This window comes from Sphaerisporangium fuscum (assembly GCF_018531465.1).
Classification (GTDB): Bacteria; Actinomycetota; Actinomycetes; order Streptosporangiales; family Streptosporangiaceae; genus Sphaerisporangium; species Sphaerisporangium fuscum.
Genome location: NZ_JAHDTF010000020.1, coordinates 166,998 through 223,796 on the forward strand (window position 1 = coordinate 166,998; position 56,799 = coordinate 223,796).

The window sequence follows — 56,799 nt, forward strand, 5'->3', positions numbered from 1 at the left end:
GTGGGAGAGATCGTCGAGGGCGTGCGGCGGCGCCTCTTCAAGATGATCACCAATCAGATGCAGGTCGGAGAGCCCGCTCCGGTGCTGCGCATGACCCTGAGGTCGTGGATCGCCTCGGTGGAGACCGCGGGGCTCGACTGGCTGGAGAACCGCGACATCGAGCGCGCCACCCTCGAACGCCTGCTCGTCGACCAGATGGTGGCGCTGCTGGGCGTCGCCGCCCGTCAGGACGACAGGCTCGCCGCGCTTCTCGCCGACCTGCCGCGGCACGCCGAAGGCTGAGGAGGCACGCGGACGGCCGGCGGGACCGGCGACCGCGTGGCGGGATACGGCGACGAAACCGGCGGATAGGGCTTCCGTGCGGTGGAGGCCCTTTATCCGTTGTCCACCGTGACACGACCGTGCAGGCCCGGTGAAGCGGCGCCGGGCGGGCGGCGCCTCTCACACCGGCCCATGGCCTCGGTCGCGGTCGCATCGGGCGCGCAGTGGGGCGCGCGTCCCCGGTGGCCCGGCCCGCCTCACGCGGTCATGGATGTGTGGTGGACGCGCTCACGTGTGCGAGCGCGCCGGTTCTCCCCCCCTAGGTCCGTGACGGCCCCCGCCTCACTCCGACCGCTGCTGCGGGATGCCCGCGAGCAGCGCACGGACCTCGGTCTCCCGGTAGCGCCGGTGACCGCCAAGGGTGCGGATGGACGTCAACTTGCCCGCCTTCGCCCACCGAGTAACGGTCTTGGGGTCGACGCGGAACATGGTGGCGACCTCCGCCGGGGTGAGCAGTGGCTCGGCCTCGGGTGTACGAGCTGACATTTGTGCGGCCTCTCCTCCGTGGACCGGCGACAGCGATCCTGCGACTTGTGTTGGCGCTTGTCATGGATGTCCCTCAATGATCCATTCGTACGGATTTTTCTGGACCATATGCGGTATCACCCGATGTGACCATACAGCCACGTAGAGCGATTGGCGAGCCCTGGAAGCACAACGCCTTGTCCACGGGTTGATGTCACGCTCGGTGATTCTAGCGACACGTTTCGTGGTATCGCAGTGAAAACGGCAAACTACTCAGTTCGCAGAAGCGAGCTGGTGACTCCCGTTACCTACTTTTGCAGGTCACGTGCATGATTTGCGGTTCAGTTCGCCGATTCGAGGGCTTGTATTGACTTCCAGCGCACGATCACGCGCTGATACATGGCGAAGGCCAGTTCTTCTTGACCGGTGTCCAAACCTGTGAGCGCCGCGGCGAGCTCCGCGGCGGACTGGTCGGCCTGCAGCGTGGCGTCGTCCATCAGGTGGACGAGCCCCCCGTAGTCGAGCTCCACCAGGGAGTGCGGGTGGAACTCCTCCAGCCAGCGCCCGACCTCCTCGACCTCGGCCAGCGTGGTCACCTCGCCGACATGACGGCGGATCACCAGCAGGGCCCGCGCCACCCTGCGCCGGGCCTGGGCCATGGAGGTGACGTAGAGAAGGTTGCGCGCCGGCGCCGTGGTGGTCGCCGCGGACGGCTCGGCGGCGTTCTCCTCCTGCCGCCCGAGGACGAGCCAGCGCTCAGCAGAGTCGAAGGGGATGAACCACGACGCGGGGATGTGCCAGGTGCTCGTACGGATGTGCGTGCGCAGCACCGCCGAGCCGCCCTTCTGCTTGAACCGGTCGAAGTCGTCGATCGTCTGCTCCGCGATCGCGCGGGGGACGAAGCGGTCGGCCAGCTTCAGCGGCGTGGCGCCCCGGAAGCGGGCGAAGGACAACCACGACCGCAGTCTGCTCTGCCAGGGACAGACGTAGAGGGTGTCCTCGATGCGCCGCAGGTAGGCGTTGACGCTCTCCCCGCTCGGCGCCGGCGACGCCGACACGCCGAGCAGCCGCCGTACGGCTTCCGCGTGCTCGGCCTCCAGGGCGAAGGCGCGGCGCGGCCTGTCCTTGGAGTCGGCATACGCCGCCCAGAAGGCACGCTCACGCTCAGTGAAGGCGGACAAGGGCTCGTAGACACGGAGATAGGCGGCGTAGGGCAGCACATCTCGAATGGTGCCACGGAGCGGTGAGCCGACGCGAGAGAGCATGCGGGAGGACGGCCGGTGGCGTACAGAGACCGTGCCGCCGCCTGCTGAGAGGAGTGTCGCGATGACGCCCGGTAAGAGTGTCGCCATCTGCTCGATCATGGTTTGGGCGGGGACGGCTCGATAGGGTGGTGGCGGGATCCGCCGCGACGAGATGCGGCGGACAGGATCGACCGGGAGTCACCACAGTGACCGACGTCTTCGGGCTGTCCCACAAGGACACAGGCCTTTCGACCGGACAGGCGCGACACGAACAGGTCGTCTTCTGCTCAGACGACCGCAGCGGCCTCCACGCGATCATCGCGATCTACAGCACCGCCCTCGGCCCCGGCCTCGGGGGCACCCGCTTCTACCCGTACGCGAGCGAGCAGGCCGCGCTCGCGGACGTCCTCAACCTCTCGCGGGCGATGGCGTACAAGAACGCCCTCGCCGGCCTCGACCTCGGCGGGGCCAAGGCCGTGATCATCGGAGACCCCTCCAAGGACAAGAGTGAGGCGCTGCTGCGCGCCTACGGCCGCTTCGTCCAGTCGCTCGGCGGGCGCTACTACACCGCCTGCGACGTCGGCACCTACAGCGAGGACATGGACATCGTCGCCCGGGAGTCCACGTTCGTCACCGGGCGCACCGTTGCCCACGGCGGCGCCGGCGACTCCTCGATCCTGACGGCCTACGGCGTCTTCCAGGGCATGCGGGCCGCCGCCCAGTACACCTACGGCACCCCCAGCCTGCGCGGACGCCGGGTCGGCGTCGAAGGCGTCGGCAAGGTCGGCCACCGGCTGGTCGAGCACCTGCTCGAAGACGGCGCCGAGGTCGTGATCTGCGACGTGAGCGAGCAGGCGGTCGAGCGGGTCCGCGCCGCCCACCCGCAGGTCGAGGTCGTCGCGGACGCCGCGGCGATGAAGGCCGCCGAGATCGACGTCTACTCGCCCTGCGCCCTCGGGGCCGCCCTCGACGACGACGCCGTGACCGCGCTGCGCGCCCGCATCGTCTGCGGAGGCGCCAACAACCAACTCGCCCACCCCGGCGTGGAGAAGCAGCTCGCCGAGCGGGGCATCCTTTACGCTCCGGACTACGTCGTGAACTCCGGCGGCGTGATCCAGGTCGCCGACGAGATCGAGGGCTTCAACATGGAGCGGGCGAGGGTAAAGGCCACCCAGATCTTCGACACGACGTTGAAGATCTTTACGATCGCCGAAGAGGAAGGGGTACCGCCGGCGGCGGCGGCCGATAGGCTAGCGGAGCGCAGAATGTCGGAAGTCGGCCGGCTTAGGAGTATTTGGCTGGGCCGCTGACTGTGGACGCCCATACGGCGTACCGAGCGGCGCGCAAAACAGGTACGGTTGTAGGCGAACGAGAGCTGATGCCGGAAGTCAGGCGGTGTCAGCGCGTGATGCGTTAGCGACGAGGGGTCGGGCACGACCCCGCATGAGGGGGTCGAGCCGATGGGGCGCGGCCGAGCCAAGGCCAAGCAGGTGAAGGTTGCTCGCCAGCTCAAGTACAACAGCGGCGGCACCGATCTTGACCGTCTTCGCGAGGAGCTCGGAGTCAATCACGACTCCAACCACCACAATGACGACGTCGTCGACGATGAGCTGGCCGATCGGTACGCCGATTACGCCGACGACTACGGCGACGATGACGAGGACGACAGGTCACGTCGCCGGTAGGCGATTTTCGGGTTGACGCTGGCAGGGCACCCGGCGAGCAGTGGCTCGCCGAGTGCCTCCTTCGCGCGCCTGAGAAAAGCTCCTTGCCGCCAAACCGGCAAGGAGCTTTTCGTCGTCCCATGGCCACGGAGGACTTCTCGCCGTGAGGCGGCGCCGACTGGTCGCGGCGGGGAGGCCGTCGGTGGGGGTTCTCAGACCGTCTGTACGGCCGGCCGAAGGTGATTTGTCTCACAATCACCAGAGCCGGCCGGTGAGCGTGCGGGTGTCACCGGCCGGGGCTGGGCCGGTCAGGCCTTGAAGCGGGCCTGACCGGTGCCGGGGATGATCTCGCCGAGGATCCAGGAGGGCAGACCGCGCCCGCGCAGGATCTCCAGGGCCGTGCCGGCGGCCTCCTGAGGGACGATCGCGCACATGCCGACCCCCAGGTTGAAGGTGCGGTCCATCTCCTCCTGGGGCACCTTGCCGTGTCCCGCGATGACCTCGAAGATCGGCTGCGGCGACCACGAGGAGCGGTCGAGGACGGCGTCCACGGTGGCCGGCAGCGACCGGGCGAGGTTGGCCGTCAGCCCGCCCCCGGTGATGTGGGCGAAGGCGTGCACCTCGGTGGCCCGGGTGAGCTCCAGGCAGTCGAGCGAGTAGATGCGGGTCGGCTCCAGCAACTCCTCACCCAGCGTGCGGTCGAGCTCGGGAAGCGACGCGTCAAGGGCCAGCCCCGCCGTACGGACCACGTGCCGGACCAGGGAGTAGCCGTTGGAGTGGACCCCCGAGGAGGCCAGACCGAGCACGACGTCACCGGCCCGCACCTTGTCGGGCCCCAGCAGCTCGGAGGCTTCCACCACGCCCGTGCCGGCCCCGGCGAGGTCGTACTCGTCGGGCCCCATGGCCCCGGGGTGCTCGGCCGTCTCGCCGCCCACCAGGGCGCACCCCGCCAGGCGGCAGCCCTCGGCGACGCCGCCGACGATGTCGGCGATGCGCTCGGGGACGACCTTGCCGCAGGCGATGTAGTCGGTCATGAACAGCGGCTCGGCCCCGCAGACCACCAGGTCGTCGACCACCATGCCGACGAGGTCGATGCCGATCGTGTCGTGCTTGCCCATCGCCTGGGCGATCATGACCTTGGTGCCCACCCCGTCGGTGGAGGTGGCGAGCAGCGGCCGGGTGTAGCGCAGCAGCGCCGAGACGTCGAACAGTCCCGCGAAGCCGCTGGCGTCGTCGACGACCTCTGGCCGCCGTGACCGCGCCACCCGCGACTTCATCAGCTCGACCGCGCGGTCGCCGGCCTCGATGTCGACGCCCGCGGCGGCGTAGCTGGTCATGAAGTCTCCTCCAGTGCCTGGGCCGAGGTCATGCCTTGACTTCCAGGACGAACTTGCCGACGTTGTCACGGTCGATCGGGATGGGGTACTGGCCGTTGAAGCAGGCCCGGCAGAGCCGTTCGGCGGGAAGCGTCGTCGCCTCGGTGAGGCCCTCCAGCGAGATGTACCCGAGCGAGTCGGCGCCGATGGACTCGCAGATCTCCTCCACCGTCTTCGACCCGGCGATCAGCTCCGCCTTGGTGGCGAAGTCGATGCCGTAGAAGCACGGCCAGGACACCGGCGGCGAGGAGATGCGTACGTGCACCTCCGTCGCGCCCGCCTCGCGGAGCATCTTGACGATCGCACGCTGCGTGTTGCCCCGGACGATCGAGTCGTCCACGACCACCAGCCGCTTGCCGGCGATGACCTCCCGCAGGGGGTTCAGCTTGAGCCGGATGCCGAGCTGGCGGATCGTCTGCGACGGCTGGATGAACGTGCGGCCGACGTAGGTGTTCTTGACCAGGCCCTGGCCGTACGGAATGCCGCTCTCCTCGGCGTACCCGATCGCCGCGGGCGTGCCCGACTCGGGGGTCGGGATCACCAGGTCGGCCTCCACGGGGTGCTCACGGGCGAGCGTGCGGCCCACCTGTACCCGGGTGGCCTGAACGCCGCGCCCGGCGATCGTGGTGTCGGGACGGGCGAGGTAGACGTACTCGAACAGGCAGCCCTTGGGCTCGGCGAGCGCGAACCGCCGCGACCGCACACCCTGCTCGTCGATCGTGAGCAGCTCACCGGGCTCGATCTCGCGGACGAACGTCGCGCCGACGATGTCGAGCGCGGCCGTCTCGGAGGCCACCACCCAGCCGCGCTCGAGGCGGCCGAGCACCATCGGGCGGATGCCCTGCGGGTCGCGGGCGGCGTACAGGGTCTTCTCGTCCATGAAGACCAGGGAGTAGGCGCCCTTGACCTGCGGAAGCAGGTCGGCGGCGGCGTCCTCGATCGACTTGGTGCGATCGTGGGCGAGCAGGGACGTCAACACCTCGGTGTCGGTCGTCGCCCTGATCACACCGTTCGGCAGACGCTGGGCCAGCTCAGAGGTGTTGATCAGGTTGCCGTTGTGGGCGAGGGCGAGGCCCGCGCCGTCGGTGGAGCTGAGGGTGGGCTGGGCGTTCTCCCAGACACTGGAGCCGGTGGTCGAGTAGCGGCAGTGGCCGATCGCGAGGTGGCCGCGCAGCGTGCCCAGCACAGACTCGTCGAAGACCTGGGCGACCAGGCCCATGTCCTTGTAGACGAGGATTCTGGTGCCCTCGCTTACCGCGATGCCCGCGGACTCCTGGCCGCGGTGCTGCAACGCGTACAGTCCGTAGTAGGTGAGTTTGGAGACGTCCTCCCCGGGGGCCCATACGCCGAAGACGCCGCAGGCGTCCTGTGGCGCGCGGTCGCCGGGGTCAAGGTCATGGCCGAGCCGGCCGTCGCCCTTTAGCACGTGCTTCAGTCTAAGTTGGGCGTCTCGGTGCGCGGTAACCGGGTCCGCCAGGTTCGGCGGGATGGCCGCCGTTCGGCGACCTCCCTGGTGGTCATGGGGGAAAGATCCCCGCGGCTTTGCCGTGTCGGCTCCGCTCGCCCCGTGACGCCAGGGGAAAGTGGGAATTGCGGCATGCCCACTTAGGTCGAAAAGAGCGGACCGTGACGACACCCGGCGATCCCAGCGAACCCCGGCCCCCGGCCGGGCGACCTCCCCACGGCGAGCCTTCCGCAGGCGGGCCCCCTCCCGGCGGGCAACCTCCGTACGGGCCCCCTCCTGGCGGGCAGCCTCCGTACGGGCCCCCGCCCTACGGCGGGCCGCCTCCCTACGGGTATCCGCCCGGTGTCCCGCCTCCCGCCGCTCGTCCTCCCGGCGGCGGGCTCAGCACGGCCAGCCTGGTCCTCGGCATCATCAGCCTGTTCCTGCTGCTGGTGTGCGGCCTCGGCGTGCTGACCGCGATCGTCGGCCTGGTCGTCGGCGTGGTCGGCCTGCTCAAAGGGGGCAACAGGGGCCAGGCGATCACGGGGATCGTGCTGAGCGGTCTCACGGTGGTCCTGGGCATTGTCGGATTCGTCTTGTTCGTCACCAACTTCCAGGAGTGCTTCAACCTGCCGAGCCAGGCCGAAGCCCAGCAGTGCGTCGAGCAGAAGCTGGGCGTGACCCCTCAGAGCCCCTGAGGGCGATCAGCGCACAGGAAGATGCTCGGAGAGGTCGGCACGGGTGCCGCTGGCGCTGATCCTGCCGGCATCCATGGCGTCGTCCCAGCTCAGGCGGCCCGTGGCCAGCTCCAGCCAGGTGAGTGGGTCGATCTCGACGACGTTCGGCGGTGTGCCGCGGGTGTGCCGGGGACCGGCGACGCACTGCACCGCGGCGTACGGCGGCACGCGCACCTCGACCGTACGCCCGGGCGCCTTCTCGGCCAGGCGCTCCAGCAGGTGACGGACGGCGAAGCGCGCGACGTCCCGCTCCGGGCGCAGCCCCTTGTCGTACACGCGCAGGACGACCTCGACGGCGGCGGCGGGCGCCGCGGCGTCCGGGCCGTCGTACGCGGGCTCGCCGAGCTCGGTGAGCTGGGAGTCCAGCGCGGCGCGGACCTTGTCGAGATCAAGCTTGCGAGCGGCCACGCCACTATCTTGCCCGCAATCCGGGCGCGGAGGCGTCCGGGTTCCCGGCAGAACCGGGATAAAGGGTCGCGAAACGGTGGAGAACACCTCACCGGTGGCGGACACGGAACGGTTCACGCTGCTGGAAGCCGAGGTTCACCTTGTGTTGTGATGGCGACCGTACGGTCCGGAGGAGAGAACTGTCACAAGATCTTGGAGGACCTGTGGCGAACCCGTCGCCGCGCAGGACGCTCACGCTGCTCTCCGCCCCCCGCGGAGGCGGCCGCGACCCGATGACCTGCCAGTTCCGGTGTGGGAACGCCTGCGACCACGAAGTTCCCAACACCAGTGACAACGCCTACTTCGGCGACATCCTCGCGGGCACCCTGTCGCGCCGCGGCGCGCTGCGGGCGGGCGCCCTCGGCACGCTGGTCGCCACCGTGGGCGTGGCCGGGGCGGCGGCCGCCGTACCCGCGGCGGCGGACCCGGGCGGCGAGACCGCCGAGAGCCTCGGCTGGGGGCACCAGAAGGGTGGCCTGCGGTTCACCCCGGTCGCGCCGAACTCCGAGGACGCGCTGGTGGTCGCCGACGGCTACACCTCCTCCGTGGTGGTCCGCTGGGGCGACCCGGTGCTGCCCGACGCCCCGGCGTTCGACTTCGACAACCAGACGGGCGAGGCCCAGGCCAAGCAGTTCGGGTACAACTGCGACTTCGTGACCTTCTTCCCGCTCGGCGCCAACCGGGGCCTGCTGTGGGTGAACCACGAGTACACCGACGAGAACCTGATGTTCCGCGGCTGGACCGGCGGCGACAACGTCCCGCTGGAGCAGATCAAGGTGGGGCTGGCGGCCCACGGAGGCTCGGTCGTGGAGATCGAGCGCGTCGGGCGCACCGGGCAGTGGAAGCTGGTCACGCGCGGCCGGCGCCGCTACAACCGCCGGATCACCGCCCAGACCAGGATGCGGATCTCCGGCCCCGCCGCCGGCTCCGATCTGCTCAAGACCCCCGCCGACCCGTCCGGCACCACCGTGTACGGCATGCTGAACAACTGCTCGGGCGGTACGACCCCCTGGAACACCGTCCTGACCGGCGAGGAGAACTGGAACCAGTACTTCGTCGGCGGCAACGGCGTCCCCGAGGCGCAGAAGCCGTACCTGGCCCGGTACGGCGTGAGCACGACCACCGCGATTCCGAGCGGAAACCGCCGCTTCGACCGGGTCGAGGAGCGCTTCGATCTCGGCAAGCACCCGCAGGAGATCAACCGCTTCGGGTGGGTCGTCGAGGTCGACCCGTTCGACCCGGAGGCGACGCCGGTCAAGCGCACGGCGCTCGGCAGGTTCGCCCACGAGGCCGCCACCACCTCGCTCACCCGGGACGGCCGCGTCGCGGTCTACATGGGCGACGACGGCCGGTTCGAGTACATCTACAAGTTCGTCTCCAAGAACCGCTTCATCCCCGGCTTCGACCGTCACAACCGGACGCTGCTGGACGAAGGCACGCTCCACGTCGCGAAGTTCACCGGGGACAGCCCGGCGGGCGAGATCGACGGCACCGGCAAGCTCCCCGCCGACGCCGCGTTCGACGGCACCGGCACGTGGATCCCGCTGGTCAGCGGCGACAAGTCGTTCGTGGACGGCATGACCGCCCAGGAGGTCCTCGTCTACACGCGCCTGGCCGCCGACAAGGTGGGCGCCACCAAGATGGACCGGCCGGAGGACATCGAGCGCAACCCGGTCAACGGCGCCATCTACGCCGCGCTCACCAACAACTCCAACCGGGCCGCCGCCAACGTCGACGAGGCCAACCCCCGCGTGTCCAACAAGCACGGCCACATCCTGGAGATCGTGGAGGACAGGAACGACGCCGGCGCCACGGCGTTCAAGTGGGCGCTGCCGCTGGTCTGCGGCGATCCCAACGACCCCTCCACGTACTTCGGCGGGTACGACAAGACGAAGGTGTCGCCCATCTCCTGCCCCGACAACGTCACCTTCGACGCCGAGGGCAACCTGTGGATCGCCACGGACGGCAACGCGCTCGGCAAGAACGACGGCCTGTTCGCGGTGCCGGTGGCGGGCCCCGAACGCGGCCACGTCCGGCAGTTCCTCACCGTCCCCTACGGCGCCGAGACGTGCGGGCCGCTGGTCACCAAGGACCAGCTGAGCGTCTTCGTCGCCGTCCAGCATCCGGGTGAGATCACCGGCGCCACCCCTGACAACCCGGCCAGCCACTGGCCCGACGGCGGCACCAGCCAGCCCCGCCCGTCGGTGGCCGTCGCCTGGCACAAGCAGGGCAAGAAGATCGGTTCCTGACGTCGCCGGACGGCGGTAGGACCACGGGCCTTCGTCAGGCCATGGTCCTACCGCCGTGGTCGAAACCGCGCTGTGGCGGCGCGGACCGCTCGAACGCCGGCGGCGGTCGCTCAGCGCGACCGGAGGAACGTCAAGGTGTGGCGCAGCAGCTGCTCGGCGGCTTCCTCGTCATAGGACGGCAACGAGCGGTCGGCGAACAGATGCCGGTCGCCGGGGTAGAGATACAGCTCGGCGTCAGCGGCCTCGGCCACGAGGGCGCGGGCCGCGTCGGCGTCGCCCTCAGCATGGAAGATGTGGTCCTTGTCCGTCGCGTGAATCCGCACCGGGACCTCGGCGGGCCAGTGCCCGAAGTAAGCGGCCGGAACGCATCCGCTGACGAGCACGGCGCCGTGGGCGCCAGGCCGGGTCTGCGCCAGTTTCTGGGCGTTCAGCACACCGAGGGAAATCCCGATGTAGACGACTTCGGCCGGCAGGTCCGCGACGGCACGGCCGCCGCGGTCGACGATCGCCTCGTGGCCGATCTGCTCGGAGTACGCCAGGCCGGCCTCCAGGGTGTCGAAGGTGTGGCCGTCGTACAGGTCGGGCGTGTGCACGGTATGGCCGGCTCCGCGGAGTTCCTCGGCGAAGCCGATGACGCCGGAGGTCAGACCTTGGGCGTGATGAAAGAGGACCACTTCGGCCACTGTGACCACCTCCACGAAAATTGATCCATAAGTTTAGAACATTCGAATTCCCTCGGGCGGGCGGAGCGCGCTCACCCCAACAGGGCGCGGGCTTCCATCATCGTCCGGAGGCCGGTCTCGTGGTCCCCGTTGTCGGGGGCGGTGACGATGCGGTCGGCGCCGGCTTCTTCGTAGGCGGCGAAGACTTCGGCCAGTTCGGCCGGCGAGGACGCGGTCATGGGGATCCTCGCCGCTCTTTCCGGCGGCATCCCGTGTGTTTCGATCAGCACGCGGACGAAGGAATCCCTGGTCGAGCGGGCCTGCTCGTCGTTTCCCAGGATGAGGTGGCCGCCGACGGTGACGGTCGGGGCGGGGACGCCGCGTTCGTCCGCCAGTTCGCGCAGCCTGGCGACGGCCGGGCGCAGGTCGTCGGGGGAGATGAGGGAGGGGAACCAGTCGCCGTACTCCACGGCCCGCCGCATCGCGACCGGGGAGTTGCCGCCCACCAGGACGGGTGGCATGGGTGTGGGCGGGGCGAGGGTCAGGGGCGGCGCGCCGGGGACCGGTTCGGTCGGCTCGCCGGCCAGCAGGCCGGGGAGTGCCCGGAGTGTGGCGTCGGTGCGGGCGCCGCGCTCCCGGCTCGGTACGCCCACTGCCTGCCAGAACGGTGAGCCGGGGAACCCGCCGGAACCGACTCCCAGCAGCACCCGGTCGCCGGACAGCACCTGAAGTGTCGCGATCTGCGTCGCCACCCAGGCGGCGGGACGCAGCGGGAGCGTCAGCACGCTGAACCCCAGCCCGACCCGCTCGGTGACGGCCGCCGCGGCGGCCAGCGTGAGAGCCGCCTCCAGCGTCGGAGTCCCGTCGCCGATGATCAGATCTGGTACCCAGAGGGACTCGAACCCCAGCTCTTCGACCAGACGCGCGACCGTGGGGACCGGCGGGTGCCGCCGGTCGTCGCGGGCGTCCATGGGCATGGGCACTCCCGTGCCGATCTTCAGTTCGGACATGTCCCAAGCCTGTGACCTCAACCGCGGTTGAGGTCAACCGTCACCGGCTTTCGGCGGTGGCGCCGCCCACCCGGTGGTGGCGAGTGATCGAAGCTCGGCGATCACGTCCGCGCCGCTGGGGGCGCGGTCCGGGTCCACCAGCCACTGCAGCATCAGGCCGGTCAGCAGGGCGAGCGGTACCGATCCGCCGAGCCCCTCTCGTCCCTCGCGCTGCCCCTTGGCGAGGTGTTCGCGCACCTCCGGTGACCGCTCGGCCTGCACCGCGGCCTCGAGCTGGGCCACCCACAACGCGCGATGGGTGGTGAAGCTGTCGATCAGCGCCTGCCAGCGCTCCTCTGGCTTGTCGGAGGGGGTGCGACGGGCGAGTTCGTCGCCGAGCTCGTCGACCGCTTCCACCAGGGCCTCGGTGAGCAGGGCCTCCTTGGAGCCGAAGTGGTAGCCGATGGCGGCATGGCTGACTCCGGCGGCCGAGGCGATGTCCCGGACGGTCGTGCGCGCCCAGCCGCGCTCGATCAGGCACCGCTTGGCCCCAGCCAGTAGATCCTCTCGGTTTCCCATGCTGGGCAGCATATCGGACCTCTTGTCCAAGCGGTCTATCCATTTGGTTTGACCAAATGGACAAGAAGTCGCTACGGTCATCCCCATGACCAAGACGAAAGCTCTGATCTCGGGTGCGAGCGTGGCCGGACCCGCCCTTGCCTACTTCCTGCACCGCGAGGGGTACGACGTGACCGTGGTCGAGCGGGCGTCGGGGCTGCGCGACACCGGCTACGCCGTGGACTTCCGCGGCGAGGCGTTCGACGTGCTGGAGGAGCTGGGCATCCTCGCCGAGGTTCGCGAGCACGACACGAAGATGCGGGGCACCACCCTGGTGGACGAGAGGGGCGAGGAGGCCGGGCGGTTGCCCGCCGAGGTGTTCGCCGGCGAGTTGGAGGTGTCGAAGCGGGTGCTGACCCGGATACTGCACCGGATCACCGTCGACGCCGGGGTGGAGTACGTGTTCGACGACTCGATCAGCTCCCTGACCGAGCACGGGTCCGGCGTCACGGTGGAGTTCGAGCGCGGCGCCACCCGCGAGTTCGGCCTGGTGTTCGGGGCCGACGGCCTCTACTCCAAGGTCCGGCAGCTGACCTTCGGGCCGCACGCCGACAAGCTCCGGCACCTGGGCATGTCCGGCGTCGGCTTCAGCACCGCCAACTACCTCGGCCTCGACCGCCGCGGAATGCTGCAGCACGTCAAGGACACGGCGATCTACCTGTTCAGCGGCGAGGAGGCGGACCGGCTCACGGTCAGTCTCTCCTTCGCCACCGCCTCACCCGCACTCGACCGACGCGACCGGCACGAGCAGGAGCAGGCCGTGCGGGCCGCCTTCGCCGGGCACGTCTGGGAGGCGCCCCGGCTGCTGGAGGCGATGAGCGAGGCGGACGACTTCTACTTCTCCTCGGCCTGCCAGGTCCACATGGACCGCTGGTCGCACGGCCGGGTCGCGCTGCTCGGCGACGCCGGGTACTGCGCCGCGCCGACCAGCGGCATGGGCACCTCGCAGGCGCTGATCGGCGCGCGGGCGCTCGCCCGCCACCTCGCCGCGGCGAACGGCGACCACGCGACCGCGTTCGCCGGGTACGAGGCGGAGCTGCGGCCCTATGTCGCGGAGAACCAGGCGAAGGGCCGGGAGGCCGCGGCGACGTTCGGCGGAGCCGCCCCCGAGGGTTCGGACATGTGACATCGCACCACGAAGGCGGCCTTGCCTCGGCCGGTCAGATGCGGGGGCCGAGGAAGGTGCCGCCGGTGGCGTCGATGAGGTCGCCGGTGATCCAGCGGGCGTCGTCGGAGGCGAGGAACGCCACGATGTCGGCGATGTCGGACGGCCGGCCGATGCGGTTCAGGGCGGACGCGGTCGCCGTGAGGGCTTCCACCTCGGGACTGGAGTGGATCCAGGCGTTCGGCTCGGTGTCGGTGATGCCGGGGGCCACGGTGTTGACGGTGATGCCTCGCTCGCCCACGGCCTGGGCCAGGGTCCTGCTCAGGACGTTGATGGCGCCCTTGGCCATCGAGTAGGCGAGTTCCTGGGTGATGGCGATGCGCGTGTCGGCGGAGGAGATGTTGACGATGCGGCCGCCGTCGGAGAGCAGGGGCAGGGCCCGCTGGATGATGAAGAACGGTGCGCGCATGTTGAGGGCGACCAGCCGGTCGAACTCCTCGGGGGTCGTGCGCTCGATCGAGCCGGTTCCCATCGCGCCGCCCGCGTTGTTGACCAGGATGTCCAGCCGGCGCCCGTCCAGGCCGTCCTCCAGCCCGGCGAACAGTGTGTCGACGTCGCCGGGTGCGCCGAGCTCGGCTCGGATGGTGAAGGCGCGCCCGCCCGCCTCCTCGATCGTCGCGACCGTCTCCTTGGCCGCGGCCTCGTTGTGGCCGTAGTGCACCGCCACGTACGCGCCGTCGGCGGCCAGGCGCTGGGCGATCGCCCGGCCGATGCCCCGCGAAGCACCCGTGACCAGCGCCGTCTTGCCGGAAAGCTTGCTCATTTCGTCCATCTCCTCAGCTCGTGCGACATAACTGTATATGCCGCATACAGTTTTGTGTATGTTATAGACAGTTCCTGAGGAAGCGTCAAGACGAGCCGGGAGTGCTGATGGCGGCGAAGGGGAACGGGAGCGGCGACCTCGCCCGAGGCATGGATCTCCTCTGGGGTACGGCGGACAGGCCCAGTCGCGGCCCGAAACCGAGCCTGTCGGTCGACCAGATCACCCGCACGGCCGTCGAGATCGCCGACGCCGAAGGCCTGCCGGCCGTCTCCATGCAGCGGATCGCCGCGGCGTTCGGCTTCACCACCATGTCGCTGTACCGGTACGTGCCGGGCAAGGCCGAACTGATCGCCCTCATGATCGACATGGCCATCGGCGAACGGCCCGACCTCGATGGGGTGCCGGGCGGATGGCGTGACCGCCTGGCCGAGTGGGCTCGGCGGTGCCTGCGGACCTTCACGCGGCGGCCCTGGCTGCTGGAGGTCACGAACGTGCACCGCGTGATGGGGCCGAACGAGCTTGGATGGATGGACGCGGCGCTCGCGGTCCTGGCGGCGGCCGGGTTCACGCCTGTGGAGCAGCACGACGCGTTCCTGCTCGTCGTGGGGCACGTCCGCAGCGTCGCCCATTTCACCGTGGGCGCCGACAGGCTGCGGGTCGCCGACTGGTCGGCCGCCATGGGAGAACGGCTGATGCGGGACGCCGATCGGTTTCCAGCGGTGGTCGCGGCGATCCAGGGCGGTGGGTACGCCAAGGCGTCGGACGAGCCCTTGGAGTTCGGGCTGCGCTGCCTGCTGGACGGGCTCGAGAAGCTCCTCGCCGAACGCGGCTGAGGCGTCTCGGCTAGGGCGTCGTGGAGCGGCGGGCGGTGAGGACGAGGGTGACCCCGATCCCGGAGATCACCATGCCGAGGAAGATGCTCGCAGACGGCTTCTGCCCGAGGATCGGGACCGCGAGCAGGGCCGTGACCGGCGGCACGAGGTAGAGCAGGCTGGTCGCCGCGCCGGCCGGGCGGCGGCGCAGCAGGACGAACAGCAGGGTGAAGGCGCCGATCGAGTTCACGATCGCCAGCCACGCGAGGGAGCCGAGGGCCGGCACGGTCAGCGGCATCCCGAGTCCGCCGTGCGCGATCGCCAGCGGAAGAGTGGTGGCCGTGGCGCCGAGGAGCTGGATCGTGGTCCCCGTGCGCAGGTCGACGGACTGGCCGAACTTCTTCTGGTACAGCGTCCCGGCGGCGAGTCCCGCCAGGGCGAGGCCGGTGAAGGCGTACCCGGTGAGCCGCCCGCCGCCGGACAGCTTCTCGCCGAGAGAGACGGCGACGCCGGCGAGGCCGAGAGCGAGCCCCGCCCACTGGCGCGGCTGCAGGCGTTCGGAGAAGAGGGGGACGGCCACGGCCGCGACGATCAACGGGCACGCGCTGAGGATCAGCGAGGACAGCCCGGCCGGCACTCCCTGCCCGAGTCCGAAGTAGACCGCGCCGAGCTGGACCGTCTGGAGCAGCACACCGGTGACCAGGAGGTGGAGGTAGACGCGCGGCTCCCTGGGCCAGGGGGCCCGGGTGAGGAGGGCGACGATCCCCACGACGGCGGTCGCGATGACGAACCGCCACGCCAGCAGGGCCATCGAGGCTCCGCTGCGGGCGCCGATGGTCCCGGCGAGATAGCCGCTGCTCCAGATCAGGACGAACACGACCGGGAGGCCGGCGGCGACGAGCCGTCCCCTCGTCCAGGGCCGGCGCGGGGGATGGGAGGACGTGGTGCCGCTGTTGAGAAGGTGGGCGGAGTCGTCGATGCGCGTTCTCACCGCTTCTCCTCTCTGGTGTAACAGGTCGACGCGTTACGTGCGACTGTAACCCCATGACTCGTTACACGACAAGCCGGTCGTTTCGTGCCGTCTCGGTGTAACGCCTGGAGCCGTATCGTTGCGGTATGGAGCTGAACGGCGCTCAGCCAGGGGGATTCGAGGCGCGGATACGGCGGCTCCGCACCGGAGCGACATGGCTGGACCTCGTGGCGACGGTGAGTGCGGCCTACGGCCCTTCGCCGGTGGAGCGCCTGGACGGCGTCGAGGCGCTCGGCGAATGGCTGGCGGCGGTGAAGCTGCTGCCGGAGGCCGCCCTCACGGAGGACGACCTGCTCCGGACCCGAGATCTCCGGGAGGCCCTGCGCGGTCTCGCGCTCGCCGTCGTAAACGCGCGGGCCCGGCCGGACGGCGCGGCCGAGCTGGTCAACGAGGTCCTCGCCGCTGACCGGCCCCTCGGCCTGGAGACCGACGGCCCGGCCCGGCTCGCCGCCCGGCGCCCCGCCACCTTCCAGGAGGCGCTCGCCCGCATCGCCCGCCAGGCCGTCGAACAGCTGACCGGTCCGTGCGCGGACAACCTTCGCACCTGTGACGAACCAGAGTGCGCGATGCTGTTCCTCGACCCGGGCGGGCGGCGCAGGTGGTGCGTGGCGGAGGTCTGCGGCGTCCGCAACCGCGTCCGTGCCCACCGCCGGCGCCGCCGCGCCGAAGCCTGACCGCTCCGGCTAGGCGACCGGTTCCCGGACCTTCTGGGTCGCCGGGGCGGTGGTCTCGGCGGGCTTGGCGCGCAGGGAGTAGAGGGCGACGGGGACGCCGAGGACGATGATGGCGGCGGCGACGACCAGGGCCAGGCGGTAGCCGTCCAGGAACGCCGTCAGCGGCGCCGCGTCGGCCGCCGCCGCCGTGCTCTGGCGGGCGCTCAGGATCGCGCCGAGGATGGTCACGCCGAGCAGGCCGAACACCTGACGCGAGACGTTCAGCACGCCCGAGGCGACGCCCGCGCGGCCGGTCGGGAGCGCCCCGAGGACGGCGTTGGTGAGCGGTACGAGCAGGCCCGCGCCGGCGCCGTACACCAGCAGCCAGGGAAGCAGTCGCGGATAGGTGCCGTGTTCGCCGATCAGGGAGATGCCGAACACCGACACCGCCATCACGCCGAGCCCCACGGCGACGGTCGCGCCGGTGCCGAAGCGGGCGGCGATCCTCGGAGAGACGGTCGAGATCGCCGACATCAGCAGGGCCATCGGGACGAATCCGGCTCCGGCCTCGGTCGGGGTCAGGGCGAGCACGTTCTGCAGCCACATGGCGGTGAAGAAGTAGATGCCGAACACCCCGAACGACCACAGGCCCGTGGACAGCATCCCGCCGCTGAACACCCGCTCGCGGAACAGCGACAGGTCGATCATCGGCTCGCTGGAGCGCCTTTCGAACAGCAGGAACGCCGCCCCCGCGACCGCCGCCGCGGCGAAGGAGCCGAGGATCGGCCAGGAGGTCCAGCCCTGGCTCTGCCCCTCGATAAGCGCGTAGGTCAGGCCCAGCAGGGCCGCGGAGGAGGTCAGCAGGCCGGGCAGGTCGAGACCGGTGGCCCGGTGGCCTCGCCCTCCGGGGACGCGGACGGCCCAGGCGCCCAGCGCGAAGGTGACCACGCCGATCGGGAGGTTGATCAGGTAGATCCAGCCCCAGTGCCAGTGCTGGCTGATGAACCCGCCGGTCAGCGGGCCGAGGGCGAGGGCCAGGGCGCCGATCGCGGTCCACAGGCCGACGGCGCGGCCACGCTCCCGGGGGTCGGGGAAGGTCACGGGGATCAGTGACAGCGTGGTGGGCGCCAGCAGGGCGGCCCCGACACCCTGTACGCCCCGGCTGAGCACGAGCGTCGTCCCGTCGCCGGACAGGCCCGCCGCCGTCGAGGCCAGCGTGAAGACGCCGAGGCCCACCAGGAACATCCGCCGCTGCCCGAACACGTCGGCGAGCCGGCCGCCGGCCAGGAGCAGCCCGGCGAACACCAGCATGTAGGCGCTGACGATCCACTCCAGTCCGGAGATCGTCAGGCCGAGATCGCGCTGGATCGTCGGCAGGGCCACGTTGACCACGTTGTTGTCCAGATACGTCATGAAGGTGGCGAGGGACACCGCCACCAGTGCCCACCATCGGCGATCCACAGTCATCTCCTCTACGGTGTACTTGTACGGCGTACATGTACGATGTAGAGGAAAGCTTGTACGGCGTATAGTTGTCAAGTGGCCCAAGACAAACTGACCCGGGAGACGGTGGTCGAGCAGGCGCTGGCGCTGGCCGACGAGGAGGGCATCGGCGCGGTCACCATCCGGCGTCTCGCCACCCGCCTCGGCGTCACGCCCATGGCGCTCTACTGGCACTTCAAGAACAAAGACGAGCTGATGTGGGTGCTCGCCGAGTACGTCATGAACGGCGTCACCGCCGACGTCTCCCCGGGCGACCCGTGGGAGAAGCGGCTGCGGGTGATGGTGGAGGCGCTCGTCAACGCCATGCGCGAGCACGACTGCCTGCCCGACCTGCTCGCCTCGCTGGAGAAGCACCATCTGACGAGCTTCAACCGGGCGACGGAGGCGGCGCTCGCCGCGCTGGGCGCGGCCGGGTTCACCCTCCGCGAGGGGTACTACGTCTCGACCTACCTGCTCAACGGCGCCATCGGCCTGGTGCAGTCGGAACCGGGACGCCACTCCGGCCCGAGCGAGGAGGAGCGGGCGGAGGCACGCCGGCAGCGCAGGCTCAAGCTGGAGTCGATGCCGGTCGACCGGTACCCGAACATGGTCGCCTACGGCTCGACCCTCGCCGAGCCGCCGGACATCGAGCAGTACTACACCTTCGGTGTCGACCTGCTCATCAGCGGCGTCCAGGGCATGAGGCGGGGCCGTGGCGACGGGCGGTGACCGTCACGCCCGGGGCCGGGCGAGGGCCGCGGCGACCAGGCCCGCGAGCGCGACGGCCGCGAGCACGAGGTAGGTCCGGTGGAACCCCGACATGAGCTCCTCGACCGCAACCGGGGACAGACGTGACAGCGTCCCGGCGTAGACCAGGTCCCGCAGCTGTGGTGACAGGGCGCTGGTCAGCACGCTGAGGGTGGTCGCGACGCTGAGCACGATGCCCGCGTTCATGATCATCAGGCGGAAGCCGTTGACCACGCCGAGGCTGCCCGGCGGCAGCGCGCTCATGACCTGGGTCGTGTTCCCCGTGAGGAACGTCCCGTTGCCGCATCCCGCGAGGAACAGCCCCGTCCCGATGATCCAGTACGGCGTCGTGGCGCCGGACGACAGCATCAGGCTCAGCAGGCCGGCGAAGTTGAGCACGCACCCCCCGACCGACAGGGCGTACGGCGAGATCCGCCGGCCGAGCGCGCCGGTGACGGGCGAGGCGAGCGCCATGCCCACGGGCACGGGAAGCACGCCGAGCCCCGCCGTGAACGCGTCCATGCCCCGCGCCGCCTGGAAGTACAGCGCGACCAGCAGCACGAGCGCCGACCGCGACAGGGCGGCGCAGAACGACGCGAGGTTGGCGAACGCCAGCATGCGCTCGCCGAACAGGCGAAGGTCCAGCACCGGGTGGGAGACCCGGCGCTCGACGACCAGCAGCACCGGCACCAGGACCAGGAAGATCACAAGGCCGGTCACCACGACGGGGCCGGCAAGGCCTTCCGAGCCGGCCTGCGACAGGGCGATGAGCAGGGCGGACAGCGCGGCGAACACCAGGAGGTTGCCGGTGACGTCGACCGGCGTCCGGGGGCCCGGCGGCACCCGGCGCAGCGTCACCCAGCCCCACACCAGCCCGATCACCGCGAAGGGAACGTTGAGCCAGAAGACCCACTGCCAGCCGGCGGTCTCGGCGATGAGGCCGCCGATGGTCGGCCCGGCGAGCTGGGCCATCGACAGGGTGCCGATGTACACGCCCATGCCCTGGCTGAGCCGGTCGGGCGGGAACGCGGCCGTGATGATGACGGTCCCGTTGGCGAGGATCATCGCGGCGCCGAGCGCCTGGAGCGCCCGCATGGCGATCAGGAAGCCGACATCAGGGGAGAGCCCCGCCAGCAGCGAGGTGATCGTGAACAGGGCGAACCCGGCCAGGTAGATCTCACGCCGCCCGAACAGGTCGGCCACGCGCCCGAAGAACACCAGTGTCGCGGTGTTGACCAGCAGGTACGACAGCAGGATCCAGGACGAGGCGAACGCGTCGGCGCCGAAGTGGCGTACGACGGCGGGCAGGGCCACGTTCAGCGTGCTGGCGTTGACGCCGATGAGGACCAGCCCGAGGCTGGTCACCGAGCAGACCCGCCAGGCGTGGCGCAACTGCTTGGCGTACTCAGGGGTGCCGGGCTGAAGGGCTGTGGCCTCGGGCCGCAGGGTGACCATGACCTCTAGTGTGACGTACGCCGTACGTCCGCTTTATCGAATATGTCCCCAAATAGGGGGTCAGCGGGCCCGCCTGCGCAGTCCGTCGAGGTCGTAGATGGTCACCCGCCGGCGGCCGGTCTCGATCAACCCCCGGTCGCGCAGCGAGCGCAGGGCCTTGCTGACCGCCTCGCGGGAGGCGCCCGTCCAACCGGCCAGCTCGTCCTGCGAAAGGGGAAGCACGACCCGCACCGTGCCGCCGTTCGTCTCGCCGAAGCGCTCCGCCAGCTCGACCAGCCGGGTGGCCACCCGCCCCGCGGTGTCGAAGGCGCCGTACTCCACGCGCTTGCGGTCGGAGTCGCGCAGCCGGTCGACCACGAGCCGCAGCAGCAGGACGGCGACCCGGCCGTGGGTGTTGAGGAAGCCGGGGAAGTCGCGCACGACCAGGGCCTCGACGGCCTCCAGGGCGGTGACCGTGCCGGAGCGGGGCTCACCGCTGATGAACGACATCTCGCCGAGCAGGGCGCCGGGGCCGCGGACGGCCAGGACGACCTCAGTGCCGCTCGCGGTGTGGGAGGAGACCTTCACCCGCCCGGAGGTGAGCACGAGCACCCAGTCGGAGGCGTCGCCCTCGGTCATCACCGTCGCGCCGCGCTCCCACCGCCTCCTGCGGCCACAGCCGAACAGATCGGCGGTCTCCTCTTCGGTGAGCAGGGAGAGGAACTCTCCGGGCTCTGACGAGGACCTCATCGCAACCTCCCGGGGGCCGTTCCCCGATTATGAACGCCCGTGTCGTGGCAGGCCATGGGGCCGTTCCCCCTTGCTGAAGGCGGATCACCGGCGTGATCTCACGGCAGAGCGTCGAGCACGTACGCCTCGACGGTCCGCTCCTTGCCCTTAAGGCTGAGGTCGCCCAGCGGCGTCACCCTCGCGCCGGATCCGATCCGCTCCAGGGTCGTCGCGCCGATCACGACCGTGCCGGGCTCGGCCAGCGCCTGCAGCCGCGCGGCGACGTTGACGGCGTCGCCCATCGCGTTGAACCCGCGCAGCTCCGGGCTCCCGATGTTCCCCACCAGTGCGGGCCCGGTGTTGATCCCGACCCGGAACCTCGGATAGCCGGGGTTCCCGGCGGCGATCTCCTCGGCCGCCGCCTGCATCGCCAGGGCCGCCCGCGCCGCCTGCTTGGCGTGCATCTCCTGCTCGGCGGGGGCGTTGAACAGCGCGAGCAGGGCGTCACCGACGAACTGCACTATCGTGCCGCCGTGCTCCAGGATGCGGGGCACCGCCGCCGAGTGGTAGCGGTTCAGCATCTCCACGATCTCGCCCGGCGCGACCCGCTCGGAAAAGGTCGTGAACCCCTTCAGGTCGGCGAACAGCGCCGTCAGCTCCACCAGCGAGCCGCCCAGCGCGGCCTGGCCGGGGTCGGCCAGCAGCGACGCCGCCACGTCGGGGGACATGTACTGCCGGAACAGCGTCTCCAGCTCGCGGTACAGCCGGGCGTTCTCCAGCGAGATCGACAGCTGACCGGCCAGGGTGGCGGCGAGCGCCTCGTCCTGCCCGGTCGTGCCGACCGGCACCGAAAGCACCCCGGCCAGCACGCCTTTGACGGTCAGCGGATGGACGACCGTCTCCGCGCGCCTGACCGGATCAGCGGTGGGGAAGTCCCCGGCGGTGTACTCGCGGTCGCCGAGGGTCGCGCGTCCGTGCGACACCAGCCCCAGCCGTACGTCCCCGTACGCCTGCCGGACCCGCTCCAGCGCCCCGGCGAGCAGGGCCTCCTCCGGAAGGCCGATCCGGCCCTGCCGTCCGACGTCGACCAGCGCGGCCAGCCGCTCCGACAGCTCGCGCTCGGCGGCCAGGGCGTGCCCGGCCTGTTCGAGGACGGCGGCCTGGCCCTCGTTCAGGCGGAACTTGCCCGCCAGGCGCACGGCGACCGGCGGCCCGGACGCGCTGCCGCTCTCCCGCATGCGCCGCAGATGGCCGACCAGCTCCTCTAGGGCCTCGTCGTACTGCGCCTGCAGCCGGCGGATCGTGGCGGCCAGTGCCACCGAGTCGAACAGACCCTGAGCGGAGCCCTCCCGGCGGAACTGGATGTAGGCGCTGTAGGCCACGAAACCGAACGCCAGCGTCAGCAGGACGTGCCACTCCCACCACGTCAGCGCCCAGTTCGGCCGGAAGTACGCGGCGATCACCGCCTCGCCCAGCAGGGCGTACGCCGTCACCAGGCTCACCAGCATCGCCGCGGGCCGCCGCCGGTGGACGCGGAACATCAGCGCCGCCGACAGGGCGTACAGGGCGGCGCCCACCCACGTCGCCGCGCCGATCGTCGCCCCGCCCGGCGGAGGCGGCGCGCTCAGCGGTGTCAGGCCCTCGGCCAGCGAGGCCGCCCCCCACGCCACGAGCAGGAGCACCAGGGCCGCGCGCAGCAGGTCGCCCCGGGCCAGCACCGCCGCGGCCGCCCGCTCGCCGAGCGGCAGCGAGGACGCGAACGCCGGTACCGCGGCGACCGCCAGCCCGACCGGCTGGCCGACGTCGAAGCCGTAACTCCCCTGGCCGAGGATCACACCCGGTGTCGCCAGGCCGTGCAGCAGGAAGAACCCGGCGTTGGTCAGGAAGACCAGCGACACCAGCAGCAGCCGGGCGTCCTTCCGCCGCGCGGCGGCCCGCCCGATCATGGCGCCCAGCGCGACGTTCACCGCGGCGACGCCGACGACCAGCGCGAAGTGGCTCGGCGAGTGGTGCCACTGGACGTTCAGCCGCTCGGGGTAGGCGAGCAGCAGCCACAGGCCGGCCGGCGGCAGCGCCAGGTGGACGGCCCAGACGACGCCCCTGATCGGGTGCGTCGCCGGAGGGAGGTACGGCTCGCGCGAGTGGTCGTCCGGGGCCACCTGCATCCTCCGCGACAGCTGGGCGGATGTACCGAACAGCTGATTATCACGCCGGTACCGGCGGCGGAGAGGCCGGTCGGCCAGACCGGTTCGATATCGAGACGGAACCGAACCGGGCTCTTATTAACGGCAAGACCGAAACTTCCGATACTTTAGGCGCCGTCGATCCGATAACCGCCTTACGGGATAGCCGGATCGCTGGGGGAAGCGAGCGGTGGATCTCGTGTGGGGGGATCCACCGCCTTGCCCTGTCCCACCCGCCGGCCAGAAGGCCGAAGATCCAGCTCCCCGGAACGCGGAAGGCCGGCCCCGCTTCCGCGAAGCCGGCCCGCGTCCGTCAGGCGCCGAAGACGGCGGGAAGCGTCGCCTCGTGGGTGGCGCGGAGCTCGTCCACCGGGATCTCGAAGGTCCCCTCGACCCGCAGCGCCGCGCCGCCGGTCGTCCCCAGCCCGTAGCACGGCACCTCGTGCCGCGCGCAGAGCTCGGCGAACGCCTCGAACGACTCAGGCCGCACGGTCACCAGCGCCCGGGCCGCCGACTCACTGAACAGGCCGGTGAACGCGTCGTCGCCGGGCAGCTGCACCGTGGCGCCCACCCCCTGGGCGAGGCACGCCTCGGCCAGCGCGACGGCGAGCCCGCCGTCGGACACGTCGTGGGAGCCCTCGATCAGCCCCTGCTCGGCCGCCTCCACCAGCACCGCGGCCAGCGAACGCTCGGCTTCGAGGTCGACCGCCGGGGGCAGGCCGCCCAGGTGGCCGTGGGCGACGTGCGCCCACTCCGAGCCGCCGAACTCCTCGGCGGTGTCACCGAGCAGGACGACCTTGAGCTCCGGCGCGGTGAAGCCGTGCCGCACCCGCCGGCGCACGTCGTCGAGGACGCCGAGGACGCCGACCACCGGGGTCGGGTGGATCGCGGTGGAGCCGGTCTGGTTGTAGAACGACACGTTCCCACCGGTCACCGGGACGCCGAGGGTCTTGCAGGCGTCGGCGAGACCGCGTACGGCCTCGGCGAACTGCCACATGACCTCCGGGTCCTCCGGGGAGCCGAAGTTGAGGCAGTTGGTCACCGCCAGGGGACGCGCCCCGGTGACGGCGACGTTGCGGTAGGCCTCCGCCAGGGCGAGCTGCGCCCCGGCGTAAGGGTCGAGCTTGGCGTAACGGCCGTTGCCGTCGGTGGCCAGCGCGAGGCCGCGGTTGGTCTCCTCCGCCCCCGGCATGACCTCGCCGATGCGGAGCACGCCCGCGTCGGCCGGCATGGCGAGCACGGTGTTGCCCCGCACGTACCGGTCGTACTGCGAGGTCACCCACTCCTTGGAGGCGAGGTTGGCCGAGCCGAGCAGCTCCAGCAGCGTCGCGCGGAGGTCGGCGGGGCGCGGCAGCCGCAGCGGGTCGTCGGCGTTCAGCGCGGCCTGCCCGGCCGGCTCGTGGAACGGACGCTCGTACACCGGGCCCTCGTCGGCGGCGGTACCCGGCGGGATGTCGACGATCACCTCGCCGTTCCACGTCATGACGAGCCGCCCGGTGTCGGTCACCTCACCGATCACCGTTGCCGGGACGTCCCACCTGGCGCAGATCGCCATGAAGGCGTCGATGTCCTCGGGCGTGACGACGGCCATCATGCGCTCCTGCGACTCGCTCATCAGGATCTCCTCGGGGAGGAGCGAGGGGTCGCGGAGCGGGACGAGGTTCAGGTCGACCCGCATGCCGCCGGTGCCCTTGGCGGCGAGCTCGGTCGTCGCACAGGACACCCCGGCCGCGCCGAGGTCCTGGATGCCGACGACCACGTCGGCCTCGAAGAGCTCCAGGCAGCACTCGATGAGGAGCTTCTCCATGAACGGGTCGCCCACCTGCACGGCGGGACGCTTGGCGTGCGACTCGTCCTCGAACGTCGCCGAGGCGAGCACCGAGGCGCCGCCGATGCCGTCGGGACCGGTGCGGGCGCCGAACAGCACGACCTTGTTGCCCGGGCCGGGCGCCGTGGCGAGCTTGATCTGGTCCTTGCGCAGCAGGCCGACGCACAGCGCGTTCACCAGCGGGTTGCCGATGTAGCAGGGGTCGAAGGCCAGCTCGCCGCCGATGTTGGGCAGGCCGAGGCAGTTGCCGTAGAAGCTGATGCCCTCGACGACGCCGGGCAGCACGCGACGCGTGTCCGGGGCGTCGACGCCGCCGAACCGCAGGGCGTCCATCACCGCGACGGGACGGGCGCCCATCGACATGATGTCGCGGACGATGCCGCCGACACCGGTGGCCGCGCCCTGGTGGGGCTCGACGTACGACGGGTGGTTGTGCGACTCGATCTTGAAGGTGGCCGCCCAGCCGTCGCCGACGTCGACCACGCCGGCGTTCTCACCCATGCCGACCAGCAGCGCCTCGGACTTGGGGGCCTTGGTGCCGAACTGGCGCAGGTGCACCTTGGACGACTTGTAGGAGCAGTGCTCGCTCCACATGACCGAGTAGATCGCGAGCTCGGACGACGTGGGCCGGCGGCCCAGGATCGAACGCACCCGGTCGTACTCGTCGAGCTTCATGCCGAGCTCGGCGTACGGCTGGGGCTCTTCGGGGGTCTCCGCCGCCCGCTTGACAGAGTCGATCATGTGTTCTCCTCGCGCCCCGCTAACGGCTTCGGTCACAGGTTCACGAACCTCTTCAGAATCGAGGTGAAGAAACCCCGGCCGTCGACGCTCGGCGCGCCGGTGAGGTCTTCGACGGCGTGCTCGGGATGGGGCATGAGCCCCACGACGTTGCCCGCCTCGTTGGTGATGCCGGCGATGTCGTTGAGCGAGCCGTTGGGGTTGCCGCCGAGGTAGCGGAAGACCACCTGGCCGCCCGCCTCCAGCGCGGCGATGGTCTCCTGGTCGGCGACGTAGCGGCCCTCACCGTGCTTGACGGGCAGCAGGATCTCCTGGCCTTCGGCGTAGTCGCCCGTCCACGCGGTGGTGGCGTTCTCGACGCGGACGCGCTGGTCGCGGCAGACGTAGTGGAGGCCCTGGTTGCGCGTGAGCGCGCCCGGCAGCAGGTGGGCCTCGCAGAGGATCTGGAAGCCGTTGCAGGTGCCGAGGACGGGCAGCCCGGCGCGCGCGGCCGGGATCAGCTCCTCCATCAGCGGCGCGAAGCGCGAGATCGCCCCGCAGCGGAGATAGTCGCCGTAGGAGAACCCTCCGGGCAGGAAGACGGCGTCGACCCCCTTCAGATCGCGGTCGGCGTGCCAGAGCGGCACGGCTTCACCGCCCGCGTGCCTGACGGCACGGGCGGCGTCCTGATCGTCAAGAGTTCCGGGAAAAGTGACCACGCCCACACGGGCAGCACTCATGGTCTCGTACCCCTCCACACGCGAGCGCCGCTCCGGCGTCTCACTCAGTTGGACGGCGGTCTGCGGCGGTAACCCTCAGGCTACCTGCTGGGCATACGCGACCGATCCAGGGGCTGGGCAGGGCACGGAGGGGTCGCCGAGATCCCTCGGATACGAAACGCGCGCACCCTGAGCGAAGCGCCACGCTGTTCGCCTACGCGAGGGCGGGTTGTCGGTATCGGGGCTCCGAGCTCCCGGAAGGCTCAGTCGGCGTCGGGCCAGGTCCAGCCGAGCTGGAAGAACATGCCCAGCCGGTCGCTCACCGCGCGGATTTCGGTGATCTTGTCGTCCTTGATGGTGAGGATGAAGATCGCCTCGACGGTGAAGGGCTTCATGGTCGGCTCGGGCATGCGCGGGTGATGGCCGGTGTGCTCGCCGGTCATGAGCAGGCGGGCCACGACGCGGTCGCTCTCCTGGATCAGCTCTTCGATCGAGATGTGGAACGGGTCGAAGGCGTCCAGCTGCATCTTGATGCCCTCGAACGCGGCACCCGGCTCGTCGGGCTCGCCGAAGATCATCTTGTTGTGGTCGACGACGTCGGCGGCCACGTATCGCGGCAGGTCGGCCGGGCGGCGCTCGTTGACGGCGGCGATGAAGTCACGGACAAGGGTCTTCACCGGAAACTCCTTCTCTTACACTGTAAGACGCCTCTTACGATGTACGAAAGAGTCGGGATTGTCAACCGGGGAAATGAGCGGGAACGGCGCCGGGCGGCATGCGCTGTCCCGCGCAGACTCGGCGCAGGGCGATGGTGTCGTTCCCTCGCAGGCGGCGAGGCGAAGCCTGATCCTTCGGCTAGTGCTCACCGAGGAGGGGGCCGGCGAAAAAGTCGCCTGCGGGCGATGGCCTGAAGGCCTCAAGTGTGGCGCTGGAGGCGGAAAGCGCGGCGAGGAAGATCCGGCGTCGAGCCGGCTGTAGGGCGCCGAACCGTGGTCGGCCGCTTCAGTCGCAGGGCGCCGAACTCTGATCGGCCGCGCCGGCCGTGACGGCGTATGCCGGGGCGTCCCGAACGGGCCGCTCGGTTTCGAGCAGGGCTCAGACGGCGGCGAGCTGGCGGTCGTGGTGGGCGAGGAAGTCCTCGTCCCAGTCGAGTTCCTTGCGGAGCAGGACGGTGGTGCCGCTGCCGGGGGTGATGTCGAACGAGATCTCGTCGACGACGGACTGCATGATCAGGATGCCGCGGCCGTGCTCGGCGTCGCCCGTGGGGTACTGCTTGGGGATCGCGCCGAGCCCGAGGCCGTTGTCGACGATGCGCAGCTCGCAGCGGCCCTGACCGATGGTGGCGATCACTTCGTAGCGCTTGGCCGGCCCGCCGTGGCGTACCGCGTTGGCGCAGGCCTCGGAGGTGGCGAGGAGCATGTCGGACACGCATTCCTCGGAGACGCCGATGCACCGAAGAGTGTCTCCCAGCACCCGCCGGACCATCGGGATGCCGATCGCATCCCTTGGCAAGGCCAACGAGAACTCAATATCCACCGGACCCCTCCGTGGCGCCGAAAGTCACGTTGGGGAGGTTCCCCGAAGAATCAGGGCTAACCGCAAAACCACGCTGTTGTTATTTACTGTTGGTCAGACGCTTGCTTTCTGGTCCGGCCAAAGTTACGTTTGCGGCGGTTTGCGAAGGCTTGGGAACGCGCCTCGAGAGCTTGCTAGCCCTCGACCCGGACAGAGTAGTCCTCGATCACGGTGTTGGCCAGGAGTGTTTCGGCCATCTTGCGGACTTCGGCGAGCGCGGACTCATCGGCCGGGCCGTCGATCTCCACCTCGAACCTCTTGCCCTGCCGTACCTCGCTCACACCGGAGAAGCCGAGCCGGGGAAGCGCCCGGGCGATCGCCTGCCCCTGCGGATCGAGGATCTCCGGCTTGAGCATGACGTCGACGATGACGCGTGCCACTGTTCCTCCTTGTTCGTGCCACGATTCGTGTGGAACCGGCCTGGTCCGGCTCAACCAGCCTAACGGTGGCGCCCCGGCCGGACGCCCCCGCCCCGCCTCCGCTCCTGGAGTTCCGGGCGGGTGTGCGTCGGGGCGCATCGGGAACGGGAGATGTGTGGACTTGAGGGTGGTCGGCCTTGCGCACAGGCCTGAGACGTCTGCCACGATGTCCCCAAATGCCGACGTACCACCACCACGGGTACAGAAGCGGGTTAACTGGCCGACTGTCGATGGCGATCCCATCAACCGGCCCCGAACGCACAGGAGCGGCACGTGACATTCGACGCCTCTCGTGGTGCCGAGGCACCCCCAGAGCTCGTCCAGCTGCTGACCCCCGAAGGGGAGCGCGTCGAGCATCCCGACTACGACATAGACCTGACCCCGGAAGAGGTACGCGGGCTCTACCGCGACCTCGTCCTGGTGCGGCGCGTCGACATGGAGGCCGTGGCCCTCCAGCGGCAGGGCGAACTCGGCATCTGGGCATCCCTCCTCGGACAGGAGGCCGCGCAGATCGGTTCGGGCCGCGCCCTGACCGACACGGACATGGCCTTCCCCACCTACCGTGAGCACGGCGTGGCCTGGTGCCGCGGCGTCGACCCGGTCAACCTGCTCGGGCTCTTCCGCGGGGTCAACCACGGTGGCTGGGACCCCGCCGAGCACAACTTCCACCTGTACACGATCGTGATCGGCAGCCAGACCCTGCACGCGGTGGGCTACGCGATGGGCGTCCAGCGTGACGGCGCCGACAACGCGACCATCGTCTACTTCGGGGACGGCGCCACCTCCCAGGGCGACGTCAACGAGTCCTTCATCTGGGCCTCGGTCTTCAACGCCCCCATCGTGTTCTTCTGCCAGAACAACCAGTGGGCCATCTCCGAGCCCCTGGAGAAGCAGTCGCGCATCCCCCTCTACCGGCGCGCCAGCGGCTTCGGCTTCCCCGGCGTGCGCGTCGACGGCAACGACGTCTTCGCCTGCCTCGCCGTCACCCGGCAGGCGCTGAAGAACGCCCGCGAGGGCCAGGGCCCGATGATGATCGAGGCCTTCACCTACCGGATGGGCGCGCACACCACCTCCGACGACCCCACCCGCTACCGTGTCGCCACCGAGCTGGAGGCCTGGAAGCTCAAGGACCCCATCGAGCGCGTCAAGGCCTACCTGTTCAAGAACCAGCTCGCCGACCAGGACTTCTTCGACTCGGTCGACGCCGAGGCCAACGACCTCGGCCGTGACGTGCGCAAGCGCTGCCTCGAGATGCCCGACCCCGATCCCATGGCGATCTTCGAGCACGTGTACGCCGAGCCGCACGCCCTGCTGGCCGAGGAGCGCGAGCAGTACGCCGCCTACCTCGCGAGCTTCGAGGGAGGCGAGCGATGACCACGCTCACCCTGGCGAAGGCCATCAACGAGGGCCTCCGGGCCGCCATGGAGGACGACCCCAAGGTCCTCATCATGGGAGAGGACGTCGGCAAGCTCGGCGGCGTCTTCCGCGTCACGGACGGCCTGCAGAAGGACTTCGGCGAGAGCCGCGTCATCGACACCCCGCTCGCCGAGTCCGGGATCATCGGTACGGCCATCGGGCTCGCCCTGCGCGGCTACCGCCCGGTGTGCGAGATCCAGTTCGACGGGTTCGTGTTCCCCGCCGCCGACCAGATCATCACGCAGCTCGCCAAGATGCCGCTGCGCTCGCTCGGCAAGCTGAAGCTGCCCGTCGTCGTCCGCATCCCCTGCGGCGGCGGCATCGGCGCCGTCGAGCACCACAGCGAGTCGCCCGAGGCCCACTTCGTCCACACCGGCGGCCTGCGCGTGGTGGCCTGCTCCAACCCCGTCGACGGCTACCACATGATCCAGCAGGCGATCCGCTGCGACGACCCGGTGATCTTCTTCGAGCCCAAGCGGCGCTACTGGGAGAAGGCCGACGTCGACAAGTCGGCCGTCCCGCTGCCGTTCGACCGGGGCCAGGTGGTCCGGCCGGGCACCGACGTGACCGTGCTGGCGTACGGGCCGATGGTGAAGACGTGCCTGGAGGCCGCCGCGGCGGTGGCCGAGGAGGGCCGCTCCCTGGAGGTCGTCGACCTGCGCACGCTGTCGCCGCTGGACACCGAGCTGATCTTCGAGTCGGTCAGGAAGACGGGCCGGTGCGTGATCGCGCACGAGGCGCCGGTGACGTCCGGGCTCGGCGCCGAGATCGCCGCGCGGATCACCGAAACGTGCTTCTACAACCTGGAGGCGCCGGTGCTGCGAGTGGGCGGCTTCTCCACGCCCTACCCGCCGTCACGGCTGGAAGACCACTACCTTCCCGACCTCGACCGGGTGCTGGACGCGGTCGACCGCACGTTCGCCTTCTAGGAGGGGCTGTGCTTCGAGAGTTCAAGCTCCCCGACGTGGGTGAAGGCCTGACCGAGGCCGAGATCGTCAAGTGGCACGTCTCGCCGGGCGATTCGGTGGTGATCAACCAGACCATCGTGGAGATCGAGACCGCGAAGGCCGTCGTCGAGCTGCCGTGCCCGTTCGAGGGGGTCGTCGCCTCGCTCATGGCGGCCGAGGGCGACACGGTCGACGTCGGCAAACCGATCATCGCGGTCGACACGGGCGAGGGGGCGTCGGCGCCGCGGGAGACGGCGCTCGCCGACGACATGGTGCCCTCGCCTCCCCCGGAGGCGGTTGCCGAGGCCAAGCCCGAACGCCAGCCGGTGCTGGTGGGGTACGGCGTCAAGACGGGCGCCACCACCCGCCGTCCCCGCAAGGGGCAGACCCCCGCCCCCCAGGCCGCGCAGAGCGCCTCTGCCCCCGCCCCGCAGGCCGTTCCCGCCCCGGTGGCGCCGGTCGCGCCCGCCGCCCCGCCAGGGGCGGGCAGGGCCGCGCCGGTGCACGTCCTGGCCAAGCCGCCGGTGCGCAAGCTGGCCAAGGACCTCGGCGTCGACCTCGCCGCCGTGACCGGCACCGGGCCGAACGGCTCGATCACCCGGGACGACGTCCACGCTGCCGCCGCCGAGCCCGTGGCCGCGCCCGGGTACGCCCTGCCGGCGCAGGGCGAGCGTGAGGAGCGCATCCCCGTCAAGGGCGTGCGGAAGGCGACGGCGGCCGCCATGGTCTCCTCCGCCTTCACCGCCCCGCACGTGACCGAGTTCCTCCAGGTCGACGTGACCGAGACGATGGACGCGGTACGGCGCCTGCGCGAGATGCCCGACTTCGCCGATGTGAAGGTCTCGCCGTTGCTGCTGGTGGCCAGGGCCCTGCTGACGGCCGTCCGGCGGTACCCGCTGATCAACTCCAGCTGGACCGGCGACGAGATCGTGGTGAAGCGGTACGTCAACCTGGGCATCGCCGCCGCCACACAGCGCGGCCTGATCGTCCCGAACATCAAGGACGCCCAGGCGCTGTCGCTGCCCGAGCTGGCCAGGGCGCTGGCCGAGCTGACCGAGAAGGCGAGGTCCGGGCGGTCGCAGCCGTCCGACCTCACCGGCGGCACGATCACCATCACGAACGTCGGCGTGTTCGGCGTCGACGCGGGAACGCCGATCCTCAACCCCGGCGAGGCGGCGATCCTGGCGTTCGGGCAGGTCCGCGACCTGCCGTGGGTGGTCGACGGCCAGATCGTGCCGCGCAAGGTGACCACGCTGGCGCTGTCGTTCGACCACAGAATCGTCGACGGCGAGCTCGGCTCGTACTTCCTGCGGGACGTCGGCGCGATGCTGCAGGACCCGCTGCGCATGCTCGCCTGGAGCTGAGCACCTCAAGACAGCGGTCCAAGGGCCCGGAAGGAACCTCCTTCCGGGCCCTTTCCGTGTTTCCGAGCAGGCGTTCGCGACATAACGGCAGATCAGCGGCCTCGGCAAGTCGTCTCAAGTAGGCGGCAAAGTGCGTGGCAAGTTCCCTCCAAGTCCTGATCTCTAACTTCGTCATCACAAGCACGACGACAGGTTCTCCGAGACGAACGGGGAACCGAGAACCGCCGCGAAAGCGGGGGAAGGGAAGAAAATATCGAAGATCAGCCTCGACGACCTGGCGTTCGACGGCGCCGAGCTGACCGAGGCCGAGCTCGGCGAGGTCGCCGGCGGCCGCTGGTCCGTCAGCTGGACCACCGGCGGCAAGCCCTCCGAGTGGGTGAACAACTGACCTGAGGCCGGTTCCACCGACCTTTGAGTGACCCGGTGGCGGGGCGGTGTCCATCCGCCTCGCCACTGCGGCATGTGAGGGAGCCGACCGGCTTCCGACCCGGCGGAGCCCCGAAGGGCTCCGCTCCACGACCGCGACCAGGACGGGCCTGCCGTGATCCTCATCCTCAGCGACCTGCGCGACGACACCGTCGACATGGTGCTGCCCAAGCTCAAGCGCCTCGGTGTGCCCGTGACCTGGTGGGACAGCGGCGACTACCCGGCGAGGAGCCGGATGACGGTGGCCTTCCACGAAGGCGGGCACCGCCTCGAGCTCCACACCGAGGCCGGGACGCTCGACCTGTCCACCGTGACGGCCGTCTGGCGCAGGCGTCCGACGTCGTCGGCGGCCGCGGCGAACGTGACCGAACCCAGCCACCGGCAGCACGTCGAGTGGCAGGCGCGGTTCCTGCTCGACGGCGCCTGGGACCTCGTCCCGGCGCGATGGCTGCCCGCCCGGCGGGATCCCGAGCGGCAGGCGCACAACAAGATCATCCACATGGCCCGCGCCGCCGCGCTGGGCTTCGTGGTGCCCGAGACGACGTTCACCAACGACCCCGCCGAACTGCTCCCCGCGTACGAGCGCGCCCGCGGCGGCCTCGTCGCCAAGCAGATCAACTCCGACTCGTTCACCGTCGACGGCGCGGACCACCGCACGTACACCACCGTGATCACTCGCCGGCATCTGACCTCGCGGCACCTGCTCCAGCACGAGCCGGTGATCCTCCAGCCGTACGTGCCCAAGGCCGTCGAGCTACGCGTGATCATCGTGGAGGACGAAGTCTTCGCCGCCGAGATCGACTCGCAGGCGTCCCGGACGGCACGGGAGGACTGGCGCCACTACGACGACGACCGGGTCAGGTACGCCGCGCACGAGCTTCCGCCCGACGTGGCGAGGCGCTGCGTCGAGCTGGCCGCCTCCCTCGGGCTCACCTACGGGGCCGTCGACCTGATCCTCACCCCCGAAGGCGAGTACGTCTTCCTGGAGATCAACCCCAACGGCGCCTGGGCGTTCCTGGAGACGCGCGCGGGCCTGCCCATCAGCGACGCCATCGCCGCCTGGCTGGCCAGGCAGGAGACCGTCGCCGGCGTGAACGTGAACCCGACCGCCCGACAGGAGAACCCCGATGAGTGACTTCGGCACCGAACTCGAGTCCGCCGTCGAGCTCCTGCGGAGGCTCCCGCGCAGGCGCGCCCAGGTGGAGGAGGCCCGCAGGGCCGCGGCCGAGTGGACGGCCGAGCATCCCGCCACCGGCGCGCAGCTCGTCGTCGACGTGCGGCCCGGCACCCCCGTGGTCGACTACGATCTCCTCCTCGCCCACCCGGACGGCGGCACGGTCGCGCTGACCGCCCCCGCCGACGAGGGCGTCCCCTGGCTGATCGAGCACTCCACGCACTGGGCCGCGGGCCAGCTGGTCAGCGTCGGCGACGTCCATCTGTCGGTGGCGCAGGCCCTCACCATGCTCCGCTCGCTGTCCCGCAGGGGTCTCTCGCCGCACGACGAGATCGTCGAGCAATGCCTGATCCTCAACGAGGTGCTGAACGACGACGAACCGCTCGCCGTGGAGGACCTCCAGGCGGCGGCCGACGAGTTCCGCCGGGGACGCGGGCTGCACGACCGTACGGCGACCCTCGCCTGGCTGGAGCAGGTCGGCATGTCGCTGCCGCAGTTCGAGGAGTACGTCGGCGGCATCGCCCGCCGCTGCCGGTTCCGCCGTCGCAAGGAGGCGGAGCTGGCCCCGGCGTACCTCGCCGAGCACCGTTCCCGCTTCGACCGGGTACGGGCACTGTGGGTGTCCGGTTCCGAGCCTCGCACGGCGGCCACGCCCGACGAGCTCCTGTGCCTCGCCGTCGTGAGCGGCGAGGCACAGGTCACCATCGGCGACCGCTGGGCCGGGGACCTTCCCGAGCCGCTGAAGGACGCCGAGGCCGGCTCGGTCGTGGGACCCGTCGAGTACGAGGGCGCCCACTTCACCGGCGCCCTGGTCGAGCGCCGCCCGGCCGAGGACGACGAGCCCACCCTCCAGGCCGCCGGACGGGCCGCCTTCGCCGACTGGCTCGCCGAACGCCGCCGCCACACCTCCGTCGAATGGCACTGGTCGTGAGCCGCCCGATCTTCCGTGAGGAGGCGCTGCGCCGCTACAGCGATCCCTCCAGGCGTGACAGCAAACCTCTCCTCATCAGTGGTGGATGGTTCGTCCTGTTGTGGGCACTACTCGCCCTCCTCGGCGCGGCCGGGGCGGCCCTGGCGCTCGTCCAGGTGCCGGACCTGACCACCGTCCAGGCCACCGTCACCCGGTACGCGGCCTCGCCCGCGCCTCGTCTCGACGTGACGGCCCAGATGCCGCAGGACCGTCCTGTGCCGCACCCGGGTGACCCCGCCACCGTACGGCTCACCGGGTGGCGCCGGCCGCTCGACTGCCAGGTCGCCGACGCGGGCGGCGCCGTGGTGGAGGCGGAGCAGCTCAGGAAGCGTTTCGGCACCGCGGCGGGGCCCGCGCGCCTCGCCGTCCTCGCCTGCCGGATCTCCCCCGGGGAGGACGGGCCCACGCTCGTCCGCCGGGCCGGGCAGGCCGTCGTCCGCACCGGCACCGTGGCCGCCGGGTCCCTGCTGTTCGGAGGTGACGCGTGAACCGTCCCCGTGCCGGTCTTTCCTGGACCAGATCTCGCAGGAGGGTCTCGTGAGGAAGCGCGTGCCGGTCCTCCTGCAGAACAGCGTGTCCGAATGCGGGGCGGCGTGCCTCGCCATGGTGCTCTCCTACCACGGGCACCGGATCTCGCTGCAGGAGCTCACCGACCGGCTGCAGGTCGGCAGGGACGGTCTCACGGCGCTCGCCATCGTCGCGGGCGCCCGCGAGTCGGGGCTGAACGCCAAGGCCTTCTCGCTGGAGCCCGAAGACCTCGCCCGCATCCCCATGCCCGCCGTGGTGCACTGGGAGTTCAACCACTTCGTCGTGGTGGAGCGGTGGGCGCCCGACCGGGTCGACATCGTCGACCCCGGGCTCGGCAGACGCCGGCTGACCGCCGAGGAGTTCAACGAGGGCTTCACCGGCGTCGTGCTCGCCTTCGAGCCGGGCCCGGCGTTCCGGCGCGGACGCTCCAGCGCGGCGAGCACGTGGCGGCGGCAGTTCCTCAAGACCCTCCTCATGCGCCGGCGTGGCCTGCTCGCGCAGGTCGTGCTGGCGTCACTGCTGCTTCAGGTGCTCGGGCTGGCACTCCCGCTGTTCTCGCAGGTGCTGGTGGACCAGGTGCTGCCCATGGGCGCCGGCACGCTCCTCGCCGTGCTCGGCGGCGGGATCCTGCTCGCCACGCTGACGCAGTTCGTCGTCGGGGCGCTGCGATCGATGCTCCTGGTCGCCGTCAGGGCCGGCGCCGACGCCGAGCTGACCAGGGGAGTGGTGTCCCACCTGATCACTTTGCCGTACAGGTACTTCGCGCTCAGAGGCACCGGCGACCTGGTCACCAGGGCGAGCAGTGTCGCCGTCCTGCGGGAGATGCTCACCGGGCAGATCCTCTCGGCCCTGCTCGACGGGCCGCTGGCCGTCGGCTACCTGATCATCGTCTTCGTGCGGGACCCGTTGTTCGGCGCCTGCCTGGCCGGTGTCGCGCTGCTGCAGCTCGTGCTGCTGCTGGCGACCACCCGCCGGGTCAACTACCTCGCCCAGCAGGAGCTGACCGCGTTCTCGGCCACCCAGAGCCACCTGATCCAGGCCATCGGCGGGATCGAGACCCTCAAGGCCTCCGGCGCCGAAGGCCACGCGGTCGAGCAGTGGTCCAAGAACTTCACCACCCAGCTCAACGCCGACGTCCGGGGCGGCATCACCCAGGGACTGCTGGAGGCGACCCTCGGCGCGATCCGCGTGCTCGCCCCGCTCGGCCTGCTCTGGGTGGGGGCCTGGCGGGTGCTCGACGGAGAGCTGACCCTCGGGACGCTTCTCGCCCTCAACGCCGTCGCCGTCGCCGCGCTCACCCCGCTGTCGTCGCTGATGACGAGCCTGCAGAGCCTCCAGCAGGCCGGCGCGCACTTCGACCGGCTCTCCGACATCCTCGCCTCCGACCCCGAGCCGTCCCAGGGCATCGAGGTCCTGCGGCTGCGCGGCGCCGTCGAGCTGCGGGGCGTCGGCTTCCGGTACGACCCGCGTGCGCCCTGGACCCTCCAGGACATCTCACTGAAGATCGCGCCCGGGCAGAAGGTGGCCCTGGTGGGCTCGTCCGGGTCGGGCAAGAGCACCCTGGCCCGGCTGCTGCTGGCCCTCCACGCGCCGACCACCGGCGAGATCCTCTACGACGGGGTGCCGATGGGAGAGCTGAACCTCCGCACGCTGCGGAGGCAGTTCGGCGTCGTCACCCAGGACCCGTCCCTGTTCACCGGCACGATCAGGGAGAACATCGCGCTCAACGACCCCGGCGCGTCCTTCGACCGCATCGTCGAGGCGGCGAGGACCGCGCGCCTGGACGCCGAGATCCGTGAGATGCCGATGGGGTACGAGACCATGCTCACCGAGGGTGCGGGCCTTTCCGGCGGCCAGCGGCAGCGGCTCGCGCTGGCGCGGGCCCTGCTGTCCAGGCCGAAGATCCTTTTGCTCGACGAGGCGACCAGCAACCTCGACAGCGAGAGCGAGGCGGCCATCGAGGCCCACCTCGCCCAGCTCACCCAGACCAGGATCGTCATCGCCCACCGGTTGAGCACGATCCGCGACGCCGACCTCATCCTCGTGGTCGACGGCGGCCACATCGCCGAGCGCGGCACCCACGAGGAACTCCTGGCCCAGGGCGGCCGCTACGCCGCCCTGGTGGCCGCCCAGACGAACGACGGCGTGCCCGCTCACGCCGCACAGACGCGGCTGGTGAGGAGGGAGGCCGCCCGCCCGCTGCCCGACCGGTCCGACGCCGCCCACCCGGCCCGTGAGACGGTGGAGTACCGGGTGGTGCGGGAGACGGGGGCGTGACACGGCGGCACGCCGGTCACCCGTGTTCAGAAGTCGACGCGCATGACCACGCGCCGGAGCGTGGGCGCGCTCACCTGGGTGAAGCCCGCGTCGGCGAAGACGTCGCGGCTGCCGACGTGGAGTTCGCCCCAGGTGACCTCCACACCGGGCTGCGTGATCATCGGGTAGCCCTCCCCTCACCGGGCGGATCCGGCTACCGCATGTGCCCGGAGGCCGAACGGGTCATGGACGTCGACCCGTGGGTCGTCGTCGTGCGCCGCGGCAGGTGGTATCTCCTGTGCTGGTCCCACACCAGGAACGCCCGCAGGGTGGAACTACAGGAGGCCGCCGGGCTTCTCGGACGACGCCTTCTCCAGGCCGCCGACCGGCCGGTTCAGGAAGGCCTGGACCGCTGAGTGGACGTGCTCCGTCAGAAGGTGTACTGGACGGCCGCGCGGTTGGCGAGGATCGGCCTGATCACGTCGGCGATGACCGCCCGGTGCACGGGGTGGTCGCGGTAGACGAGGTAGTCGGCCTCGGAGTCGAAGTCCGCCACCACCGCGAACTCGTAGTTGCCGGGGTTGATGCCGGCGTCGCCACCGATCTCGTACCGGCGGATCTCCGGGATCGCCGCGGGCAGCTCCTTCAGACCGGCCTCCACCGCGGCCTTCTGCTCCTCGGTGGCTCCCGCGACCCAGCTGAACAGCACAACGTGCCGGAACATCGTCTCTCCTTCAATTGCCTGCGCGGCCAGCGTACGACCCCCCTCGGCGTCGCGGCCCGGAGCCCCCGCCGGGTCCCCCGCTGCGGGCACGGAGGAGTCAGACCGAGGGCGGGTTCTCGCGGTGCTGGAGCTGGTTGTCGGAGGTGGCGCCGCGGCGGGACATGAAGACGAAGCTGAGCAGCAGGCCCACCGCGCCGACCACCATGAAGATCACGCCGATGACGTCGATGTGCACGCTCCGGCCGAGCACGTCGGGTTCGATGGCGAACTTCAGGATCGCCCCGACGGTCAGGAAGAAGATGCTGACTCCGATCCCCATCTAGACCTCCGGGACTCGACGTACGCGGTGAAGGTAAAGAGCGTCCAGCGGCAGGGTAATACCCCGCCAGGGCCGCTCACACTACCGATTCACCGGCCGAGCGCCCGGTAGCGGCGTACCGCCAGCGGGAGGAAGACGGTGATCAGTGCGATCGACCAGCCGAGCGTGACCGCGACGGAGTGCTGGAGCGGCCAGGGGGCCTGTGCGCCCGGGAGGCCGGGGTTGCCGAAAAGCTCCCGGCAGGCCGTGGTGACGGCGCTGATCGGGTTCCAGTCGGCCGCCGTGCGCAGCCAGCCGGGCATCCCCTGCGTCGGCACGAAGGTGTTGCCGATCATCGTCAGCGGGAAGACGACGGCCCTGCTCAGCTGGTCGGCCGTCTCGGGGTCTCCGGCCAGCAGGGCGGCGTAGGACCCCACCCAGGTCAGGGCGAACCTCAGCAGGAACAGCAGGCCGAAGGCGGCGGCCGCCTCGAGGGGCCCGTTCTCGATCCGCCAGCCGACGACATGGCCGCATGCGATCATGAGGAGTGTGCTGGGCACCGCCGTCAGGAGGTCCCCGATGGACCGTCCCAGCAGCACCGCCGAGCGGGACATCGGCAGCGATCGGAACCTGTCCGTCACCCCCTTCGACATCTCGGTCGAGACCACCACCATGGTCCCCACCGCTCCGAACGCCGTGATCATCGCGAAGATCCCCGGCATGAGGTACGCCCGGTACTGGCCGCCCGGCACCTGGATCGCGCTGCCGAAGACGTACCCGAACAGCAGCACGAAGGTCAGGGGCGCGGCGGCGATGCCCACCAGGTACCCCGGCCGGTTGCGAAGGTGGGTGAGGTCGCGCCGGGCGATCGTCCAGGCGTCGGCCAGGGCCCAGCGGAGCCTGGCGCTGAGCGAGGCGGGCGGAGGAGGAACGTTCATGACGGCTCCTCCCTCAGCCGGCCCGTGACGCGCCGGTGAGCCGCAGGAACACCTCGTCGAGGGTGGCGCGGCGCAGGGCGATGTCGTCCAGGGCGATCCGCTGGTCGTCCAGTGCCCGGACCGCGGCGGTGAGCGCGGTCGTGCCCGGGCCGTTCACGGGTACGGAGACCCGCGAGCCGGCCGTGTCGACCCTGGGTTCGCTTCCCGCGACGCGTTCCAGTACGCATGCCGCCTCGCCGAGCCTGGGCTGGTCGGCGACGACCACGTCGAGCCACTCGCCGCCCGCCGACCTCTTCAGCTCCGCGGGGGTCCCGGACGCGATGACGCGCCCCTGGTCGAGGACGGCGACCCGGTCGGCGAGCTGGTCGGCCTCCTCCAGGTACTGGGTGGTGAGCAGGACGGTGGTGCCTTCGGCCACGAGCTCGCCGATCAGCGCCCACATCTCCCGCCTGTGCCGGGGATCGAGGCCGGTGGTGGGTTCGTCCAGGAACAGGACCGGCGGGGCGGCGAACACGCCCGCCGCGAGGTCGAGGCGGCGCAGCATGCCTCCCGAATAGGTGGAGACCAGCCGTTTCCCGGTCCCCGTGAGGCCGAAGCGTTCGAGGAGCTCGTCCGCTCTCCGGCGGAGTGCTTGTTTCGGCAGGTGGTAGAGCCGGCCGACCATCTCCAGGTTCTCGCGCCCGCTCAGCTCGGTGTCCATCGCGGCCGTCTGCCCGGCGAGCCCGATCCGGGCGCGGACCTCGGCGGGCCGCCGTACGACGTCGAAGCCGGCGACCTGGGCGGTCCCCTCGTCGGGGCGGAGCAGCGTGGCGAGGATCCGCACGGTGGTGGTCTTGCCTGAACCGTTCGGCCCGAGCAGGCCGAACACCGTGCCCGCCGGTACCTCGAGGTCCAGGCCTCGTAACGCCTGGGTGCCGCCGAACCGCTTGCGCAGCCCGGCGGCCAGTACGGCCGCGTCGCCCATCTCATCCTCCCTGTGTACGTTGTACATCTCGCGTACAACGTACACATTAAGCGTACGTCGTACAAGAGAAATACGATGTACGCATGGAAGAAGCGGAGCGCCTGAGACAGGGACTGTGGGAGCGGCTGTCCGCCGAGCGGCAGGAAGACCGCAGGCCGCGGCTCACCCATCGGCGCATCGCCGAGGCCGCCTTCGAGATCGCCGACACCGAAGGCCTCGACGCCGTGACCATGCGCCGGGTCGCCAAGGAGCTGGGCGCGGCCACCATGTCGCTCTACCGCTATGTCGAGAGCAAGGAGGAACTGCACGAACTACTGCTCGACGAGGCCGTCGGGCGCATGGGCCTCCCCGAGCGGCGTACGGGCGACTGGCGCGCCGATCTGCGTGAGCTCGCCGTCCGGCAACTGGCCGAGTTCCGCCGCCGTCCCTGGATCATCACGCTGCAGTCGGCCACGCCGACGTTCGGCCCGAACACCCTGCAGACCTCGGAGTACGCCATGTCGCTGCTCGACGGCCTGGGGTTCACGATCGACGAGATGATGCAGATCTTCAACCTCGTGCGCGCCCACGTGACCAGCCTCGTACGCGCGGAGCGGCAGGTCGAGGCGGCGCTCCAGCGCGCCGGCCTGGACGAGGAGCAATGGCAGGCCGCGCACGCGCCGTATCTCAGGGAGCTGATGAGCAGCGGCCGGTACCCCTACCTCGAACGCATCATCGCCGAGGCGGAGCACCTCCCGGTCGACACCGCGTTCGAGTTCGGCCTGGAGATCCTTCTGGACGGCGTCGCCGCCCGCCTCTCACGCTGAAACACCAGAAGGGGAGGGAGCCTGGTGGCTCCCTCCCCTTCCCGTGGCCGCCGAGACGTCAGAACGCGTCCTCCGGCAGCTCCATCAGGCTCTGGTCGGTGGCGACGAGCGTGCGGCGCTCGGCCGCCAGGCGCGGCAGCACGGTCGTGGCGAAGAACGACGCGGCGGCCACCTTGCCGGTGTAGAACGCCTTGTCGCGGTCGGACTCACCGAGGGCCTTCAGGGCGATCTCGGCCTGGCGCAGCAGGAGCCAGCCGATGACGAGGTCGCCGAGGGCGAGCAGGAACCGGGTGGTGTTGAGGCCGACCTTGTAGATCTCCTCGGCCTTCTCCAGCGACCCGATCGCCCATCCGGCCATGGTGTCGCCCATCGTCTTGATCTCGTCGGCGGCCTCGTCGAGCAGCTTGCGCTCCTCCTTGAGCCTGCCGTTGCCGGCGTCGGAGGCGGCGAAGGCCTTGATGTCGGCGAGCAGCGAGCCGAGCGCGGCGCCCTGGTTGCGCAGCACCTTGCGGAAGAACAGGTCCAGGCCCTGGATCGCGGTGGTGCCCTCGTAGAGGGAGTCGATCTTGGCGTCGCGAATGTACTGCTCGATCGGGTAGTCCTGCAGGTAGCCCGAGCCGCCCAGCGTCTGCAGCGAGCGGGCCAGCATCTCGTACGACCGCTCGGACCCGACGCCCTTGACGAGCGGCAGCAGCAGGTCGTTCATCGCCTCGGCCTCGGCGTTCCTGACGCCCTCGTGCCCGGCGATCAGCACGGCGTCCTGGAAGGTGGCCGTGTACAGGACCAGCGCGCGCATGCCCTCGGTGTACGCCTTCTGCAGCATGAGCTCGCGGCGGACGTCCGGGTGGTGCGTGGTGGTCACGCGCGGAGCGCTCTTGTCGGTCATCTTCGTCATGTCCGGGCCCTGCACCCGCTCCTTGGCGTACGCCAGCGCGTTCAGGTAGCCGGTGGACAGGGTGGCGATCGCCTTGGTGCCGACCATCATGCGGGCGTGCTCGATGATCATGAACATCTGCTTGATGCCCTCGTGCACGCCGCCAACCAGCGTGCCGATGGCGGGATGCTTGGCGCCGAAGGTGAGCTCGCAGGTCGTGGAGGCCTTCAGGCCCATCTTGTGCTCGACGTTGGTGACGTAGACGCCGTTGCGCTCGCCGAGCTCACCGGTCTCGAGGTCCACGATGTACTTCGGGACGAGGAACATCGACAGGCCCTTGGTGCCCGGGCCCGCGCCCTCGGGGCGGGCGAGCACGAGGTGGAAGATGTTCTCCGTCATGTCCTGCTCGGCACTGGTGATGAAGCGCTTGACGCCCTCGATGTGCCAGGTGCCGTCGGGCTGCTGGATCGCCTTGGTGACGCCGGCGCCGACGTCGGAGCCCGCGTCGGGCTCGGTCAGCACCATGGTCGCGCCCCAGTCGCGCTCGATGGCCATCTCCGCGAAGCGCTTCTGCTCCTCGGTGCCGATCTTCCACAACGTGTAGGCGAAGTTCGGGCCCGCGCCGTACATGTAAAGGGCGGGGTTGGCGCCGAGCACCATCTCCGCGGTCGCCCACGCCACGCTGCGCGGCAGGCCGGGGCCGCCCAGGTCCTGCGGCAGGTCCAGGTGGGTCCAACCGCCCTCGAGCAGTGCCTGGTAGGACTTCTTGAACTTCTCGGGGAGCTTCACGGTGCCGGTGGCGGGGTCGAAGACCGGCGGGTTGCGGTCGGCGTCCTCGAACGACTCGGCCAGGGGGCCGGTGGCGAGCCGGTTGACCTCGTCGAGGATGCTCCGGGCGACGTCCTCGTCCACCTCGGCGAACGGTCCGGTGCCGAGGATCTCACGCCTGCCGAAGACCTCGAAGAGGTTGAACTCCACGTCGCGGACGTTGCTCTTGTAGTGGCCCATGGATGCGTGTCTCCTCGAACCAAGGGGGAAATAGAACGTACTCGTCAGTAACCTTACCGCGAATGCTACCCACGAGTAACCCCTGAGAACCGGTGGAAAGGGTGGCGTGCACCACTACGGGCGGGCGCCTCCTCCCGGCCTCCGCCGGCCGCGCACGACCGCCACCAGGTCCGCGGCCGCCAGGGCCGCCGCCAGGCAGGCGACGGGGATCACCGGCAGGACGTAGCGATGGTCGAAGTCCAGGACGGCCACCGGCCCCACCAGCAGGAACATCGCCGCCGCCCACGGCAGCAGCGCCGTCCGCCGCCGCACCAGCGCGCCCAGCCCGCCGAGGAGCAGGATCACCCCGATCACCGGTCCGCGTACGTACGCCGGGTACTGGTAGGCGATCAGGAAGCCGGCGTAGGGGTCGACCGAGCGCAGCCCCGTGATGCCGTCCGGGTCGTAACCCCTGCGGGCCTTCTCCACCAGCGGGTAGTCCGGCAGCGACCACTGCCCCCGCGCGAACCCGAAGGCCGGCGTGACCCGCAGGGGGTGGCGGACCGGTGTCCAGGCGAAGGTGAGCGCCGTGTCACGCGCCACGTCGGCCAGGTAGTCGAACGGCTGGGCGAGGATGGCGCGGACCGCGAACGAGCGCGCCAGGTCGTTGTTGGCGTCGCGTCCTCCGGGAAGCAGGTTGAGGGACGCCTTCGAATCCCATACGTACTCCGAGGCGGCGTCCTGCCGGGCGCCGTTCGGGCACAGGCGGGCCTCGGCCGGCGGGGGCTTGATCACCGAGCAGTCGGCGAACGTCATGGTCCGCGCCCACAGCAGACCGCCGTCCCCGGTGGTCAGGGTGAACTTACCGTTGACCTGGGCGTTCCAGCCCGCGTACGCGACCAGTGGCAGTGTCCCGGCGATTGCCAGGGCGGCGAGCCGGCGTACTCCGGCGCGCCGCACCGCCAGGCAGATCAGGGTCACCACGAGCAGCGGCAGCGCGATCGTCCGGGTGAGCGTGGCGAAGGCCAGCAGCCCCCCGGCGACGGCGTACGCCCGCACGCTCGGTTGCGGCGACCAGAGCAGGATCGCCAGTGCCGCCACGATGAGGAAGTTGAACAGCGTGTCCGACAGCACTCCGTGCTCCAGTCGCAGGAACGACGCGTCGAACAGCACCGGCACGGCCGCCAGGCACGCCGCCCATCCCGGCAGGCGACGGCGGCGCAGCACGGCGTAGATCATCACGCCGATGCCGAGCCCCATCGCGTGCTGGACCCCCACCACCAGGGCGATGCTGTGGAACGGCCGCAGCAGCCACAACAGGAAGGGGTATCCGCTCGGGTGGAACCCCAGCGTCGGCCGCAGGTGCAAGGCCACATCCAGGTAGTCGAACGAGTCGTACCAGTACAACTGCGCCGGTCGGTACCCCAGCATCGTCACGACGCGGAGCGCGGCGGCCAGGCCGAGGACCACCGCGAACGGCAGGTGCGCCCGCAGGGTGGGCCGCGCCCGGGCGAGCCGGAGATGCGACGGCCGGAAGGTGTCGATGAGCACGACGAATCCAATCTTGACAAATAGTGATCAAATGGCCGCGTACGGTAGTCGTGTCAAGCCGTGCGTGGGCCAGGGAGGAGAGGGGTCGCGAAGAGTTACGCGCTGGAGGTCAGAGCCTCACAAGGGGCCGGTGACCCGGCGGCGGCCCTCAGCGGGGGCGGCCGCCGGGAGACCGCTATCTCACGGAATCCGAGCCGACCTTCAGCCCGGGTGTGTCGATGTCGGGTCCGTCGCACCAGAAGTCCACGCTCTTCGGGTGGGGGTGCGGGGCGGGGTCGACCAGGAGAAGGGCCTGCCCGTTCTCGCTCATCACGCCGTCGTGCACGTACCAGGAGTCGGGCGCCGACGAGCGGTTGCCGTGGTAGGTGGTGTAGATGACGTTGGTGACACCGTGCCGCTTCAGCAGTCGCAGCACGTCCGGGACCTTCTGGTTGATGAAGTCGATGCAGGCCAGGGGCTCACCGGGCGCGGCGAGCCAGCCGGGTGACTGGTAGCGCTCGCCGGGGAGCGCCTTGCGTGTCAGCCAGATCGTCCCTCCGCCCTGGTAGCCGACCCGGATGCGCACTCCCAGCGTGCAGTGCTCCCAGAAGCCGCACGTCCGGTCCTCCAGCGAGGTGATGTCGTCGCTGGGCGGGATGACATGGGTGACCTTGGGATCGACCTCGTCGACGTCCTCCGGGATCACCGCCACGTCGCCCACCTGACTCGGGCTGCCCGGCACGACCTTGATCGTGACCTTCAGGCCGCGCGCCTGGAGTTCGGCCTGGTACCGCGTGGGGTCGGCGAAGAGGTCCTTGACCTTGATGACGAAGAACTTCCCCGACTCGGTGATGTCGAGGGTGGCCGAGGCCGGCTGGACCCCGAGACCGGACGGGATCGCCCAGCCCAGGATCACCAGCAGCGCGGCGAGCGGCGCGGCCAGTCTCCAGCGCGAAAGGCGCGGTAGACGCATGCGCTCGGTGAGCGGCACCTTCTGCTGGGAAGGGTTCAGGAGGGTGGCCTCGGCGGGCTTTCCGTCGAGGATCTCCTGGAGCAGCTCCCGCCCGCCGGGAGTCATGCCGGGGCCGGGGTCGGGGCTGATCGAGGCGACCAGGCGGTCGATGTCCGTCTTCACGATTGCCCCTTCAGTAGCGCGACCGCGCGCGGGCCGTAGGCGACGAGGTCGAGGTCCGCGGCGTGGAGTTCGCGCGCCAGCCGTTTGCGGGCGCGGTGCAGCCGCAGGCGTACGGCTCCGCGCGAGCAGCCGAGGACGGTCGCGATCTGGGCGCTGTCCAGCCCCTCCCAGCTGACCAGCGACAGCAGTTCCCTGTCGTCCGGGCTGAGCCGCTCGAACGCCGCCCGGACCGCGTCGCGGTCGTGGCGGGGCGAGGATTCGTCCCAGGTCTTCAGTTCGGCGCGCAGGCGGGTGGCGAGCGCGGTACGGCGCATCTCGCCCCGGCGCTGGTTGGCCAGGACGAGCCGGGCCACCCCGTACAGCCAGAGCCGGGCCTGCTCGCCCTCGGGGATGTCGTCCACCCGGCGCCATGCGGTCGCGAACGTCTCCGAGAGCGCGTCGGCGGCGTCGTCGGGTGACTCGGTGCGCCGCCGCACGTACGCCAGGAGGTCCGCGTAGTGGGCCAGGTAGATCGCCTCGAAGCGCTGCCCTGGCTCGGGTGGTCCCACGCCACTCGTTCCTTCCGATGGGGTTGCTCTCGGCAAGCCTTGCCTGAAGAGCCGCTGACCTCCACACATGTCCGGGTATCGAGAAGTGTTTCAGGTGTCGGGAGAAAAACCTGGATGGATCGGCGCAGCAACCAGCTTGACCTGTTTGCCGGTGTTGCGCTTGGCTGAGGCCATGATTGGCATCCACAACGTGACCGTCGACGCGGCCGACCCTTACGAACTCGCCCAGTGGTGGCACCAGGCCATCGGATGGCCGCTCGACGAGGAAGCCGAGAAGGGCGACGAGGAGGTCATGCTCCTGGCGCCGCAGGGGCCTCATCTGCTGTTCATCCAGGTGCCGGAGGGCAAGACCGTCAAGAACCGCCTCCACCTGGACGTCAGGGCCGAGGAGGGCGGCACCCGTGACGGGGAGGTCGAGCGGCTGGTCGGCCTGGGCGCCGAACTGTTCGAGGACCACCGCAACCCCGACGGCACGGGCTGGGTCACCCTTCTCGACCCGGAGGGCAACGAGTTCTGCGTCTGCCGCAACGAGGCCGAGCGCGCCGCGACCGCCTGACCCCCGGTATGCGAAAGGTCCGCCTCCCCACGGGAGGCGGACCTTCGAGGTACGCCGGGATCACCGAGTGGTCTGGCCCCCTCCGTTACGGGAGATGGCCGTGAGGCCCGCCGCGATCAGGTAGACCGCCGCGCCGCCCAGCGCCGCGTCCCGGGCGGCGCCGAACACGCCTTCGCCGTCGAAGACCAGCTGGATCGGGTACATCATGACGGCCGCGCCGAGGCCCGGGTAGAGCGCGAACCGCCATGGGTGGCGCAGCGACCAGAGCCGGGCCTGCCGGGTGACGCGGTCGCCGGTGTCCGGCTTCCTGACGGCGCCGATGGCGGCCACGAGGCTGAAGAGGCTGACACCGAGGCAGAGCGCCCAGGCGAAGTCGGCAGGCCCGGGGAGGATCACTCCCATGACGTAGCTGATCGCCGCGCTCGCCGCGCCGGTGATCGCCGCGGCCTTCCAAGGCGCGCCACGGAGGGCGGCGCCGGCGAGCGACATCTCGTCGCGTCGAGTCAGTTCGTTCATGCTCACAGATTGCCCCGCGCCACCCCTTCGGCACATCGGGGACCAACCCTGATCCCTCCCTGACCCCGCCCCTCGCCGCCGAGCGGAGCGAGGCGATCAAGCACGGCTCTGGATACGCTTCAGGCATGTCTTTGATCTTTCGTCCCGCCCGGCGGGAGGACGTTCCCCTGATCGTGGCCATGCTCGCCGACGATCCGATCGCCGCCGCCCGTGAGGGGGACCCCTCCGACGAGGTCTACCTGACCGCCTTCGAGGCGATCGACGCCGACGCGCGGCAGGAACTCGTCGTCGCCGAGGCGGACGGGGAGGTGGTCGGCACGATGCAGATCACCTACATCCCCGGCCTGTCCCGTAAGGGCGGGGAGCGGGCCCTGATCGAGGCCGTACGCGTCGCCGCCGGCGCGCGCGGCCAGGGCCTCGGCCGCGCGATGATGCGGTGGGCGGTCGACCGGGCCCGCGACCGCGGCTGCCGCATGGTGCAGCTGACCAGCGACAAGGCCCGGGCCGACGCCCACCGCTTCTACGCCTCACTCGGCTTCGTCGACTCCCACGTGGGCTTCAAACTCAGCCTCTGAGCGTGCGTCACGGGGCGGGAGCGATCTCCACGAAGTTGTCGTGATAGACGGCGCCCCTGCCCATGTCGGCGTCGCGCTCGTCGACCAGGACGTTGGCGTTGACCCCGCCGGGGCTGAGCTTCGGCCAGTTCCCCTTCGTCGTGGCCACCACGCCCGCTCCCACCCGGTCGGTGACCCGCAGTTCCATGGTCATCTCGCCGTTGTCGTTGAAGACGCGCACCCGCTGCCCGTCGGCCAGGCCCCGGTCGGCGGCGTCCTTCTCGCTGATCATGATCGCCGGCGTGCCGGCGCGGCGTACCAGCTCGGGGTTGTTGCCGAACGTGGTGTTGAGGAACGTGTGCGCCGCCGGCGTGACCAGCGTCAGCTTGTACGGGCCCTCGGCGCGCGCCGTGAAGGGCTCGACGTAGGCCTGCCCGGCGGGCGGGAACTCCAGCTTGCCCGAGGCCGTCGGGAACCCCTCGGTGAACGGGACGAACGGGTCCGGGTAGTTCATGCGCACCCATCCCTCGCGCCGCAGCCGCTCCACGGTGATCCCTTCGAGAGCCGGGTGGCCGGACGACAGCAACTGCTCGGCGATCTCCAGGTCGGAGTCGTAGAGGGACGGTTCGGTCAGGCCGAGGCGCCGGGCCACCCGGCGGAAGGTCTCCGTCGTGGACAGGCACTCCCCGGGCGGGGGGACCGCGGGCTCGTTCCACACCAGGTACATGTGGCCGTATCCGGCGTGCAGGTCGAAGTGCTCGATCTGCATGGTCGCGGGCAGCACGATGTCGGCGTAGTCGACCGTGTCGGTGGGGAACTGCTCCATCACCACCGTGAACAGGTCGTCCCTGAGCAGGCCCCGGCGGATGCGGTTCTGGTCGGAGGTGCTGCCCATCGGGTTCGCGCCGTAGACCCACAGGCACTTGACGGGGTTCACGGTGTCCTCCAGGCCCTCCGCCAGGCGCGTCATCGTGAGCGAGCGCACGGGCTTGGCGAGCAGGTCGGGCCGGGTGTCCGCCGTGATGGGGACATAAGCGCTGGTGGAGTAGGCCACGCCGCCGCCCGGGTACCTCCAGTCGCCGGTCACGCCCGGGATGCAGGCGATCGTCCGCATGGCCGTTCCGCCGCCGCGGTGACGCTGGATGCCCATCGTGGCCCGGATCCCGGTCGGGCGGGTGTGCGCGAGCCGCACACCGAGGGCGCGGATGTCCTTCTCCGGGATCCCGGTGATCTCGGCCGCCACACTCGGGGGATACCTGCGGATCTCCCGCTGGAAGTCCTCCCAGCCCGTGGTGTGGTTCTCCAGATAGTCGCGGTCCTCGGCGCCCTCGTCCAGCACCACGTGCATGAGGGCGAGGGCGAGCGCCGCGTCGGTCCCCGGGCGGATCGCGAGGTACTCGTCGGCCTGGTCGGCGGTCCGCGTCCTGATCGGGTCGATCGCGACGACGTGCGCACCGTCCGCCCGCGCGTCCTGGATGAACTTCCACAGGTGGTGGCCGCTGGTCAGCGTGTTCGTGCCCCACAACAGGATCAGCTTCGACTGCGCGAACGTCTCGGGATCCATGCCGCCGGGAGTGCCGTTGGTGTGCTGGAGCCCCAGGTTGCCGGCGCGGGAGCAGATGTTCAGGTCGTGGCGGGACGCCCCGAGCGCGTTCCACAGCCGCCGCCCGGCCTCACCGGTCTCGCCCTGGATGTACCCCAGGGTGCCGGTGCCCTGGTACGGCCAGATCGCCTCGCCGCCGTACTCGTCGATGATGGAGGTGAGGCGCTCGGCGATCTCGTCGAGCGCCTCGTCCCAGCTGATGCGCTCGAACCGGCCGGAGCCCTTCGGGCCGACGCGGCGCATGGGGTGGAGGATGCGGTCGGCGGCCTTGGCGTGCTCCAGGTAGCGGTTGACCTTCACGCACAGCGCGCCACGGGTGTAGGGGTTCTCACGATTGCCACGCAGGCGTACGGCCTCGCCGTCCTTCACCGTGACAACCCACGAGCAGGTGTCCGGGCAGTCGAGCGGGCAGGCGCCCAGAACGTTGAGCTCACGCGTCATGGGTCAACGGTACCTGTGCCGTTCTTGGCCGGGATATTGCACCTATGGCCATGTTTGCCCTGGTCGAGGGGAGAACGATCCCTGCCGGTCGCGCGAAGGCCATGCGACCGCCTCCCGGCGGCCACGCAGGCATTCCCGCCGTCGGTGCCGAGCGCCCGACAGGACCGCGGCCACCGATCACGGTCGGGGTACGGCCGATCGCCGTGCGCCGGACGCGCCGTAGAGTGGCAGCGAACGGCGATGGTGCGCCACCTCGCCGGCGGCCGGAGACGGGCCGCCGGATCCGGTGGGGTCCGCGCCGTTTCCTGCCGAGGGAGGCTAGAAAAGATCGTATGACCAGAGACGAGCGTAGACACCGGCGGTGACCGATATCAGGGAGCGCGACGAGGCGGCGAAGGGCGCGGGGACGGACATCTCCGTAGCCGGTCCTCCCGTGGCCGCGCACAGCCCCGATCCGGGCTCCGCTCCTCCTCCCCCTCCCGCCGCCCCGGAGACCTCCGAGCATCAGGCCCCGGACACCTCCGCATCGGGCGACCAGGTGGTCCTCGTCCAGGAGCCGCTGCTTCCGCAGCGCATCCGGCGGCCCTCGGACGCCCTGCGCTTCCTCGCCGGCCTGCTCACCCTGGCCGCCGTCGTCCTGCTGGCGCTGGTCGCCAAGCAGACCCTCAACGGCCTGGAGGCCGACGTCAGCGACGGCACGAGCCGCGCCCCCGCCCTGCTCATCGGCGTCGCGAGCTTCCTCGCGGGCACCGCCGTGCTGGCGGTGCCCGCCGCCTTCGCCGTCGAGAGGGTGTTCCACCGCGACGGGTTACGGGTCGCCGAAGGCCTGATCGCCGCGATCATCGGCATGCTCGTCTCCTTCGTGCTCGGCGAATGGCTGGTGGCCGCCGGCCCGACCGACCTGCGCGTGCTCCTCACCGGGCAACGCGACGTCGAGCCGCTCAACACCCTGCTCACCTCGGTCGTCGCCTACGTGACGGCCGTGCGCATCTCCCGCCGCCCCACCTGGCGGGCCCTGATGTGGATGGCGATCGCCCTCGACGTGTTCGCCCTGTTCACCGGCGCGGAGGCGACCGCCCTCGGCGTGTTCGTCACCTACCTCGTCGGCCTCGCCGTCGGGTACGCCACCCTGTACGCCGTCGGCAGCCCCAACACCCGGCCGCCCGGCAGCACCGTCGTCTCCGCCTTCCGCAAGCTCGGGTTCACCCCGCACAGCGCCCGCCGGGTGGCCGACGACGCCCAGGGCAGCCGCCGCTACGCCGTCTCGACCACCGACGGCCGCCGCTACGACCTCACCGTCCTCGACCGCGACCGGCAGGTCGCCGGGGTCCTCTACCGCCTCTGGCGGCGCATCCGGCTCAACTCCGAGACCCGCCGCCGCGCCATCCGCTCCCTGCGGGCCGAGCTGGAGCGCGAGGCCCTCATGGCGTACGCCGCGCAGGCCGCCGGGGTGAACACCCCCCGCCTGGTCGGCACCAGCGAGATCGGCACCGACGCCGCGCTGCTGGCGTACGAGCACCTCGAGACCCGCGCCCTGGAGGACCTCCTCGACGACGAGCTCGACGACGAGCTGATCATCAGGATCTGGCGGCAGGTGGAGCTGCTGCAGGCCCAGCGCCTCGCCCACCGCCGCCTCACCGGCGACAGCATCCACGTCGGCCCTGGCGGCCAGGTGGTGCTGATGGACGCCCGCAGCGGTGAGATCGCGGCCGGCGACCTTCTGCTCCGCCTCGACATCGCCCAGCTGCTCACCTACCTGGCGCTGCGCATCGGGCCGCAGCGGTCCGTCATGTGCGCCGCCAAGGTGATCCCAAAGCAGGCCCTCGCGGGCGCGCTGCCGCTCCTGCAGCGCATCGCGCTCACCAGGGGCACCCGTGCCGAGGTCAGCAAGGACAAAGAGATCCTCCCCGCGCTCCGCGAGCACATCGTGGCCCTCACCCCGCAGGTCGAGGTCGAAGAGGTACGGCTGGAGCGGTTCCGGCCGCGCACCCTCGTCACGATCATCGCGAGCGCCCTGGCCGCCTACTTCCTGCTCTCCCAGCTCAGCAGGGTCAACCTGGTCGAGGTCGTCACCTCGGCGAAGTGGGGCTGGGGCGGCGTCGCCCTCGTCGCGGCCATCGTCAGCTACGTCGCCGCGGCGCTGATGCTGCGGGGCTTCGTCCCCGAGAGGCTGCCCCTGTGGCCGACGGTCCTGGCGCAGTTCGCGGGCTCGTTCGTCAAGCTCGTGGCCCCCGCCGCCGTCAGCGGTGTCGCGATCAACTCCCGCTACCTGCAGAAACGCGGGATCTCGCCTGGCCTCGCCGTGGCCAGCGTCGGCGCCTCGCAGCTCGTCGGGCTCGGCTGCCACATCGTGCTGCTGCTGTTCTTCGGGTACGTCACCGGCACCAAGGCGGCCCCCACGGTGAGCCCGTCGCGCGGCCTGGTCATCGCCCTGTTGTCGGGCGCCGTGCTCGTGCTCATCGTGCTCGCCGTGCCCCAGCTGCGCCGCTGGGTCGCCGGACGGATCCGGCCGCTGTTCTCCGGGGTGATGCCGCGTCTGCTCGACGTCCTGCAGTCGCCGCGCAAGATCTTCGAAGGCGTCAGTGGCACACTGCTGCTGACGCTCGCCTTCGTGGTCTGCCTGGACGCCTGCGTGCGGGCCTTCGGCGGGTCGCTCCCCTTCACGGCCGTGGCCGTCGTCTTCCTCGCCGGGAACGCGATCGGCTCCGCCGCGCCGACGCCGGGCGGCCTGGGCGCCGTCGAGGCCTCCCTCTCGCTCGGCCTGACGCTCTCCGGGCTCCCCGGCACGGTCGCCACCTCGGCCGTCCTGCTCTACCGGCTGCTGACGTTCTGGCTTCCCGTCCTGCCCGGGTGGGCGTCCTTCGCCTGGCTCCAGCGACACAACGCCCTGTAGGAGCCGGCACGGCGGCCCTCCCGGGCCCGCCGTGCCGTCCTGACCTCAGACCAGCCGTTCTCCGGGCTGCGCGATCTCCTTGTCGATCGCGGTGAGCTCGTCGGAGGAGAACTCCAGGTTGTCCACCGCGGCGATGTTGTCCTCCAGCTGCCTGACGCTGCTCGCGCCGATCAGCACCGAGGTGACCCGCGCGTCGCGCAGCGCCCAGGCCAGGGCCATCTGGGCGAGCGACTGCCCGCGGCCGGCCGCGATCTCGTTCAGCGTGCGCACCCGCCGCATCAGGTCGTCGGTGAGGTTGTCCGGCCGCAGGAACCTCTGCAGGGACGCCCTCGACCCTTCAGGGACGCCGTTCAGGTAACGGTCGGTCAGCACGCCCTGCGCCAGCGGCGAGAAGGGGATGCAGCCCACGCCCTCCTCGCCGAGGACGTCGAGCAGGCCGTCCTCGATCCACCGGTTGAACATCGAGTAGCTCGGCTGGTGGATGAGCAGCGGCGTGCCCATCTCCCGCAGGATCCTGGCCGCCTCCTTCGTCTGCTCCGGCGTGTAGTTGGAGATACCGGCGTACAGAGCGCGCCCGGACCGTACGGCCGTGTCGAGCGCCCCCATCGTCTCCTCGAGCGGGGTGTCGGGATCGGGCCGGTGGCTGTAGAAGATGTCGACGTAGTCGAGCCCCATGCGCGACAGCGACTGGTCGAGGCTGGCCAGGAGGTACTTGCGGGAGCCCCACTCGCCGTACGGGCCGGGCCACATGTCGTACCCGGCCTTCGTGGAGATGATCAGCTCGTCGCGGTACGGCCGGAAGTCCTGGGCGAAGATGTAGCCGAAGTTCCGTTCGGCGGAGCCGTAGGGCGGGCCGTAGTTGTTGGCCAGGTCGAAGTGCGTGACGCCCAGGTCGAAGGCCCGGCGCAGCGTGGCCCGCTGCGTGTCGATCAGCTTGTCGTCACCGAAGTTGTGCCAGAGCCCGAGCGACACCGCGGGCAGCTTCAGACCGCTCCTGCCGGACCGGTTGTACGGCTGCCGCTGGTAGCGGTCGCCGGACGGGGAATACGTCACTTGCTCTCTCCTGTGCCGTCGGTCTTTCCGGCCCGCTCGAGGATCCACGAGAGGGTGAAGGCCTCTTCGCGCCAGGCATCGTATCGACCGCTCCTGCCGCCGTGACCTGCGCCCATCTCGGTCTTGAGCAGGAACGGCCCTCCTGTCGCGGTGGCGCGGAGCCTGGCGATCCACTTCGCCGGCTCGTGATACAGCACCCGGGTGTCGTTGAGGCTGGTGATCGCAAGGATCGGGGGATATGTCCGGTCGTCGATGTTCTCGTACGGCGTGTACGACTTCATGTACGCGTAGACGTCCGGGTTGTGCAGCGGATCGCCCCACTCGTCCCATTCGATGACCGTCAGCGGCAGCGTCGGATCGAGGATGGTGTTCAGCGCGTCCACGAAAGGCACCTCGGCCACCACGCCGGCGAACACCTCGGGTGCGAGGTTGGCGACCGCGCCCATCAGCAGACCGCCCGCCGAGCCTCCCCTGGCCACGATCTCGCTCGACCAGCCCGACTCCCTCATGTGCCTGGCCGCGTCGACGAAGTCCGTGAAGGTGTTCTTCTTGCGGGTGAGCTTGCCCTCCTCGTACCACCGGCGGCCCATCTCGCCGCCGCCCCTGACGTGGGCGACCGCGAAGACCATGCCGCGGTCGAGCAGGCTGAGCCGCGCCACCGAGAACGACGGGTCGATCGAGGTCTCGTAGCTGCCGTAGCCGTACAGCACCGTCGGGGCCGGCCGCTCGGCGCCCTTCCTGGCGATGATGGAGATCGGGACCTTCGTGCCGTCGGCGGCGGTCGCCCACTCGCGGAACTGCTCGTAGTCGTCCGGGTCGTACCCGCCGAGCACCGGGCGCCGCTTCAGCAGGATCAGCTCGTGGCCGACCAGGTCGTAGTCGTACACCGAGGGTGGTGTGACGAACGACGCGTACGCCACGCGGAGCCTGGTGGTGTGGAACTCGGGGTTGCCGGCGGGCTCGGCGGTGTACAGCGTCTCAGGGAAGGAGATCTCGTACGGCTCGCCCTCCGCCGGCAGCACGCGAATGCCGGTCAGCCCGTCACGGCGGAAGTGCACGACCGTGTGGTCGGAGAACGCGTCGACGTCGAGCAGACGGGTGTCGTCGCGGTGCCGGATCAGCGGGGTCCACTTCGAGGGGTCGTCGATCGGGGCCTCGGCCAGCTCGAAGTTCTCCGCGCCTTCGTTGTGCAGGATCAGGAAGCGGTCGCCCGCGTGGTCGATGGAGTATTCGACGCCGGTGTGGCGGGGACGCACGACGGCGAACTCGCCCGTCGGGTACTCGGCGTCCAGGACGCGGACCTCACTGGTGATCTTGCTGCTCGCGCCGAGCACGAGGTAGCGCTCGCTGCGGGTGAGGCCGATGCCGACCCAGAACCGCTCGTCGGGCTCCTCGTAGACGAGCACGTCCTGCTCGGCGGGGGTGCCGATGATGTGCCGATGCACTCGGTACGGCCGCCAGGCCTCGTCGACCGTGGTGTAGAAGAACGCCGAACCGTCCGCCGACCAGGCGCCACCGTAGAAGATGTCGGGGATCTGGTCGTCCAGGACCTCCCCGGTGGCGAGGCTTCTGAAGCGCAGGGTGAAGCGCTCGTTGCCGCTGAAGTCGGTGGAGTAGGCGAGGGTGCCGCCGTCGGGGCTCACCGCCGAGGTGCCCATGGCGAAGAACGGGCTGTCGCCGGCCAGCTCGTTGCCGTCGAGCAGGATCTGCTCGCCTTCGAGGGGCTCGCCGGGCTTCAGCACGGGAGGGGTGTCGCCCGTCGCGGCGAGACGGCACTGGATGCCGTACTGCTTCCCCTCCTCTGTGCGCGAGTAGTACCACCAGCCGCCCTTACGGGTGGGGACGGAGAGGTCGGTCTCCTGGGTACGGCCCTTGATCTCCTGAAAGAGCGTCTCCTGCAGGGGCTTCAGGTGCTCGGTACGGGCCTGCGTGAAGGCGTTCTCCGCTTCCAGGTACGCGACCGTGTCGGGGTCGTCTTTGTCGGCCAGCCACGCGTATTCGTCGATCACGGTGTCGCCGTGATGAGTGCGCTCGGCCGGAACCTTCTTCGCCACGGGAGGCGTGTCGCTGCTCACGTGGCGAGTCTATGGCGCGCCCTTGCTCTCCCAACTGGCGTGACGCACGGGCGCGGGCGCCCCGCCGGGTGGGAATGTCCGAGAGGTACCGCCTGTGTCGCCTCCGACTCCGAGATGTTCCCCGGAATGGATCGAGGGCTGTCGGGGAACTGCTAATCTTTTGTTGTCGGCACCGCCCGGCCAAACATCCCCGCACTGACCACCTTCGGGTGGCTGGCGCGCGGGTTTGTGCAGGTCAGGGTGTGTCGGCTCCCTCTATCTTGAAGATCTACCAAGCGTCGTTTGCGTCGCTCGGTGGGGTTGGGTAAGTTAGAGGGGTTGCCCTGGAGACGGGGCGGTCCGAATGCTAGTGGGTTCGGGTGGCTGGAAGTCAAGTGCCGGTAACGGCGCGATTTGCTCCCGGTCAAGCGGATCCGCTAAAGTAGAGGACATAAGTGAACGAGATGGAAGCCCCGGAGCTTGGGCCTGCTGGTCTGGGTGATGGTGTACGCGTCCGTTTCTTGAGAACTCAACAGTGTGTTAAAAGCCAGTGCATGAATATGCATTACCTCCGTCTTCCACGCCCTGTGGGGTGTGGGGATGGTTCCTTTGATTGGCACCACGGTGTGTGGTGTCTGTCGGGATTTTCTTCAGACATTGTTTGGAGAGTTTGATCCTGGCTCAGGACGAACGCTGGCGGCGTGCTTAACACATGCAAGTCGAGCGGAAAGGCCCTTCGGGGTACTCGAGCGGCGAACGGGTGAGTAACACG

Annotated in this window: 54 protein-coding genes and 1 rRNA gene (1 of these 55 cut by a window edge); 23 read left to right on the forward strand and 32 right to left on the reverse strand. The window is 70.3% G+C overall.

Annotation, left to right across the window (positions count from 1 at the left end; genetic code table 11):
- Positions 1-282, forward strand: partial view of a TetR/AcrR family transcriptional regulator gene (locus KIK05_RS25310; protein WP_308250105.1) — the final stretch only. 411 nt of this gene lie to the left of the window's left edge; 282 of the gene's 693 nt are visible here — the last part of the coding sequence; its start codon lies beyond the left edge, outside the window; the stop codon is at positions 280-282.
- A 321-nt stretch (positions 283-603) separates the two neighbouring features.
- Here KIK05_RS25310 and bldC read toward each other — a convergent pair whose 3' ends face one another.
- Entirely contained in the window at positions 604-807 is a 204-nt protein-coding gene (gene bldC, locus KIK05_RS25315; RefSeq protein WP_013133571.1) for a developmental transcriptional regulator BldC, read from the reverse strand.
- Positions 808-1,127: 320 nt separating this feature from the next.
- Positions 1,128-2,006, reverse strand: coding sequence for a DUF8083 family protein (locus tag KIK05_RS25320; RefSeq protein ID WP_214413312.1), 879 nt, complete (start codon positions 2,004-2,006; stop codon positions 1,128-1,130).
- A gap of 230 nt (positions 2,007-2,236) precedes the next feature.
- Here KIK05_RS25320 and KIK05_RS25325 point away from each other — a divergent pair, with 230 nt between their 5' ends.
- Together KIK05_RS25325 and KIK05_RS25330 are read left to right on the forward strand one after the other, a co-directional pair.
- The gene (locus KIK05_RS25325) at positions 2,237-3,340 is read left to right on the forward strand and encodes a Leu/Phe/Val dehydrogenase (protein ID WP_214413313.1); all 1,104 of its coding nucleotides are present in this window, start codon (positions 2,237-2,239) and stop codon (positions 3,338-3,340) included.
- 150 nt (positions 3,341-3,490) lie between these two features.
- Positions 3,491-3,715, forward strand: a complete 225-nt coding sequence (locus KIK05_RS25330) for a DUF3073 domain-containing protein (RefSeq protein ID WP_214413314.1) — start codon at positions 3,491-3,493, stop codon at positions 3,713-3,715.
- A 287-nt stretch (positions 3,716-4,002) separates the two neighbouring features.
- On the opposite strand, the gene purM is transcribed toward KIK05_RS25330, so the two are convergent.
- Positions 4,003-5,031: a phosphoribosylformylglycinamidine cyclo-ligase gene (gene purM / locus KIK05_RS25335; RefSeq protein ID WP_214413315.1), complete on the reverse strand. Its 1,029-nt coding sequence runs from the start codon at positions 5,029-5,031 to the stop codon at positions 4,003-4,005.
- A gap of 28 nt (positions 5,032-5,059) precedes the next feature.
- Positions 5,060-6,496, reverse strand: coding sequence for an amidophosphoribosyltransferase (purF, locus tag KIK05_RS25340; RefSeq protein ID WP_214413317.1), 1,437 nt, complete (start codon positions 6,494-6,496; stop codon positions 5,060-5,062).
- A 200-nt stretch (positions 6,497-6,696) separates the two neighbouring features.
- Here purF and KIK05_RS25345 point away from each other — a divergent pair, with 200 nt between their 5' ends.
- Complete coding sequence (locus KIK05_RS25345) at positions 6,697-7,212, forward strand: hypothetical protein (protein ID WP_214413318.1); 516 nt, start codon at positions 6,697-6,699, stop codon at positions 7,210-7,212.
- Between the two features lie 6 nt (positions 7,213-7,218).
- Here the strand turns inward: KIK05_RS25345 and KIK05_RS25350 are convergent, their stop codons facing one another.
- Entirely contained in the window at positions 7,219-7,659 is a 441-nt protein-coding gene (locus KIK05_RS25350; protein ID WP_214413319.1) for a sterol carrier family protein, read from the reverse strand.
- A 203-nt stretch (positions 7,660-7,862) separates the two neighbouring features.
- Here KIK05_RS25350 and KIK05_RS25355 point away from each other — a divergent pair, with 203 nt between their 5' ends.
- The gene (locus KIK05_RS25355) at positions 7,863-9,947 is read left to right on the forward strand and encodes a PhoX family protein (RefSeq protein ID WP_308250106.1); all 2,085 of its coding nucleotides are present in this window, start codon (positions 7,863-7,865) and stop codon (positions 9,945-9,947) included.
- A 110-nt stretch (positions 9,948-10,057) separates the two neighbouring features.
- Here KIK05_RS25355 and KIK05_RS25360 read toward each other — a convergent pair whose 3' ends face one another.
- From KIK05_RS25360 to KIK05_RS25370, 3 genes are read right to left on the reverse strand one after another with little or no spacing between them, the layout of a single operon-like run.
- On the reverse strand, positions 10,058-10,645 hold the full coding sequence (locus KIK05_RS25360; RefSeq protein ID WP_214413320.1) for a dienelactone hydrolase family protein: 588 nt from the start codon (positions 10,643-10,645) through the stop codon (positions 10,058-10,060).
- A gap of 56 nt (positions 10,646-10,701) precedes the next feature.
- Positions 10,702-11,619 (reverse strand): LLM class flavin-dependent oxidoreductase, encoded by a 918-nt coding sequence (locus KIK05_RS25365; protein WP_250563388.1) that lies wholly within the window; start codon positions 11,617-11,619, stop codon positions 10,702-10,704.
- A 33-nt stretch (positions 11,620-11,652) separates the two neighbouring features.
- Positions 11,653-12,177, reverse strand: a complete 525-nt coding sequence (locus KIK05_RS25370) for a TetR/AcrR family transcriptional regulator (protein WP_214413321.1) — start codon at positions 12,175-12,177, stop codon at positions 11,653-11,655.
- An 85-nt stretch (positions 12,178-12,262) separates the two neighbouring features.
- Between KIK05_RS25370 and KIK05_RS25375 the strand changes: the two genes are divergently transcribed.
- Positions 12,263-13,342: an FAD-dependent monooxygenase gene (locus KIK05_RS25375; protein WP_214413322.1), complete on the forward strand. Its 1,080-nt coding sequence runs from the start codon at positions 12,263-12,265 to the stop codon at positions 13,340-13,342.
- Between the two features lie 34 nt (positions 13,343-13,376).
- Here KIK05_RS25375 and KIK05_RS25380 read toward each other — a convergent pair whose 3' ends face one another.
- Positions 13,377-14,144, reverse strand: a complete 768-nt coding sequence (locus KIK05_RS25380) for an SDR family NAD(P)-dependent oxidoreductase (RefSeq protein ID WP_214413323.1) — start codon at positions 14,142-14,144, stop codon at positions 13,377-13,379.
- A gap of 107 nt (positions 14,145-14,251) precedes the next feature.
- Between KIK05_RS25380 and KIK05_RS25385 the strand changes: the two genes are divergently transcribed.
- Positions 14,252-14,977: a TetR/AcrR family transcriptional regulator gene (locus KIK05_RS25385; protein WP_214413324.1), complete on the forward strand. Its 726-nt coding sequence runs from the start codon at positions 14,252-14,254 to the stop codon at positions 14,975-14,977.
- 10 nt (positions 14,978-14,987) lie between these two features.
- On the opposite strand, the gene KIK05_RS25390 is transcribed toward KIK05_RS25385, so the two are convergent.
- Positions 14,988-15,947, reverse strand: a complete 960-nt coding sequence (locus tag KIK05_RS25390) for a DMT family transporter (RefSeq protein ID WP_214413325.1) — start codon at positions 15,945-15,947, stop codon at positions 14,988-14,990.
- A 125-nt stretch (positions 15,948-16,072) separates the two neighbouring features.
- Between KIK05_RS25390 and KIK05_RS25395 the strand changes: the two genes are divergently transcribed.
- Positions 16,073-16,660 carry a CGNR zinc finger domain-containing protein gene (locus KIK05_RS25395; protein WP_214413326.1) on the forward strand — a complete coding sequence of 196 codons (588 nt, stop codon included), beginning with the start codon at positions 16,073-16,075 and terminating at the stop codon, positions 16,658-16,660.
- 9 nt (positions 16,661-16,669) lie between these two features.
- Here KIK05_RS25395 and KIK05_RS25400 read toward each other — a convergent pair whose 3' ends face one another.
- Entirely contained in the window at positions 16,670-18,106 is a 1,437-nt protein-coding gene (locus KIK05_RS25400; RefSeq protein WP_214413327.1) for an MFS transporter, read from the reverse strand.
- 72 nt (positions 18,107-18,178) lie between these two features.
- Between KIK05_RS25400 and KIK05_RS25405 the strand changes: the two genes are divergently transcribed.
- Complete coding sequence (locus KIK05_RS25405) at positions 18,179-18,850, forward strand: TetR/AcrR family transcriptional regulator (RefSeq protein ID WP_214413328.1); 672 nt, start codon at positions 18,179-18,181, stop codon at positions 18,848-18,850.
- Between the two features lie 3 nt (positions 18,851-18,853).
- Here KIK05_RS25405 and KIK05_RS25410 read toward each other — a convergent pair whose 3' ends face one another.
- The 8 genes from KIK05_RS25410 to purS form a co-directional block, all read right to left on the reverse strand.
- Complete coding sequence (locus KIK05_RS25410) at positions 18,854-20,323, reverse strand: MFS transporter (protein ID WP_214413329.1); 1,470 nt, start codon at positions 20,321-20,323, stop codon at positions 18,854-18,856.
- A 60-nt stretch (positions 20,324-20,383) separates the two neighbouring features.
- Positions 20,384-21,052, reverse strand: a complete 669-nt coding sequence (locus KIK05_RS25415; protein ID WP_214413330.1) for a Crp/Fnr family transcriptional regulator — start codon at positions 21,050-21,052, stop codon at positions 20,384-20,386.
- 98 nt (positions 21,053-21,150) lie between these two features.
- Positions 21,151-23,190: an adenylate/guanylate cyclase domain-containing protein gene (locus KIK05_RS49010; protein ID WP_308250107.1), complete on the reverse strand. Its 2,040-nt coding sequence runs from the start codon at positions 23,188-23,190 to the stop codon at positions 21,151-21,153.
- 337 nt (positions 23,191-23,527) lie between these two features.
- The gene (gene purL, locus KIK05_RS25425; RefSeq protein ID WP_214413332.1) at positions 23,528-25,783 is read right to left on the reverse strand and encodes a phosphoribosylformylglycinamidine synthase subunit PurL; all 2,256 of its coding nucleotides are present in this window, start codon (positions 25,781-25,783) and stop codon (positions 23,528-23,530) included.
- A 32-nt stretch (positions 25,784-25,815) separates the two neighbouring features.
- Positions 25,816-26,499, reverse strand: coding sequence for a phosphoribosylformylglycinamidine synthase subunit PurQ (gene purQ, locus KIK05_RS25430; RefSeq protein WP_214413333.1), 684 nt, complete (start codon positions 26,497-26,499; stop codon positions 25,816-25,818).
- Between the two features lie 242 nt (positions 26,500-26,741).
- Positions 26,742-27,155: an ester cyclase gene (locus KIK05_RS25435; RefSeq protein ID WP_214413334.1), complete on the reverse strand. Its 414-nt coding sequence runs from the start codon at positions 27,153-27,155 to the stop codon at positions 26,742-26,744.
- Between the two features lie 418 nt (positions 27,156-27,573).
- Complete coding sequence (locus tag KIK05_RS25440; RefSeq protein ID WP_250563433.1) at positions 27,574-27,963, reverse strand: ATP-binding protein; 390 nt, start codon at positions 27,961-27,963, stop codon at positions 27,574-27,576.
- Between the two features lie 224 nt (positions 27,964-28,187).
- Positions 28,188-28,433, reverse strand: a complete 246-nt coding sequence (gene purS / locus KIK05_RS25445) for a phosphoribosylformylglycinamidine synthase subunit PurS (protein WP_214413336.1) — start codon at positions 28,431-28,433, stop codon at positions 28,188-28,190.
- A 312-nt stretch (positions 28,434-28,745) separates the two neighbouring features.
- Here purS and pdhA point away from each other — a divergent pair, with 312 nt between their 5' ends.
- The 8 genes from pdhA to KIK05_RS25485 all read left to right on the forward strand — a co-directional run bounded on the left by pdhA (position 28,746) and on the right by KIK05_RS25485 (position 37,574).
- Positions 28,746-29,846, forward strand: a complete 1,101-nt coding sequence (gene pdhA, locus KIK05_RS25450; protein WP_214413337.1) for a pyruvate dehydrogenase (acetyl-transferring) E1 component subunit alpha — start codon at positions 28,746-28,748, stop codon at positions 29,844-29,846.
- A complete protein-coding gene (locus KIK05_RS25455) occupies positions 29,843-30,817 on the forward strand; it encodes an alpha-ketoacid dehydrogenase subunit beta (protein ID WP_214413338.1) in 975 nt (324 codons plus the stop codon). The genes pdhA and KIK05_RS25455 overlap by 4 nt, the downstream gene beginning before the upstream one ends.
- A gap of 8 nt (positions 30,818-30,825) precedes the next feature.
- A complete protein-coding gene (locus tag KIK05_RS25460; RefSeq protein WP_214413339.1) occupies positions 30,826-32,199 on the forward strand; it encodes a dihydrolipoamide acetyltransferase family protein in 1,374 nt (457 codons plus the stop codon).
- 259 nt (positions 32,200-32,458) lie between these two features.
- Positions 32,459-32,587: a putative ATP-grasp target RiPP gene (locus KIK05_RS49445; RefSeq protein ID WP_372455608.1), complete on the forward strand. Its 129-nt coding sequence runs from the start codon at positions 32,459-32,461 to the stop codon at positions 32,585-32,587.
- A gap of 153 nt (positions 32,588-32,740) precedes the next feature.
- Positions 32,741-33,760 (forward strand): MvdC/MvdD family ATP grasp protein, encoded by a 1,020-nt coding sequence (locus KIK05_RS25470; RefSeq protein WP_214413340.1) that lies wholly within the window; start codon positions 32,741-32,743, stop codon positions 33,758-33,760.
- The gene (locus KIK05_RS25475; protein WP_214413341.1) at positions 33,753-34,730 is read left to right on the forward strand and encodes a TIGR04500 family putative peptide maturation system protein; all 978 of its coding nucleotides are present in this window, start codon (positions 33,753-33,755) and stop codon (positions 34,728-34,730) included. Before KIK05_RS25470 ends, KIK05_RS25475 begins: the two co-directional genes overlap by 8 nt.
- Positions 34,715-35,257 (forward strand): hypothetical protein, encoded by a 543-nt coding sequence (locus KIK05_RS25480; protein WP_214413342.1) that lies wholly within the window; start codon positions 34,715-34,717, stop codon positions 35,255-35,257. Before KIK05_RS25475 ends, KIK05_RS25480 begins: the two co-directional genes overlap by 16 nt.
- Before the next feature lie 49 nt (positions 35,258-35,306).
- A complete protein-coding gene (locus tag KIK05_RS25485) occupies positions 35,307-37,574 on the forward strand; it encodes a peptidase domain-containing ABC transporter (protein WP_214413343.1) in 2,268 nt (755 codons plus the stop codon).
- Between the two features lie 26 nt (positions 37,575-37,600).
- Here KIK05_RS25485 and KIK05_RS48290 read toward each other — a convergent pair whose 3' ends face one another.
- Entirely contained in the window at positions 37,601-37,735 is a 135-nt protein-coding gene (locus KIK05_RS48290) for a hypothetical protein (RefSeq protein ID WP_284681428.1), read from the reverse strand.
- A gap of 39 nt (positions 37,736-37,774) precedes the next feature.
- Between KIK05_RS48290 and KIK05_RS25490 the strand changes: the two genes are divergently transcribed.
- Positions 37,775-37,969: a WYL domain-containing protein gene (locus KIK05_RS25490; RefSeq protein WP_214413344.1), complete on the forward strand. Its 195-nt coding sequence runs from the start codon at positions 37,775-37,777 to the stop codon at positions 37,967-37,969.
- 14 nt (positions 37,970-37,983) lie between these two features.
- On the opposite strand, the gene KIK05_RS25495 is transcribed toward KIK05_RS25490, so the two are convergent.
- The 4 genes from KIK05_RS25495 to KIK05_RS25510 all read right to left on the reverse strand — a co-directional run bounded on the left by KIK05_RS25495 (position 37,984) and on the right by KIK05_RS25510 (position 40,477).
- A complete protein-coding gene (locus KIK05_RS25495) occupies positions 37,984-38,277 on the reverse strand; it encodes a Dabb family protein (protein ID WP_214413345.1) in 294 nt (97 codons plus the stop codon).
- Between the two features lie 97 nt (positions 38,278-38,374).
- On the reverse strand, positions 38,375-38,596 hold the full coding sequence (locus KIK05_RS25500; RefSeq protein ID WP_214413346.1) for a DUF6458 family protein: 222 nt from the start codon (positions 38,594-38,596) through the stop codon (positions 38,375-38,377).
- An 89-nt stretch (positions 38,597-38,685) separates the two neighbouring features.
- Positions 38,686-39,513, reverse strand: coding sequence for an ABC transporter permease (locus KIK05_RS25505; protein ID WP_214413347.1), 828 nt, complete (start codon positions 39,511-39,513; stop codon positions 38,686-38,688).
- Positions 39,514-39,526: 13 nt separating this feature from the next.
- Entirely contained in the window at positions 39,527-40,477 is a 951-nt protein-coding gene (locus KIK05_RS25510; protein WP_214413348.1) for an ATP-binding cassette domain-containing protein, read from the reverse strand.
- A gap of 83 nt (positions 40,478-40,560) precedes the next feature.
- Between KIK05_RS25510 and KIK05_RS25515 the strand changes: the two genes are divergently transcribed.
- Entirely contained in the window at positions 40,561-41,283 is a 723-nt protein-coding gene (locus KIK05_RS25515) for a TetR/AcrR family transcriptional regulator (RefSeq protein WP_214413349.1), read from the forward strand.
- A gap of 58 nt (positions 41,284-41,341) precedes the next feature.
- Here the strand turns inward: KIK05_RS25515 and KIK05_RS25520 are convergent, their stop codons facing one another.
- From KIK05_RS25520 to KIK05_RS25535, 4 genes are all read right to left on the reverse strand, one after another.
- Positions 41,342-43,165 (reverse strand): acyl-CoA dehydrogenase, encoded by a 1,824-nt coding sequence (locus KIK05_RS25520; protein ID WP_214413350.1) that lies wholly within the window; start codon positions 43,163-43,165, stop codon positions 41,342-41,344.
- Positions 43,166-43,279: 114 nt separating this feature from the next.
- The gene (locus tag KIK05_RS25525; RefSeq protein ID WP_214413351.1) at positions 43,280-44,695 is read right to left on the reverse strand and encodes a hypothetical protein; all 1,416 of its coding nucleotides are present in this window, start codon (positions 44,693-44,695) and stop codon (positions 43,280-43,282) included.
- 175 nt (positions 44,696-44,870) lie between these two features.
- Positions 44,871-45,809, reverse strand: coding sequence for a hypothetical protein (locus tag KIK05_RS25530; protein WP_214413352.1), 939 nt, complete (start codon positions 45,807-45,809; stop codon positions 44,871-44,873).
- Complete coding sequence (locus KIK05_RS25535) at positions 45,806-46,357, reverse strand: RNA polymerase sigma factor (RefSeq protein ID WP_214413353.1); 552 nt, start codon at positions 46,355-46,357, stop codon at positions 45,806-45,808. Before KIK05_RS25535 ends, KIK05_RS25530 begins: the two co-directional genes overlap by 4 nt.
- A 172-nt stretch (positions 46,358-46,529) precedes the next feature.
- Between KIK05_RS25535 and KIK05_RS25540 the strand changes: the two genes are divergently transcribed.
- Positions 46,530-46,913 carry a VOC family protein gene (locus KIK05_RS25540; protein ID WP_214413354.1) on the forward strand — a complete coding sequence of 128 codons (384 nt, stop codon included), beginning with the start codon at positions 46,530-46,532 and terminating at the stop codon, positions 46,911-46,913.
- A 60-nt stretch (positions 46,914-46,973) separates the two neighbouring features.
- On the opposite strand, the gene KIK05_RS25545 is transcribed toward KIK05_RS25540, so the two are convergent.
- Positions 46,974-47,429 carry a hypothetical protein gene (locus tag KIK05_RS25545; RefSeq protein WP_214413355.1) on the reverse strand — a complete coding sequence of 152 codons (456 nt, stop codon included), beginning with the start codon at positions 47,427-47,429 and terminating at the stop codon, positions 46,974-46,976.
- 125 nt (positions 47,430-47,554) lie between these two features.
- Between KIK05_RS25545 and KIK05_RS25550 the strand changes: the two genes are divergently transcribed.
- Positions 47,555-48,004, forward strand: a complete 450-nt coding sequence (locus tag KIK05_RS25550) for a GNAT family N-acetyltransferase (RefSeq protein ID WP_214413356.1) — start codon at positions 47,555-47,557, stop codon at positions 48,002-48,004.
- Between the two features lie 7 nt (positions 48,005-48,011).
- On the opposite strand, the gene KIK05_RS25555 is transcribed toward KIK05_RS25550, so the two are convergent.
- Entirely contained in the window at positions 48,012-50,027 is a 2,016-nt protein-coding gene (locus KIK05_RS25555) for a molybdopterin-containing oxidoreductase family protein (RefSeq protein WP_214413357.1), read from the reverse strand.
- 361 nt (positions 50,028-50,388) lie between these two features.
- Here KIK05_RS25555 and KIK05_RS25560 point away from each other — a divergent pair, with 361 nt between their 5' ends.
- Positions 50,389-52,920 (forward strand): lysylphosphatidylglycerol synthase transmembrane domain-containing protein, encoded by a 2,532-nt coding sequence (locus KIK05_RS25560; protein ID WP_308250108.1) that lies wholly within the window; start codon positions 50,389-50,391, stop codon positions 52,918-52,920.
- A gap of 45 nt (positions 52,921-52,965) precedes the next feature.
- Here the strand turns inward: KIK05_RS25560 and mgrA are convergent, their stop codons facing one another.
- Complete coding sequence (gene mgrA / locus KIK05_RS25565; RefSeq protein WP_214413358.1) at positions 52,966-53,973, reverse strand: L-glyceraldehyde 3-phosphate reductase; 1,008 nt, start codon at positions 53,971-53,973, stop codon at positions 52,966-52,968.
- Complete coding sequence (locus KIK05_RS49015) at positions 53,970-56,048, reverse strand: S9 family peptidase (RefSeq protein WP_214413359.1); 2,079 nt, start codon at positions 56,046-56,048, stop codon at positions 53,970-53,972. Before KIK05_RS49015 ends, mgrA begins: the two co-directional genes overlap by 4 nt.
- Before the next feature lie 637 nt (positions 56,049-56,685).
- Here KIK05_RS49015 and KIK05_RS25575 point away from each other — a divergent pair.
- A 16S ribosomal RNA gene (locus KIK05_RS25575) occupies positions 56,686-56,799 on the forward strand; the annotation flags it as partial.

Coding starts and splice junctions, on each gene's coding strand:
- KIK05_RS25380 (WP_214413323.1), bottom strand. CDS start 14,144: ATGAGCAAGCTTTCCGGCAAGACGGCGCTGGTCACGGGTGCTTCGCGG.
- KIK05_RS25440 (WP_250563433.1), bottom strand. CDS start 27,963: ATGGTCCGGCGGGTGCTGGGAGACACTCTTCGGTGCATCGGCGTCTCC.
- KIK05_RS25400 (WP_214413327.1), bottom strand. CDS start 18,106: ATGACTGTGGATCGCCGATGGTGGGCACTGGTGGCGGTGTCCCTCGCC.
- KIK05_RS25455 (WP_214413338.1), top strand. CDS start 29,843: ATGACCACGCTCACCCTGGCGAAGGCCATCAACGAGGGCCTCCGGGCC.
- KIK05_RS25500 (WP_214413346.1), bottom strand. CDS start 38,596: ATGGGGATCGGAGTCAGCATCTTCTTCCTGACCGTCGGGGCGATCCTG.
- KIK05_RS25415 (WP_214413330.1), bottom strand. CDS start 21,052: ATGAGGTCCTCGTCAGAGCCCGGAGAGTTCCTCTCCCTGCTCACCGAA.
- KIK05_RS25370 (WP_214413321.1), bottom strand. CDS start 12,177: ATGGGAAACCGAGAGGATCTACTGGCTGGGGCCAAGCGGTGCCTGATC.
- KIK05_RS25475 (WP_214413341.1), top strand. CDS start 33,753: ATGAGTGACTTCGGCACCGAACTCGAGTCCGCCGTCGAGCTCCTGCGG.
- KIK05_RS25545 (WP_214413355.1), bottom strand. CDS start 47,429: ATGAACGAACTGACTCGACGCGACGAGATGTCGCTCGCCGGCGCCGCC.
- purM (WP_214413315.1), bottom strand. CDS start 5,031: ATGACCAGCTACGCCGCCGCGGGCGTCGACATCGAGGCCGGCGACCGC.
- KIK05_RS25480 (WP_214413342.1), top strand. CDS start 34,715: ATGGCACTGGTCGTGAGCCGCCCGATCTTCCGTGAGGAGGCGCTGCGC.
- KIK05_RS25495 (WP_214413345.1), bottom strand. CDS start 38,277: ATGTTCCGGCACGTTGTGCTGTTCAGCTGGGTCGCGGGAGCCACCGAG.
- purL (WP_214413332.1), bottom strand. CDS start 25,783: ATGATCGACTCTGTCAAGCGGGCGGCGGAGACCCCCGAAGAGCCCCAG.
- KIK05_RS25515 (WP_214413349.1), top strand. CDS start 40,561: ATGGAAGAAGCGGAGCGCCTGAGACAGGGACTGTGGGAGCGGCTGTCC.
- KIK05_RS25395 (WP_214413326.1), top strand. CDS start 16,073: ATGGAGCTGAACGGCGCTCAGCCAGGGGGATTCGAGGCGCGGATACGG.
- KIK05_RS25330 (WP_214413314.1), top strand. CDS start 3,491: ATGGGGCGCGGCCGAGCCAAGGCCAAGCAGGTGAAGGTTGCTCGCCAG.
- KIK05_RS25540 (WP_214413354.1), top strand. CDS start 46,530: ATGATTGGCATCCACAACGTGACCGTCGACGCGGCCGACCCTTACGAA.
- KIK05_RS25555 (WP_214413357.1), bottom strand. CDS start 50,027: ATGACGCGTGAGCTCAACGTTCTGGGCGCCTGCCCGCTCGACTGCCCG.
- KIK05_RS25505 (WP_214413347.1), bottom strand. CDS start 39,513: ATGAACGTTCCTCCTCCGCCCGCCTCGCTCAGCGCCAGGCTCCGCTGG.
- bldC (WP_013133571.1), bottom strand. CDS start 807: ATGTCAGCTCGTACACCCGAGGCCGAGCCACTGCTCACCCCGGCGGAG.
- KIK05_RS25510 (WP_214413348.1), bottom strand. CDS start 40,477: ATGGGCGACGCGGCCGTACTGGCCGCCGGGCTGCGCAAGCGGTTCGGC.
- KIK05_RS25365 (WP_250563388.1), bottom strand. CDS start 11,619: ATGTCCGAACTGAAGATCGGCACGGGAGTGCCCATGCCCATGGACGCC.
- KIK05_RS25385 (WP_214413324.1), top strand. CDS start 14,252: ATGGCGGCGAAGGGGAACGGGAGCGGCGACCTCGCCCGAGGCATGGAT.
- KIK05_RS25520 (WP_214413350.1), bottom strand. CDS start 43,165: ATGGGCCACTACAAGAGCAACGTCCGCGACGTGGAGTTCAACCTCTTC.
- KIK05_RS25410 (WP_214413329.1), bottom strand. CDS start 20,323: ATGGTCACCCTGCGGCCCGAGGCCACAGCCCTTCAGCCCGGCACCCCT.
- purQ (WP_214413333.1), bottom strand. CDS start 26,499: ATGAGTGCTGCCCGTGTGGGCGTGGTCACTTTTCCCGGAACTCTTGAC.
- KIK05_RS25375 (WP_214413322.1), top strand. CDS start 12,263: ATGACCAAGACGAAAGCTCTGATCTCGGGTGCGAGCGTGGCCGGACCC.
- KIK05_RS48290 (WP_284681428.1), bottom strand. CDS start 37,735: ATGATCACGCAGCCCGGTGTGGAGGTCACCTGGGGCGAACTCCACGTC.
- KIK05_RS25550 (WP_214413356.1), top strand. CDS start 47,555: ATGTCTTTGATCTTTCGTCCCGCCCGGCGGGAGGACGTTCCCCTGATC.
- KIK05_RS25490 (WP_214413344.1), top strand. CDS start 37,775: ATGTGCCCGGAGGCCGAACGGGTCATGGACGTCGACCCGTGGGTCGTC.